Genomic DNA, 43,977 nt, shown 5'->3' on the forward strand with positions numbered 1-43,977 from the left:
GCCCGCTATCCCGAGACGCAGGCACGTGGCCCTCGCGGATGCGTGGAAACCAGAATTCTCAATCGACATACCACGCTCCAAACGGAGACGACGCGTGAACAGCCCTATTTCGTATCTGAAATTCACGGTCCGTGGCGCTTAATTTTATTATATATTCAGACGTATCATTCAATAGAATAGAGATTTATATTTTCAGCGGCGCCTTTCATGCGTGGATCCGGGTGTCTCCGGATCCACGCAATCGGGTCTGTACGATATTTTTCTTTCGCTTTCTTCGCAAAAGTTGGCCAAACGCGCGAGAAAATCGCCCTGCCGGGCGTGCTGCGCGATGGCAGAGCGGATCAGCCCGGGATCACATCCACGATCTCGTAGGTGTCGGGATCGATGATCACGATGTCGTCGCGCACCAGGACGAAGTCGTAGCCCTCGTATTCCGGAACCAGCTCGACGATGGCCGGCGGCAGCCGGTGCAGGGACACCGAACGCGGGATCGCCGTGCCGACGGCCAGACCGAAGGCGACATCCCGGAGCGACGAGACGCCCAGGCGGGTGATCGATGACCGGAATTCGGTGCGCTGCCGCGTGTCGAGACGGCCCACGGCGCCGCGGACCGAACCGCCATCACGGGCGCCTGCACGGCCGCCGCGCTCACCCCCGGGGCCGCGTTCGCCGGCTGGGCCGCGACCACCCTGGTTGGGCCCAGCCGCATCACGGTTGCCCCGCTCGCCACCCGGGCCGGGCTCCCGCGAACCGCGCTCACCGGGACCGCGCTCACCGGGACCGCGCTCACCTGGACCGCGCTCACCTGGACCGCGCTCACCTGGACCGGGATTCGTGCCCGGCGTGCCCCGCTCAGCCGGTCCACCGCGCTCGTTGGCACCGCCGGCGCGGCCGGGCCCTTCGGCACCGCGGCCCCCGGGTCCACCCGGCTCGGCACCACGCGGGCCACCCTCGCCGCCGGGCCCGCGCATGGCCCCGCCCTCGGCCCCGCCCCGCATGCCGCCGCCTGCACCGCCGGGACCACCGCCCGGACCCGCGCCGCCACCCGCTCCAGCTCCTGGCGCACCGCCGCCTGCACCGGGCCCGGCGCCGCCCGGCCCACCGGGTCCGCCCTGCGCGAAGGCGGTCGTCGCCCCCGCAATCACGATGGCAACCGCCACGGTGTCTCTGAGAATCCGCTTCATGGCCACGCCTCTCTCGCCTTGGGAGCGCCCTCGGCGCCCGCGCCGGGCCGCAACGGCCCCCCATGGCAAACCGTTCCGGGGTTCGACCGCGGCGGCGACGCGCGTGACAGGCGCCGGGCTCGTCCCGAGGAAAGACTCATCACGGACTTGCGATCACGGTCATCACCTGTAACGTCGCGTCGCATGAAAAAGAGGCTGGCAATCGCCGCCCCTATAAGAGTTCGAGGGAGATGCCATGTCCGCATTGCGAAACGACACGATCGGCATCGCACCGGGCACGCACGACGCTGCGGACCGGAAGCGGCGCATCTGGGCGATCGTCGGCTCGTCCTCGGGCAATCTGGTCGAATGGTACGATTTCTACTGCTACGCGTTCTTCGCGCTCTATTTCGCGCCGGCCTTCTTTCCGAAGGGTGATTCCACCACGCAGCTCCTGCAAACGGCCGGCATCTTCGCGGTGGGCTTCTTCATGCGACCGGTCGGAGGCTGGCTGTTCGGGCGCATCGCCGACCGGGTCGGGCGGCGAACCTCGATGGTCGTCTCCGTCCTGATGATGTGCTTCGGCTCGCTGTTGATCGGCATCCTGCCGACCTACGAGCATGTCGGTACCCTGGCGCCGGTGTTGCTGCTCCTCGCCCGCATGCTGCAGGGCCTGTCGGTGGGCGGCGAGTACGGCACCTCGGCGACCTACATGAGCGAGGTGGCGATCAAGGGGAAACGCGGCTTCTTCGCCTCCTTCCAGTACGTGACGCTGATCGGTGGCCAGCTGCTGGCCTCACTGGTCCTGGTGATGCTTCAGACCGTGATGACCGCGCCCGAGCTGACCGCCTGGGGCTGGCGCATCCCGTTCTTCATCGGCGCCGGGCTCGCGATCGTGGCTCTGTATCTCCGGCGCTCCCTGGCCGAGACCAAGGAAGCGGGCGACAAGGAGAATGCCGGTACCTTCGCCGAGTTGTTCAAGCATTGGCGGGCGTTCTGCGTCGTCCTGGCGTACACGGCCGGCGGCAGCCTGAGCTTCTACACGTTCACCACGTACATGCAGAAATATCTGGTCAACACCGCCGGCCTACCCAAGACGTCGGCCTCGCAGATCATGACCTGCGTTCTGTTCGTCTACATGGTGATTCAGCCGCTGTTCGGCGCGCTGTCCGACAAGATCGGCCGCAAGGCCAACATGCTGCTCTACAGCGGCCTCGGGACGCTGATGGTGGTGCCGCTGATGACGGCCTTGGGGACCAACAAGGATCCCTACCTGGCCTTCGCGCTGATCACCCTGGGGCTGTCCGTCGTGTCGTTCTACACCGGCATCAGCGGCATCGTGAAAGCCGAGCTGTTCCCCACCAACGTACGCGCGCTGGGCGTCGGCCTGTCGTACGCGCTGGCCAACGCCATGTTCGGCGGCACCGCCGAATTCGTCGCCTTGTGGTTCAAGGATGCCGGCACGGAGAGCACGTTCTTCTGGTACGTCACGGTGCTGATGGCGATTGCCTTCGTGGCCTCGCTGATCATGCCGAACCCGAAGGTCCACGGCTATCTCGACGGTGCCGGCACCGTCGAGGAGGCGCTGGGCAAGAAGCCGCGCTTCGCGCACGCCTGATGGAACTTGGCGTGGCCGCTGGACCCGGCCACGCTGTCACGCTGATATACCGCCCGCCGGGCGCGCCAGATGCCCGGCGGGAGGACGCCATGCTGAGAGAGACGGTCGCAGGGGTACTGACCCTGCTCTGCCTTGCGGTCGGATCGGCGCCGTGCGCCGCCGAACAGGGATCGGGTACCGCACCGTTCAAGCCGCAGCAGCCCAGCGGCTACTTCTTCGTCGGCGGCCGCTATGTGCGTGTAGGCGACAAGACCACGGCCCTCGGGCAGATGTTCGTGGATTATCGCGCCCCGGAGCGGATCACGCAGCCCTACCCGGTCGTCATGGTGCACGGCACCGCGCAGACCGGGACCAACTTCCTCGGCACGCCGGACGGCCGGCCAGGCTGGGCGGACCGCTTCGCCGCGAAGGGCTTTGCGGTGTATGTCGTGGATCAGGTCGGGCGTGGCCGTTCGGGCGGCGATCCGGAGACCTATGGGCCCTATGCACGCCTCCCGGCCGAGGATCTGGAAACGGTCTTTACCGGGCAGGAGCGGTTCTCGCTGTATCCGCAGGCGAAACTGCACAGCCAGTGGCCGGATGGCCCGGGCGTGCGGGGCAACGCCGCCTTCGACCAGTTCTACCTCTCCCAGGTGCCCTACATCGCCAGCGCGCTGAAGAGCGAGGAGCTGGTCGACCCGGCGCTGATCGCCCTCTTGGAGAAGATCGGCCCAGCGATCCTCCTGACGCATTCGCAGGCGGGCGTCTTCGGTTGGGCGGTCTCGGACCAGCGGCCGGACCTCGTCAAGGCGCACATCGCCGTGGAGCCCAATGGGCCGACCTTCTACGACATTCGCTTCAAGGGCGGCACCGACTGGTACGAGCGCGTCGGTGATGCGCGGGCCCGGCCCTACGGCATCACGCGGGTGCCGCTCCATTTCGAGCCGCCGGTGAGCGCTCCGACCGACATCACTGTGGTCCAGGCCGAGACCGCCACGTCGCCCGACAAGATCCGCTGCTGGCTCCAGGCCGAGCCTGTGCATACCTTACCCAACCTCGCCCGGGTGCCCGCGGTGATCGTCACCGCCGAGGCGTCGTTCCGCGCCACGATGGATGATTGCACCGCGGCGTTCCTCACGCAGGCCGGTGCCAAGCCGGACCGGCTCGTGCTCGCCGACCACGGCATCCATGGCAACGGCCACATGATGATGCTGGAAGCCAACAGCGACGCCGTGTCGGACGCGATCATCGGCTGGATCGCAGGCCACACACGGACCCCGGCCCGTCCTTAACCCGTCGCTTACCCTGCACCGGCGAGGATGCCCCGTCATCCGACGAGGGATTGCATGACCGATATGACCGATACCGTGGGCGTCGCGGGCGACCGGATCCGCTCGATCATCGAGCGCGTCGAACGGCTTGAGGAAGAGATCAAGGACCTCATGGAGGCCAAGAAGGAGGTCTTCGCCGAGGCCAAGGGCGAGGGCCTGGACGTCAAGATCCTTAAGGAGATCCTGAAGATCCGCAAGCAGGACAAGGACGAGCGCGACGAACAGGAGACGCTGCTCGACGTCTACCTGCGCGCGATGGATGCTCCTGCTCCGGCCCCGCTGGCAGCAGCGGCCTGAACCATCGCAGGAACCGGCCTGGGGCGGCGCAGCGCGCCGCCCTTCAGCGATCCGGACTCGCCGCGAGATAGAATTCGAGGTTCCGGCGCACACGGTCGAGCGGCACCTCGGCCGGATCCGGCAGCGCGAACCGCGCACCGGTGATCGTCTCATAGGCTTTGATGTAGACCGCGGCCGTTTCGAGAATGACGTCGGCGGGGATCTCGGGAATCGGATCCCGATAGGGATCGCAGCGGGCCACGACCCAGTTGCGCACGAAGTCCTTGTCGAAGCTCTCGGGCGCCGTGCCGGTCGCAAAACGCTCCGGGTAGCTCTGTGCAAACCAGTAGCGGCTGCTGTCCGGCGTGTGGATCTCGTCCGCAAGGACGATCCGGCCCTCGGGATCCGTGCCGAACTCGTACTTGGTGTCCGCCAGGATCAACCCGCGCTCAGCCGCCAGAGCCTGCCCGCGGCCGAACAATGCCAGGGCAGCCTCCGAGACGGTGCGCCATTGCCGGTCCGTCAGCAGGCCGCGGCTCAGTATCTCGGCCTCCGTCAACGGCTCGTCGTGGCCGCCGTCGAAGGCCTTCGTGGTCGGCGTGATGATGGGTGCCGGCAGGCGCTCGTTCGGACGCATCCCGTCGGGGAAGCGATGGCCGTACATCGCCCGCTCGCCCGCCCTGTATCGGGTCAGCACGGAGGTCGAAGTCGTACCCGCGAGATAGCCGCGGACCACCACCTCCACCGGCAGAATCTCCAGGCGCTGCCCGACGACGACGTTCGGATCCGGATATGCCAGGACGTGGTTCGGGCAGAGATCGCCCGTCCGTTCGAACCAGAAGCGGGCGGTCTGCGTCAGAACCTGCCCCTTGAACGGGATCGCGGCGAGCGCCCGATCGAAGGCGCTGATCCGGTCGGTGGTGATCAGGATGCGGCGGCCGTCCGCCAGATCGTAATTCTCCCTGACCTTGCCGCGGTAATGGTTCGGCAGTCCGGGCAGCGTCGCCTCGGCCAGGACCTGATGCGCGTGCGGGGCGAGATCGGTCGTGTTCATCCGAGCGTTCCGTCAAGCTGGGCGGCGAATACGCCGCGCCACCTGTGTGCGCGGACGGGTCGGAGATTTCCAGCCCCGTCAACAACCCGCGCGCCTCACAACCCTGGCGAATGCACCAGCGCGGCTGCCCAGATACGATCCGAACACGCGTGATCGTGCCGAAATCCGAGATTCTGTCTCTGCTCGCTCGATCGCTTTCGAGTTATACGGATCGATACCGATTCTCGTGCCTCGCACCAGTCGGTCGATGTTGCCGAAGCAGCAGACTAACCCGTGTCCACCCGGTACAGGCTTCCCATGCCGGATCTGCCTGTGGCCGAATGAGGTAAGATGAGCGGAACAAGCCAACACGCGGATCGGCATCCGTTGCTGCGCAAGCTCGAAGGCATCGCGCTGTTCGAGCTCTCATCCGAGGAGCGTGCCGCAATCGAAGCCATGCCGATGCAGCCTGCGCTGATCGATGCCTATCAGGACATCGTGCGCGAGGGGGACCGCCCCGGCCGGAGCTTCGCCATCTTATCGGGCATCGCGAGCACCTATAAATCGACCCGGGCCGGCAAACGGCAGGTCATGAGCTACCACGTTGCCGGCGACGTGCCGGATTTTCAGAGCCTCCATCTCCAGACCCTCGATATCAGCATCGCGACGGTCACCCCCTGCCGCATCGGGTTCGTCCAGCACGATGCGGTGCGCGCCCTGCTGCGCGCCCAGCCGCGGCTCGGCGAGGTCTTCTGGCGGGCAACGCTCATCGACGCGGCGATCGTGCGGGAATGGACGCTCAACACCGGCCGGCGGGACGCCTACGCCCGGATGGCCCATCTGTTCTGCGAATTGATCACGCGCCTCGGCACAGTCGGTCTCGCACCGGACTTCAGTTGTGATCTGCCCATGACGCAGCCGGAGCTGGCCGATGCCCTCGGGATCACGCCGGTTCACGTCAATCGCACGATCCGGGATCTGAAGGCCGCAGGATTGATCTCGCTGCGCAGCCGTCACCTGGTCGTGCACGACTGGAATGGCCTGGTCGCCGCAGCCGAGTTCGACCCGACCTACCTCCATCTGCGGGAACAGGACCAGCGCTAGAGCGGTGCCCGATCGCGTTGCAATCGAGCGCAGCTCTAAGCCTTTGATTTAACGCACTCTCTTTCGCCGAACCGGTGTCCACTTCGGCGGAGTGCGCTCTAATTCAAGCGCTTACGCTCGTCATCGGCTTCCTGCGTCGCGAGCCTGCGGCCGATCTCGAACAGAAGCGCTTCGGCGCGCGCCGTCAGGCCCGGGTCGTTCAAGGGACCGATGGCCTGGAAAGCCGCGATCGCCGCAGTCGCGGCACGGTCCAGCGATGTTCCGGACGGGTCTTCGGCCAACGGCGGGGCTGGGGTCCGGTCTTCATCCCGCGCCTGCAGGTCGCTGATGTCGACGATGATCCCGTGGCCCGACAGCGGGCGACCGCAGTGATCGTAGGCGAAGCGGCCGCGCGACAGGACCAGACGCAGGCCCCCACCAGTCGCTCGAACGCGGTACTCGAGGGCCATGCGCCCGTCCTCGCGCGCCTCCGCGCGGAAGCTGGCCAAGACACGTGACTGATCCGGGGGGTGGATATGTGCCGCGAAAACCGAGAGTGGCACGCCGGCTTCGGCTTCCTCGGGGTCGATCTCGAACAGCAGCGCGACGAACGTATCAGCCCATACGCGATCGCGCTCGGCGTCCCACGTCCAGAACCCAAGCGCATCCGGTCCACCCAAAACCAGTTTGGATCTTTCCCGCGGCCTCCGGCCACCGAGAAGCTTGAGTTTTGGCATCGCGCAGTCAACGTCTCGTCTTCAGCCTAACCGATGTTAGATTGATTTCCGATAACATCAAGTCGCCGACCAGACTGAATGAGCGCCATTGTCGATAAACGATGATATCCCAGCCACCTGGAACAAATCTCATGCAAAGCGGAGCAGTCGTGCGGCGGCCGTAATCAAATCGCGCGCGTCCGGGTGACAGATCACAACACGATCTGACGCGAAAAAAAATGAAGATGGCTGGCAGGTCGGACACGTCAGGACAATTCGACCACCGCCCGACGTGATCCACGGACCAACGCACTCGTCGCGGAGGCAAATCTATCTCGAATATTAAGCTCGGGAAGCGTCACTCCCGAACCTATCAGGAGGATGTAGGCCGACAAGCTAGTTGGAACAGTACGACACCATTTCCGCTCTGTGAAAGGTCAGGCTGCCGCCAGCCTCTTTGGTACAAAGCGACAACCTGTTTGGAACAAACAAACGGGCGCCGTCACCCCATTTGGAACAAAATGTCCCCGTCCTACCGAAGGGATCGCCTGCGAAAGGCGTCGACTGATCGGCTTGCCATGGCGGGCATCGCCAATCGGGCACCCTTCGGTCGGGGTCGCGGCCCGTCTCAGGCCGCTCGGGACGCGGACTTCCCGTAAGAGCGAGCAAGATAGGCGTTCGTTTCTATCCACTCGAACCAATTCAGCCAGGCTCCCTTGTCGCCGAGGACGAAGCCAGAACGCTCGGCGCAAAACGGCTTCCCGTCGTCCGTCATGGCCCTGCCGGTTTCGAGCCTAAGAACGACGTACCCATCCACCTCGAAACCGATAAGGATGGCGGTCCGGCGATCACCACTCCTGATGCGACCGGCGTGCCCTTGGGCGATGCGGACTGGACGGAAGATCGACCTCTTCGATGCCAGATGCCGACCGAACCCGTCCCAGAACGAGGTCCAATCGGAGATGGGCTCCGCCATGGGGTCCGTATCCGACCGGAGCGCCCGTAGGACGTCGGAGCGCAGCACAATGGCCATGAGGTCGTTGTTACCGGGTGCCTTCAAGAGGATACGGACACCAAGCCCTCGAAGCCTGTTGACCGCGGCGGTCCGCCCGCACCCGAGCACATCGGCGTAGGAGACGGCCGGGGCATACTTGGCCGCGAACGTGCGCAGGGACTCCTCGTCGACGAGTGCCCGAGCCGTTCCGCTTTCCTCCGCTCCCAACGTCTGCAACAGCCCGTCCCGAAGAAGCGCCGCGACCGTGGCCATGTTGATGCCGAGCTTCGATGCGGCATCGCACTTGGTCATCCCGCGTCGTGACCGCAGGCTGCGAAAGCGCCCTCCGACCTTAGGGGCCGGCGGCTTCAACACATCGCGGTCCCCGGCGTGGGGGCGGGCGAATACGAGGGACGCCAACCCGACCGATCCCGCGGCGATCCCCAAAGGCGTCAAACGACCGGCGGCGCACAGACCGATCACCTCGGGTCTCCGGAGCCCGAACACTTCGGCGAAAGCCGTCAGGTCGACATGACGCTCGTCCTCGGTCGAAACCACACCTAGCCCAGGGTCGGGCAGCAAGGCCTCGACCTCATGGCGAAGATACATGTCGTCCTTGGGCGTCGGGCCACCCAATCGGCACAAGCGCCTGAGCAATCCCATTCTTACGAGGGCGTCGAACTCGGTGACCCTCAAGCCAAGGACTCCCGCAGCCTCCTCTCGCTTCATACTGGTGGACAGGCTCTCACGGATCAGCGGAACGACCGAGGCATCATACATCACGAAGCGTTCGCTCCCGCCCGAAGGCAGCATGCCGAGGCGCAGCGCGAGTGGATCGACGGCCCGGCGCAGGATGTTGAGGCTACGTGCAACCTCGTCCCGGTGCAGGAAGGCAACCTCTTCGTTCACGCCATGAAGCGACATCGCCGAGCGCGCGAAAGTCCCCCGGCGCTTCGCAACCGTGCCCGCTGCGACACGAACGGCGTCCATCAGCATCGGTCGGCGCCACGTGCAGAAGGTCGCGTTGTAGAGCCAGCCGAAGGCCTGATGCATGCCCCATGCACACCGGTCGGCCCCGACCTGTCCCTCGCCCTGGTTCGCGATGTCATCGAACAATCGCTCCAACGCCTCCACGCCTTCGCAGAGGATCGCGAAGCCTGCCGCGACGACCTTGGCACGCTCGAAGCCAGGCGTACCCGTGCGGGGGGCCGCGACACGCCATCCGCCGATTGCTGCGCGGCCAAGCAGGTCAATCGTATCGATGACCGTTGGAACGGAAACGTCGGTCAGGATCGGCACCTGCAGCGGCTCCTCCACGCCCAGGCGACCCAGCAGCCACAGTTCAAAACTCGGGCGAGGTCGGGCGAGGCGGGGCATCGGCAACGCCACCTGCGTACCATCCGGGGCATGGTCGAGGTGGGGGTACCACCACGCCAAGGGCCCCCCTGGGCCGCCGACGAGTCCACATCCGTGATAGGGGCATACGGTGAAGGAGACGAGGCTGTGGAAGGTGCGGTGGTGCGCGCTTTCCGCCAGGCACCCGGGGCAGACCCGTGGGGCCTCGGACCAATGCCTCCGCCGCACGTCGACGCCCATGATCCGCACCGCTCGCTTGTGAACGACGGGCGTCGCGTGGATCAGGCGGTCCATACCCTCAAGGCCGATCTCCGAGACCGCATCGAGGCAATCCGCTGGTGCGAGGGTGCGACCATCGAAGCCCATCTCGTCGGCGAACACCCAGGCGCTGGTCTGTCCGTTGCGCCCAGCGATGCGTGAGAAGAAAGCCGTGGCCGGTTCATGCTCGCCCGGCTCGAACCAGCGTCGGATCATTGAATGGCGAAGGCGCCTTGGTTGGTCGATCACTTGACCTTCCTCGGCCGCTTCTTGTCGAACATGTCCTTACGGACAGGAGCAGGCTTGGGGTCCGCCCGCCCGGCGCTCTCGTCGGGATCGGCATCCAACCTCTCGATGTCGAGCTTGCCCTTGAACGGGACGAAGGTCTCGCCCGGAGCCATCCGCAACTTCGCGGCGTAGACGAGATGCTCACGTTCGATGCGGTCCGCGCCCTCGTTCATGGCCTCGTAGGCCGCCTCCCTGACGTAGTTCATCATCCGGCCGATCAGCCCGCCGGAAATGGCATAGAAATGTGCCGCGACATCCTCGTCGCCGAGCCCGGCCTTCTCACGGAAGGGCAACCTGTTGTCGATCTCGTCCAGCAGGAAACGGATCTGGATACGCTCTGACTGGACGCGCCAGCGGTAAGGCTTGATGAAGACGTGCGGGAGACTGCCGCGTCCTTCGACTTGGTTGAACCCGCTGATGATCCGGTGAAGAGCAACACGGCCCGAGCACAGAACATTACACGTGCGGCTGTCGAGAATGCCCTTGATGAAGCCTAGGATCAGCCGATTGTTGGCTGACTTAGGGTTGCTTAGCGCATTGTCGATGTCATCCAGGATGACGAGTTCGACGTGATGATCTTCCAACTCCGCGATATCGTTTCTCATCAGCGTTGCGGTCTTGATCTTCGGTACCGATGAGTATCCCAGAGCCAGGTGGAACTCTGAGGCGACGTCATGCGCCGTCATGTCGTTCAAGACCTCGACGTAGACGACCGGACGCGTAAAGCCTCCGTTGATGCGTTCGGAGGTGAACCTGTTCCTGTAGTCCTGTAGAACGAAGCTCTTTCCTGCTCGCGTGTCGCCGAGCAGCGCGCCGACCCATCCGCGACCGTGCCTTCCCCCGTCAACGGGCCGGTGGAACTTAGAAACGAACCCGGACGCCGACTTGAAGCTTGGATAGCGAACGAGGACGGTCTCGATCAGATCCTGGCGCTCAATCGGCGGAAGCGCCGAGACCCTCTCCCTCTCTTCGGGGGACAGCGACTTGTCATTGAAGCTCGCGATGTCCGCCATCAGACTTCCTTCCAATCAGGGTGCTGTGCCCTAAGAGCGTCGAGATCGGTCGCCTTCGACGATGTCCTTCGCTCAGGTTCCGCCTGTTCCTCGACCTTCGGGCGCCTCGGAACCTCAGCCGGCGATTGCTCCGGCTCGGCCTTGACCTGTCGCACGCGTTCGGGGTCCGGTTGCTCACGGCGGGTAAGGTTCGGAGCGCGTCGCGCCCGGAATTCAGGGGTCGGGACGTAGGCGGGCTGCTCGATGTCCAACGGGACCGAGCTCGCCTCCTCGCTGTCGTTCTCCGTCGCAATCCGACTCCGGATGCGCTTGGCCTTTTGACTGCCGAGGAACCTCGCCAGCTTCCGTTCGATGCCCTGGATATCCCGCTGCTTCCGCAGCTCCTGGATCGTTGCGAGCATGCGCCCCCGTGTCCGCAGCAGGCCGTCGATGTCCACGAAGTTCGCGACGGTGCGCAGATGGTCCGCTACGATCACCCGGTGCTGGTGCAGCGTGAGGCCTGCCGCGTAATCCAGGCGGGCGGACGGGACCTCGATCCGAACCTTCAGGTAGGGATCGAACAGCCAGATTCGCCCCAGGTCCTGCGGATCGCGGGTGACCCGGTACTTGGTGCCGGGATGCCTTCCCTTGCCGGGCTTGTGATCGGGGTGCGTACGGATCGGGATCAGATCGTCGGACTGATAGAGGATGTAGTCCCACTCGATCCCGTAGTCCTGGACGGTGCGATTTTCGATATCTCCCGCGAGGGCGGCGAAGGTGTCGGGATGCGGGAGGTTCCGGATCTTGACCTTGCCGATCCCGTTCCTCCAGAGGCGGATCGGGACGTCGGGCAGCTTGCGAAGCGGCCCAAGGCCTCGGTGGGCGGACCAATGGTAGTCGTCGCAGATGTAGGTGACGAGGAACGCCTCGAACTCCCGCAGCGTCAGCACGGGGGCCTCTGACGCCTCCTCATGTTCCTTGCGTTCGACGATGTTGGAGAGGGTCGTTCCCGGGACGGCATGGGCAACCTTCCTGTTCAGGATGCCCATCAATCGTTCCACCGCCCCCTTCATCGTGGGCTCACCCGGCCGCATTTCCACGACTTCGAACATCAGCTCGTTCGACGCGTGGCCGATGTTCGCGCCAATGAAATGCATGGCGTTATCGACACGCATGCGCTTCCAGCGCCCGCGACACGGCCAACCGGTCTTCACGCTGGGAAAGGCCGAGAGGTCCTTCTCGTACATCGCGTGCCGCACGGCCTCGATGAACGAGGCGAAGCTGGGGGCTTCCCAGCCGATGCCGATGCCCAGGATCATTCCAGTTGCCAGGCAACGAATGGCTACGACGTCGGGCCTGCCGAAAACGAGATTGGACTCATCGTCGATCAGGCGGACATCGAACGTCGTGTGATCGACTTCGACCTCTTCGCACGGCAGGTCGGGCCTCGACCTTTCGTAGTACGCGGCATTGTCGCGAGCGGACTTGCCGGCACCCTTCCCGAGGTAGTCCCTGATGTACTTGTTCACGCTGGCGCGTGCCCGTTCCATGGTTCGGATATTCGGGAGGTCGACCTGCCGCTCAGGGTAGGTTTCGTCCGCCCAAATCCGCAGCCGAGCGAGCGCATCGCCTGCGGTTCCCTTGGGGTCGCACAGGGATTGGTAGGTGCAGGATCGGATGGCCTGGATCATCTCGGGGGGCCAGGGCGGTAGGCTGTTGACCTCGCGTCGCTTCTTGGTCAGCGCGGCCTTTCCGTAGACGTCCCCTCTGTCAAACCACTTCTGGACCTGACGCATGACGGTCGAAGTGCTCGGGGGCGCCTCCGCACGCTTCCGCGCCACCTCCTCGACGATGAGCAACAGCTTCGGCCTGGACTTCTTGTAACCGCCAGGCATGGCCACGCAGGCCACCACGTAGTCGAAGTGACAGTCGGCGTAGCGGGTCTCCTCGTCCGTCAGGCCGAGGTTCGTCGGCAGTTCGCCGCGCGGCTTGTCGGCGTCGGCGTTGATGAGTTCAATGCTCCACCGCCCCTCCCTCTGAAGCAAGCCGATCTGACGGTCGGTGAGAAAGACCTGAGCGCCGCTCGGGATCTCCGAAAAGCGAAGGGTGCGCGGGCCGGCGGGCCTGTCATCAGCGGCCTTCCTGCCGGGGATGGGACGCTCGAACTCGGCGCGGCGGAAGGTGGCCTCGTCGGGGCGGCCAATCGCGACGATGTCGCCAGGGCGAAGGTCCCACTTCGGGCCATCGTCCGGGGATTGATCGGCCAGGCCGAGGATGTCGATCCCTTGATGAGCGGCGGGCATCATGCGAACGGCCCCACGTCGATGACGGTGAGGTCGTCGAACGGCTTTGCCATACCCATCGTCACCTCGCCGGAGATCGCGAGCTCGACGAGGGCGGAAAAGGCCGAGTCGCTGATTCCATCGGACCGAAGGCCGGAATCTGAGCGGATGGCGCCGATGGTGCTTGGAAGGCCGATCCGCCCGATAGCACCGCGGACCGCCGCAATGGCGGCAGCGTCCTTCTGCGGGGGGCGATGCATGAGCATGATGGCGACGTTCGAGCGGCGCGGCTCGATTGCGAAATGCTCCTCGGTCAGCACCGTGAAAGCCGCCCCATGATCGATGAGGTAGGCCTCACGGATCACGGGCTCGACCTCCGACCATTCGGGAAGGCCACGGAGGTATCGCGACTTGAAGTCGACGATCACGACGTTGCCTTCGATGGTCAGCACCGCGAGGTCGGGGACGTAGGTGGCGACGCGCGTCGACCCGTCGGGCTTGGTCACGTGGTAAGTCAGGCGGTGGGGCTGCGGGGCGATCCTGACGTACCGCGGGTTGATCTCGATGTGCGCGAGCCCGTCCATCTCCATGACGGCCTCGGTACGGATCGGCTGGCGCGCGAACGTCTTCACCGTGGCGAAGTTGCCCGGACGGCTGATCCGGCGGCTCTTGGGCCGGATGCGGCGGACCGGCTTGAGACCGGGCTTCAGGCCCAGAGCCTCACGGTCGACACTGGAACGCTGGCGGTTTGGCTCGTAGTTCATGGTCCTCGCCCTGGTGGGGCGCGGGCAGGCCGAGCGACATCGAGCCGTGCGGGGTTGCCGCCGGTCGCGATCTATGTACGATCGTCGCGTGGCCCGCCTCGCAGCGGGTTGCGGTAATCCGCCTTCGCGGCGGGTTGCGTCGGCCTGCCTCGCGGCAGGTTTTGGCGGCCCTCCTCGCGAAGGGCCGCGGTTGTCCGCCGTGAGGCGGGTGGCATCGATGGTCCGCAGGCTTTTCCGGGCGCAGCGGACCATCGACGGATTAGCGGGCGCCTCGGGGTTCTCCCCTTGGCGCCCGATCTCGTCTATCGGCCTCTCCATCATCTCCGGGCCGGCAGGGCCAGGATCGTCGATCCGAACCGGCATGCGATGGGCGTGGCCGGCAGGATCGACGATGGAGTATTGCGCGGTTTGGCCGGGGAGTCACCCCCCCAAATCACTAAGCCATTGATCCCGTTTGCGTTTTTCAAGGATTAGATAGCCAATCCTTGAATCTGTCCTTGGGGTATTACTTCCGCCTGTGCGTGAACGTCATGGCGTTTTGGCTGCTGTCTCGTTGAGGATCTGCCGGTTCTGGAAAGGGAAGTTGATCACCTTTCCGGAGTGATCCGGCCGGGGGACGGCCTGCCTCCGCCGGGCCTGGCCCTCGGCCTTGCGCATCGCCGCGACACCCATCGAGATCATGATCTCTCCGGCGAGATGGTCGAACTCGTCATCGTCGAGAATTAGACGGGTCCGAAGAAGCCTGCGGAGGATCTCCGCCACGAGCTCGGTGTGATCGACCTCACCCATGATGGCCTCCGAGGGTTACGATGGGGGACGGCGCCGGCCGGTACTTCGCGATCACGGCGCGCATCTGGTCGCCCGACATGATGCGAGCGACCACCAGCCTTTGGGCCAAGGCGTCGATCAGGTCCCTGTTTTCGTGGACGAACTCCTTGGCGCGAAGGTACAAAACATTCAGGTCAGACTCGACGCGACGGCGCATTTCGGGGTCGTGGCGAAGGCATTCCCTGGCCTCCGCATCCGAGGCTCGGTGCAGGAGTGATCCTCCAAGGCCCATGCTCAAATGCATGGAGGCGAGCATGCTGGTAGCTAGGCCGAGGTCGCTGGCGTAGGCGCCGCCAGAGCCACTGTTAGCCTCGCCGAACTCCTCGTCCGTGGCCCTTCCGGCAAGGACGGTGGTGACGTAGGCCTCGATGGACGTCTTCGTCAGGATCGTGGCCCGGGGCATGGACGTCCTGGTGAGGCCCCCAAGCCCGTGGGACATGACATTGCTGAGGCTGACGACTGCGCCAGGACCGAGCAGGGTCACGGCAAGGCCGTGCCCGCATTCGTGGCGGGCGCAGGAAAGCGCCTCCTCGGGTGACCTCGGGTCGGGCGGTGCGATCTCGCGGACGAGGTCGTCGAGCCGCATCGGACGGCCGGCGTCCCGAGCCCTGCGTCGGGCTCCCGCGACCCAGGTGGTGGCCTCGGCCCCGGTGGCGCCCACGCCAATGCTTGCCGGCACCGACAGGTCGGCCCCGTCGAGGACGTCCGGCCCCAGATGCTGCCTGATGATGCCGGCCAGGCCGTCGACATCGGGCTTCTCGACGGTGATGACGCGTCCGAGCCGGCCAGGTCGTAGCAGGGCCGGGTCGATCAGGTCAGGATAATTGCTGGCCCCGATCAGGATGATCTTATCGGTATTCCCAGAGATCGCGTTCTCGAACGTCGTGAGACAATGATTGATCAAAGGAACCCAATAGTCTCTATTGCGTGATCCCAGCGAAGCTCTAGACGGAATTCCATCCATCTCATCTACAAAGATCAAAACTGGTGCCATTTGTGCCGCCATCGTGAAGACCCTATTGATCTCCTTGATGACCTCGTTCAAGTATCCATTTGTCTGCGAGAACCACAGCGCAACGGATGTGCTGATTAGCGGGATTTCGAGTGTCTTGGCGATGCTTCTTACAAGCGTGGTCTTGCCCGTTCCGGGTTCACCTGCGAGCAGGACTGATCTTTCGAGGGAGCTCCAGTCGGTTCGACCGGCCTTCCATTCCGAAAATTCGTAGGCGAGCCTCTGGGCGTACTCTCCTGCTGCCCCGTATCCGTGGATCTCGGACAGCACCGGCACGTCCGCGAGGTTCGGATCGATGGCGGCGTTGGCCCTGGAGGCGGCCACGAGGCGCCGGACGCAGCTTGAGGCCAGCGTCCCCTTGCGGATGGAGGCGGCGATCACGTCAAACGCGAGCCCGCGCGCGATGTCGGGCGGCATGCGCCTGGCCTTGTGACCGGTCAGGGTCAGGATCGTCTTGCGGATCACGTCGTTGGACGGCGTGCCGATCCTGATGCGCACGTCCGCGGCTGCGATCAGCGCCGAGGGCAGGTACTGCCCCGGTGACTGGGAAACCCCGAGGACGCGCCCCCCGTTGCCGAGGAAATCGGCGACTTCCATGTTGCCCACGCTCGGATTTTCGGACGACTTTGACGAGCCGCCTCGACAGAAAATGTGATGCCAGGAAATCAGCTTCTCGGCCGCCATCCGCACTGCGGGGATCCAGTCGGGCGACGGGACCTCGATGATCACGCCGGCCCCGCCGAAGCGCAGCATCCTGACGTGCTGGCTGGTCGTCATCGCCTCGTCCAGGGCGTGCTTGGCCAGGGTGAAGCGGGAGGAGCGGATCTCGGCCTCCATCTGGTCGATGGGCGCCCGGGTGTCGTTGTGAGCGTTGAGGAAATCGTCGAGGCTCTCGGCCGAGGGCTTCAGCGTCTTTGGGGCAAGCCTCGCCATGAGGCCCGCCTTCGCCTTCGGGGCGGGCTTGCCCTTGGTGGCGGTGGCCTTGGTGGCGGACTTGGTGGGGGGCTTTGGGAATGTCGTCATGGCTCTGCCTCCGTCGCGAGGCAGCCGGGCTCAATCGAGCGCGCCGGTCAGGCCTCGTGGGGGGTGTCGGGAAGGGGTGCGCGGGATGGTTTTCGCGGTTTCATCGGGAGTCTCCGGATTGGGTCCGTCGTGGTGGGGATGGTTTTCCCGGTCGTCAGCGCGACGGCTTGCCGGCCGCAATCATGCGGTGATCCAGCGTCGCGAGGACGGCCTGCAGGGCGCCGGCGAGGCCATCCTCGTGGCGTGCGCCGACTTCGAATAGCCGTCGGACCACCCTGCCGAGCAGGGCGTCGATGCAGGCCGCGCGCGGGGGCGGGTCCTCGAACGAGGGGTAAGGCTGGATGGGTCTTGTCGAAGGATCGGTCATGACGGTCGCCTCGGGACGGAGGCGAGCGGGCGCAGGTGCGCCGGTCAGGCCTCGTCGACGGAGAAGGAAAGCGGGTGGCTGCCCATGGAGGGCACGCACGTCACGGCTATGAGGAGGCAGTCGTTGAACATGTGACAGTCTCCTCTGGCTGGCTCATCGAGGTGATCCTCAAGATGAGCATATGGTCGAACCCGAGCATCTCGGGTCCGACCAGGAGCTAATGAGCTTCGACTAGCTTGGCAAGCCGAATGATAACAGTTGGCGCAGCCTTCACAAGCAGTGGCTGTGGATCCAGTGGATGGTGCGGCCAGGGGCCTTGCGACGCCGCCGCCTACACGGACGCCCGCACCGTCTATGGGACGGACACCTTTCCCCCTCGACGGGCTGATCGATGCCGTCGAAGGGGCATTGTCACCGCCATGGACCTACGCTGCTTGGAAGCCTGGATTGAACGCTCCAAGGACCTTGTTGCGAATGGCGCGTCGCGACCGCATCGACCGGAGGTCGAGATCTACGGTGGCATCGACGGCATCCCCGCACAGCAAGCGCATGACCTGGCTCAGCATCAGGCATCCGGCCACGGTGCCGACGAACGGCGCGCCGACCGCCGTTTCCGCAAGACGGGTCAGACCACAGATATCCCCGCCCGTTTCGGACAGGCGTACGTAGCCTGGCTGGACGAGCGACGCCCGTTCCCGTGGCCTGCCCGGAACCCAAAGGTCGGCGGCCGTCCTTCCGGACGGGAAGGTGTGCAGCCGCAGGGCACGGAAGTCCTGGGCCCGGTCGCCGATACCGGCCTCGACGACCATCGGGAAGCCGGGGGCTTCAAGTTGCGAACGGGCCAGCGCGTTGTCGACGCCGCAGATCAGGACGGCGGGGTCATCCGAGGCCCGGCGTCGGAAACCGTCGTCGAAAGGGCGTTCCACAAGTGACGTCCGGAAGCCATGTCGTTCGAGGACCTCGGCGACGGCGCGCGTCTTGAGACTGCCGACCATTGCCGGCTGGGTGAGCAGCGAGGTGCTGTCGGTCGACGGGGTGACGACGTCCGTGTCCTGCAGGATCAGCCTCACGCCGGACCTGTCGGCATAGGGGCACAGCATCAGCGCCCAAAGGAAGGCCTGCCCGAGATGGCCGAGACCGAGAACCCAGAGGTGGTCGGGAAGGGCCACCGGGTCTGGCCCGTCGATATCGGAGCACAGCCAGTCGCAATCGCGGTCCGGGCGCCAGAGAGAGAAACCGATGGCGCGACGCCCCCCTTCGACCTCGCCGCGCAGCATCGCGAACGCCTCGGCTGCGGCCAGGGCGCCGGCGAGCACTGCGGCCGGCATGGTCTTCGTCCTTTCCGTCAGGCGCCTCCCGTCGAGGGGAACGACGCCGCCACGCCATCCCTCGAATGTCACCGCCGTTCCGCGGATGTGGGACGTCGTGATGTCTCCGATGACGATGCATACCGATTCCGGATCTGCATCGCCGATGCGCCCACCCTGTGCCTCGACCTCATGGCTGAGGATCGTGTTGCCGTCGCCCATAACGAGCGACGGAACGTCGAGGTTTCCAACGACTGTGACACCGCCCAGGGCGAACCGGCGGGCGATGTTCACCACGGTCAGCAACGCGGCCTGATGGGGAGGACTGAAGGCCAAGTCCGGACCGACGACAACATCGATCCGGTGACCGTGCAGTCTCGCGACTGCGGTCTCGATATCCGGCGCCGTACCGTTGTCGAGGTCCAGTTTCGCCATGCGGTTCAGCGAGTCGCGGATCGCGTCCATGGAATCGTGGGTCATCGTGCGCCTCGGATTTTGACGCCGCGCAACCCGAGGCGTGGCGGGAGGAGATCGTCCCAGCGCTTGGACCCGGCGTAGCGATAGACGCCGACCCCGGCGAGGTCGAAGGGGCTTCGGGCGAAGTTCGGGGCGATCAGCGCGAGGTGCCCGCGCATCGAGACCATGGGGTGCTCGCGGTCGGACGTGCTCTGGCCGGCTCCGCCGGGATGCGTGTGGATGTCGGCCAGCACCGCCAGGCCCTGTTCGGAGCAGGTCTCCCACACCCCGTTCATGGCGTGCCCGGAGAGCCGTACGATCCCGGTCGAAAGAGCCCCGGGGTCGATGTCGTCGTAGAAGGGCAAGGCCGTCACCGTCGCGGAACGACCGCTGCGCCGTCCGAGGAGGAAGGCGCCGCTTTCCCGCACGTCCCCGCCACGGCGGCGAAGCTCGCGGAAGAGCCTCCACCAGATCCGGTAGGGCAGTACGAGGACCTGGGGGTCACGCGATGCCATGGTAGCCTCGCGAGTTGAGGTGACGGTGGACCTCGGCGAGGTACTGGGTGATCCCGGCCGCCGGTTTCCAGGCGAGGTGGGGGTGGGCGCTGATCCAGTCGGAATGTCCCTGGCGCGAGATCCGGTCGAGGGGAAAGTACATGGCGGCTCCGCCGTGCCAGTCCTGCCGGAAGGTCGCCATGAAGACGGCGTCGCCCCTGGGCCATCCCTGAGGACCGAGGACGGCGCCGGTGGCCATGTCCCAGAGGCCGCCCGTCGGCGGTTGGGCCGGATAGCCCATGCAATCCAGGCGGAGGAAGAATTCCCGCCCGTCCTTCGCTTTGACGCCGAAGTAGGCGTGCGGCCACGAGATGGTGATCAGGTGCCAGCGCCCGCGCGCGGTCCCCTCCAGGAAGGGGACCGCGGCAAGGTCGCGCTCAAGCTGTGCGCGGTCCGGGGTCATCGCGGTCAGCCGTTGACGCGCGTGGTGGGCAGCAGGTCGAAGACCACCCTGCAGTCCGGGCACTTGGCGAGGGAACCGACATGGGTCGATCCGTCCGGACGCTCGACGGTCCCGGCGATCTGGAGCGACAGTTCCGCGGCGTCGCAAGCGTCGAGCTCGAAGGCGTGCTCCGCCCAATCCTTGATGCGGGTCAGCGTGGAGCCCGGTCCGAACGACCTCTCGACGGGGCGGCCAGCGTAGCGGACCTCGACGTGGACGTGGCGGCACTTGCTGTGATGGAGGAAGCGCGGCCCGTGGCCGTGATGCTCGATCACGTGATGCGGGTCGAGCGGCTCGTCGGCGTCCTCCTCGAACAGGAAGAGGCCAACGGCATCGCCGCCGTGGAGGTCGATATGAAGTTCGGTGACGGTGATCCCGCTCCGGACCTGATGGTGGGTAGGATCGAGGTCGCCCTCGCGGCGGATGAAGATGTCGACGTGGGTCATGGGTCACTCCGTTCACGACCGTGCTGGCCGTTCATGGAGTTCATCCCTCCTGCGCCGAAAAAACCTCTGGCGCCCCGCGGTCCGTCCGGTCGATTTTCTTCGTCACGCCGGGCGCTTGGCCCCTGTCGCAGGGCAGGAGACGAAGTGTCCGCAGCGCATGCAGGTGTGCAGGCTCGGCGTGGGTGCGAGGTTTCCTGCACGCACGGCGTCCAGGATCGCCGCGGCCCTCTCGACATCCTCCCCGATCTCCGGCTCGGTCCTCGTGATGGCTGCTGTGCCGCCGCAGGTCAGGTGGGCGACCTCGGCCTGGGCGGCCTGCCCCTCCTGAAGGCGGGCCGCCGCGAGGAACAGGCGTGCCGGAAGGGTCCGTGCGTTCTTGGTGTCCCGCTTACCCGTCACCACCAGTCGCGCCGTCTTCGGCTTGCCCGCCGCGGTCGAGAAGATCGGCGCCGGCGCAAGGACGTACCCGTTGCGGAGCGGTATCTTGACGAGCCTGCTCCCCGAACCGGCGTGATCGCGGATAAGCCCGAGCAGCGAGACAAGATCCTTCCGTCCGACGCGCTCGTACTCGTCGACGAGCGGGTGGTCGGACGCAGGTCCGCGGGTGGCCCAAACCTCGGCGAAGGCGGCTTCCACCGCCTCATCCAGGTCCGGGGCGGTCAGGAACTCGGGGACCCGGTCGATCATCTCGTAGATGGTACCGCCGGTCATGAGGTACGGGCTCTCGTGCCGCCGGCTGCGGATCGAAAGTTGATGGCGGTAGGCCAGCCTCAGGGGACACGTCTCGTAATCCCTGATGTCGTGGAATGTCAGGTACTCCACGTCCGCCGTGCCGACGCCGGTGTTCGTACGAGCGAAGGTAGCCGTGGGCGCGTCCAGGGTGACCTCGTCGAAGCCGCCGAGGTCCGCGATGAACGGGGATTGGTGGCGTCCCTCCTTCTCGGCCTGGAGGGTGTGATAGAGGCGCAGGTGATCCTCTGCCCGCGAGATGGCGACGAAGAAGCCGCATCTCTCCTCCTCGGCTTGCGCAACGACCGGGTCACGGCCGTCGCCGATCCCCGGCGGGACCTGGCACTGGTCGGCCTTGGCCGATTTGGGGAAGCCGCCGTCGTGCAGACCGACGAGGTGCACCGCCTCGAACTGCAGGCCCTTGGCCGCGTGGACAGTCATGAGCCTGACGGCATCGACGTCCGGCCCCAGGTCGGGCTCGCGCAGGTCTCGGTCGTCGGCAAGCAGCATGACGGTCCGGACACGGCGCAGGGCGTCCTTGGCAGTCAGGGGGGTGTCGTCCGGTTCGACCTGATCGAGGAACTCGACCAGTTGGCGCAGGGCGGACCGCTTCATGTCGCCGCCGATGCCGTCCTCGGACGCGAGGTGGCGCAGGTAGTCGCCCCTGTCGAGGAGCCAGGTGGCTACAACCTCGAAAGCCGGCGTCCGCGGAGTGAGGCCGTGCAGTTGCCGGCCAAGTCGAGCGAGGGCGGAGGCGGCAGCGGCCGACAGCCCCTCGATGCCGGCCGCGTCGGGCAGGATTTCGGCGAGTGCCGTGTTCTGGCGACGGGCGTGCTCGACGGCGACAGCAATGTCCGTGGCGTCGACGTCTATGCCACGGAACGCCGCGACCCGGGAGAGCGCGGCGCCGTTGGTCTCGGCGACGATCGCGAGGACGGCCAGGAGATCCCGGACCTCGTCCCGCTCGAAGAAGCTGCCCAGGTGGAAGACGGGGATTCCATGCTTCGACAACCGGTCCGCGAGCGTATCGAGGCGGGTGTTCGTGCGCGCCAGCACCGTCTGACGGCCATAGGGGACGCGGACCTCGTCGCGTAGGGCCCGGATCTCTCGTTCGACCAGGTCGGCCTCGCAGTCGTCGTCGAGGCCGACGAAAAGCTTGGTCTCGGTGCCGGGATCGGTCCTCACCGCCTCCGCGACGTATGGCAGTCCGGGGGCCCCGGCGTCGCGGGCGTCGTCGGTCGCCTTCGCGAATGCCCGGCAAAGGCCGGTCACGTGCTTCGTGGAGCGGTAGTTGAAGTCGAGGGAAGTCCGCTCGCCCTTGTCGAAGTCGGCCTCGAAGCGTTCCATGTTCAGCGGTGATGCGCCCCGAAAACGATAGATGCTCTGCCTGGAATCCCCGACGACCCAGATACGATTTTCGGGCCCGTGAAGCAGCTTGAGCATCTCGGCGCTGGCGCGGTTCACGTCCTGGTATTCGTCGACGAGGATCTCGCGGTGGGTGGCGCGGAGATCCTGCAGCACGCCAGGATCGCGCCTCATGAGCAACGTTGGAAGCATCACCAGATCGGAAAAGTCGAAGAGGCCCTTCTGGCGAAGCATGGCGTCGTACGCGTCATAGACCGAAGCCGCCTCCAGGGTCTTTTCTGCGATCTCGATGGGCTTGAGAGCGGCTTTCGTCTTTTTGCGAAGCGCCTCGTAGGTCGCCCTGGCATGCGCCAGTCCAGCGTCCGCCAGTGCCCGAAACTCAACAGGGCCTAGAAGCTCGTCCTTTGCCCGTCCGATGGGCTTGAGAAGTTCCTTGAGCTTGCCGCCCGGGTTGCGCAGGTCGTGGAAGTGGTCGAGGCCCAGGAGCGGCAAGCGCTCCTCAAGCATCTCGACCGCCTGGGACGGCGCGATTAGCCTGATCCTGGGGCTACCGCCGAAGTGCTGGTAATAGCGGCGCATGACCTCCAGTCCGAAGGCGTGGAAGGTGCCGGTCCAGACCTCGACCGCATCGTCGCGCTGCGCTTCCGAGACGCGTGAGGAGAGTTCGGCAGCGGCCTTGTTCGAGAAGGTCAGCGCCAGGATCTGTGACGGCGGGACCCGTTCGATCATCCTGCCGATGCGCGCCACCAGCGTCTTGGTCTTGCCCGATCCAGGGCCGGCCTCCACGAGCAGGGCACGCCCTTCGTGTTCGACCGCCTTCACCTGGCTGGGGTCGAGTTCCTGAGGCTTCCTGGCGGCCTTCTCGACGGCGGGCGCGACGTCGCGCTGAAGGAGCGCGTCGAGCAGCTGCAAGCGAACGGTCGGCAGGGGCAGGCCGAGGCGCTTGGAGATCTCCGTCGCCGGCAAGCCGTCATCGAGGAAGAGTTGCCGCGCGAGCGCCCGGGGCAGGAGGTATTCCCGCCCGTAGACGTTGGCCTGGAGTTCCCGCCGCTCGCGGGGTCCGTACGCCTCGACGCGGGCGAGCGCACGCGACCCGGCGGGTCGCAGGTCGGTCTTGTCGAGTTCGCACGTCTCGTGCGGCTTATGAAGGTCGAAGTGTCCGAGCTCGTGGGCGAGGTGCAGGGCCTGTTCCTGCCTCGTGACGTCGTTCCGGACGAAGACGGTCGAGAACTTGCGATGGAGCTTGGCATCGCAGCCGTCGAGCAGCACCCCGTCGGGGCTCTCCGTGCGAATTCGGAAGCCCGCGGAAACGAAGGCATGCTCGACGGCCGCGTACGCCGATACGATGCCGTTCGGCAGTTCGGCGCGCCTGCGCCTGGCTTGGAGACGTGCGAGGGCGAAGGCGTCCATCTCCGCCTCACTCGGCCAGCCAGCGCGCACGCAGGTCGTCGGGAACGTCGGCGGCCCTCACGGCATCGCCGAAATCCTCTTTACGGCCCGTGCCCGGCTTGCCGGACGCCTTGAACTCGGCACCGGCGACGCCGGGGATGCCGTCGGCGGCGAAATGCTGCCGTACCTGTCCAAGGGCGACCCCGAGCGCATCGGAGACGTAGCGCAGGAATTGGGCCGTGGGATTGGAGATGTGTCGCCCGCAAAGCTTGATGATGAAGCCCATGTCGCTTCCGAAGGCAGCCTCGGCGGCGACCCAGGTTTCCGGCTGCGAAAGGTCCCGACGCTGCTTGGCCGCGTGAAGGGCCTTCTCGGATTGATAGACTTCGTCGATGCGGTTGAGCAGAGCGTCTTCGGCGGGCGCATCGCCGGCGTCGTGCGTCTGCATGCCGGCGAGGGCCGCCCGAATGGAAAGCCGCTCCAAGAAGGCGGCCTTGCCGGACTCGTCCAGACGGGCCAGGGCGGCACCGACATCCTCCCGGCGGGTGCCGGTCTCGAAGACGGCATCGGCGGCGTCGTGCGGGGTCGTGGTTCCGGTTGCGTTGATCATAGCGGTCGCTCCGTCAGTGCGGCTGTGAGCTTTTCCTTGATCCTGGTCTTCATTTCCCGGAGCGTTCCCTCCTTCTTGCGGAGGGTGCGGACGAGATCGACCGACCCCTTCTTGCTGCAGAGGGGGACCGGAGACAGGAACAGCGGGTAGACGACCTGCATCTCCGCCGGCGTCAGGATCTCGGCCAGGCGGCCGTCGAGGCCAAGGTCCTGCACGTTCGCGAGGATCTCGGCGGCCGTGACGCCTTCGTCGTTATGGACATCCTCATTGCCGGCGATATCCAGGGTCGTCGTCCCGGGCGGCAGAACGAAGAGGTCGTGGTAGAAGTCGGCGGCGGCTCGTTCCAATTTGACGTGGATGTTGATCTCCCACCAGTCGATGGTGGTGCGCCTCGCGATCTCCCTCACGAGCTGGGTGAGCAACTCCTGGGACATGTCCGGGCGGAGGTCCTGCGCGAGACCGGAGTAGTTTTGCTTCACCCACTGGTCGATCCGTCTGACGAGGGATGCCAGAACCGCACGCTCAAGTTTGGGTTGCGGGTCGATCTGTCCCCGTCGCAGGAGCCTGACGAGTACCTCCATGGGCAGGTAGGAGGGCGATGCTCGGTTCGAGCAGCCGACCGATGCCAGGATGTCGTCCATGCCAACGAGTCCGTCGAACCGGTCCAGTGCCCGGGCGACATGAGGTGGATGATGCAAGCCTTCGGTCATGTCCCCCCGCCGTGCTTCCGGGGTGCGTTCGCCCCCCCATTCTAGGCATATCGCCGGGGTCGACGAAAAACCCCTGGGGCCTTTTTGACTTTTTTAGCGCTCAATGACGATTCGTCTTGAGGTTGCGGAGGTGGGGAGGTGCGATCCGCATCCCGGGGCGTCATTTCGCGGGTAGCGACAGACCTGGCACCGGCTTTTAGAACGACGAGCGCACGCCCGGCATCACTCCCCGCGGGCCGTGTCCGGCGATTTCAGGCAAGTGCCCGGTTCCCCCAGGCATTGATGCCGTGGTCGTCGGCGAGAGGGCCCGTTACGGGGTTCGCGTCCCATTGGTACGGATACGGATGGCGTCCCATCCCTATTGGATCTGGAAGAGCGCACGATCCTCTTCACCTGCCTCCCACCATTCGACAATGCGGTCGACGGGGATACGGAAGCCATGTTTCCGCAGAGCCTCGGCGTCGTCAGGGTGCAGGCGACCCTTCTTTCCGTGGCTAGCCGAGCCATCGATGTTGACCACCACGAGTTCATCGCCGTTTCGACCGTAGACGTGGCCGTGGACATCTCCGCGCAGAAGGTGGGTTGCCAGGTCAATACGGATGCTTCGGTCGAACCGACCCTTCACCCATTTGCCCTCGTCGAGCCTTTGGAGTTCGGTCCCCTTGATCCGGCCCTCGAACCGGATGACTGGCAACAGATCGGCTCCGTGATCATCCGCGTTGAGTATCCGCGCCATCAGATTTCTCGCCTTGGACATCAGTTCGTTCCTTGGTTTCGGTCGGAGCGGCATGGGTTGTCATCCGGAAACCGCCCGGGCGTCACGTCAAAAATGCCATTCAACGTTGCTTGGTAGCGGTAGCAGATTGCGCAATCTGCTACCGCTACCAGCCGTATGGGGTCCGTTAAGCATGGTAGGGCAGGATGCCCCGTCTAATCGGGGGGGGCGAAATGGCGACACAGGAAGAGGCGTTTCAGGTCGCGGACCAAATGCTTTCGGAGGGCCTCACCCCTACGTATCGTACGGTTAATGCGCGGCTTCCGAAAGGAAATAAATCATCACCTAAGGTGATGTTAAGATACCTTGATGCTTGGCGGGACGAGCGCGGCTACAAATCAAGCCCTGAATTAGATGACCTCCCCAAGCTGTTGAGGGACCGGTTGGACACCTTCGCGACAGACGCTTGGAAAGCCGCGCAAGAAGGGGCACTGCGTGATTTACTGCGCGAGCGCGAAAGCATTAATGAGATCCGCCGCGCCGAAGCTGAAGAGCGTGAGACATTGCTTGGGATGATTGAAATTTCCCAGACTGAGACAGCGTCGACAAAGGCGCTATTGGAAGCAGCAAAAAACGAAATAATTGATCTTGTTGCGCGCCTTGAAAGCTCCGAGGAATATCTAGTCCGGGTGCGGGCCCTGCGCTACTGGGACCAAGTAATGGCGGAAGTTCACTCGATACTTCCCCCGGACGGGTCAATGACCGCACGTGAGATCCTGCCGCTGATTAGGGATGCGACCATTCGTGGAGCGGCCCTGCACAAGGAAGAATTGGACGTTAAAACATTGCGCAAAAAGATGAAGGGTCGGTCTGACGAGGAAAACTACTTCGAGCTCGTTCGCCCGGGCTACCGTTTCAAGCGCCGCGCTACTCCAAAGGATTAAGCTTCCAGTGGCCCAGGCTGGGATCAACACTCGGACTGATCCACCCTTGCAGGGCAGTCTTACTGCGACGCATGGCTAGATGCCCGCGTCCACGATGCGACGGATGATAACCGCCGTTCGAACATCCTGTTCGGGTGTGGATCCCATCGTAGCGACTCTTGTCGGACACGAGCCGACAATGCGATCACAGACGCCGTAACGGAGCGCTCATCCCATGAAAGCCAGGGACTTCCACTCGACCCCCTAATATCGGAGCGCCGCGTACAGCGAGAAGGCCTCCGCCAGCTTGGAGGCTATTATGCCCAGAACACTTCTCTGTGCCGACACCCATTTTGGCCATCGCAGCATGCTCAGTCCTCGCATGCCACGACCACGACCATTCGAGACCATCGAAGCGCATGACGAGGCCATGGTTGCCGCCTGGAACAAGGCTGTCCGACCGGACGACATCGTCTGGCACCTTGGCGACTTCGCCTACAAGTGCGGCCTGGACTACGCCGCATCCATCCAGGCGCGCCTGAACGGACGCATCCATCTGGTTCGAGGCAACCACGATGAATTGGGGGAACGTCTGACCTGGGCCGGACCCATCGTAGACGTCCAAAGGATCTTCATCCAAGACCCAGACATGCCCAAGCGGGTCGCCCTGTGGGCCAGCCATTACGCGCACGTGACGTGGCCGAATGCCTTTCACGGCGACCTTCATGTCTACGGCCATTCCCACGGCGGCATCCCGGCCACCCGGAGGAGCCTCGACGTCGGCGTCGACTGTTGGGATTGGCGTCCGGTCACCCTGGGCGAGATCATGACGAGAATGGCGGGAGCCCCCGATCCCGCACAATCGAACTGAGCCCGCTCGCCGGGATGCCCGTAAGCCGGAGCGGTCGTAACGTGGTCCGATGCTATGCCGCCGCTACGATGGGAAGCTCATCCAGGCGCGTGGTGTAGCGGGGCGAGCGCATCTCGAACTTGGTCGACCACTCGCGCTTCGGGGCGAACCCGGCGGCGCCCGAGACGACCGCCCCGCGCCCGAAGCGACGGTTGCAGGCGTCGAGCGCCTCCATCAGGGCGGCCCCCATCTCGCGGTCGAGTTGCCCGAGCCCGGGCATCGCGCGCTGCGAGGCGGCCAGCGGCAGCAGGTCGGTGGTGACCACGCCGGCCTTGGAGTAGCGATATCCGTCCCGCCAGGCCTTCCGGACGCCGTGCGTGGCAGCCTTGACCAGGGCGAGGGTGTCGCTGGTCGCCTCGGGCAGCGTAACGACGGTCGAGACCGAGCGCTGCGGCCGGTCGCGATCATGCTCCGAGGTGTGGAAGAAGACCGTGACGTGGTTTGTGGCCAGCCCCTCGCGCCGGAGCTTCTCGCCGAGTCTGGAGGCATGGGTGGCCACCGCCTGCTCCATGGTGGCGCGATCCTCGACGCGCTCGGAGAACGACCGGGTGACGGCGCACCCCTTCCGGGTGGCGGCTACCGTCTCCAGGTCGAGACAGGGGGTGCCGCGGAGTTCGTGCACGAGGCGTTCGCCGACCACGGTCATGATCTTGCGGGCGACCTTCGGATCGAGATCGCGGACGTCCGCGGCGCTGTCGCATCCCAGCGCCTCAAGCCGCCGGGTGTTGGCCGGCCCGACGCCCCAGATGTCGGGGACCGGCACCCGGATGATCCAGTGGTCGTACTGCTCCGGATCGGTCAGGTCGCAGACCCCGCCGAGCACGGGGTTCTTCTTCGCAATGTGGTTGGCGAGCTTGGCCAGCGTCTTGGTGAGCCGATGCCGACGCATGTCGGGATGCCCGTCCACGCCCGGACGGTTTCCCGCATGTCGCGGGCCAGGGACTCCCGATCCTTCTCGCGCACGTCGGAGATGTCGAGGAAGCTCTCGTCGATGGAGTAGATCTCGATGCGGGGCGAGAAGTCCCGGTAGACGGCGTTCACCCGGGCCGACATGTCGCCGTAGAGGGCGTAGTTCGAGGAGTAGACCCGCACCCCTTGCTGCCGGCACATGTCCCGGATCTTGAACCAGGGCGCGCCCATCTTGATGCCGAGTGCCTTGGCCTCGTTGGTCCGGGCGATGGCGCATCCGTCGTTGTTGGACAGCACGATCACCGGCAGCTTGGCCAGGCGGGCGTCGAAGACCCGCTCGCACGAGCAGTAGAACGAGTTCCCGTCGGAGAGGGCGTAGGCCCGGGCGCTCATTCGCAGCGGCGCCGTGCGCAGACGGAACCGGAGACGACGCCCCAGACCTCGATGACGGCGTCGGGAGAGAGTTGGAACTCGGGGAAGCGGGGGTTGGCGAAGTGCAGGGTGATCCGTGGCCCCTGGCGCTTCCAGACCTTGAACGAGCGCTCGCCGTCGATGTCGACCACCACGATGTCGCCGGTGCGAGGGGTCAGCGACCGGTCGACGATGGCGAGGTCGCCGTCGTGCAGGTGGGCCAGCAGCATGCTGTCGCCGGCTACCCGGACCATGAAGGTGGCCGGGCGGTTGACGATCAGCAGGCGCTGAAGGTCGATCTCCTCCTCGATGAAGTCGTCCGCCGGGCTCGGAAAGCCGGCCCGGACGGCCTTGGCGAGAAGGGACACCGGCATGGGAAAGCCGATGGTGACGCCGCTGATCTGCATGGTGCTCATCCGCGAACCCAGGAACAAAAGCAGAACACGTTCGGCGGGTTCCGTATAGCGGCTACGCTTGTCCGGGGAGGCACATTTTAGTGGGTGTGGTCTCGCCCAGGGGGGGCGGATGTCGCGCCGCCGGTCTGAGGTTCCGCGCGGGAACGGCCCGGACGCTCGGCTCCGAGGGCGTAGCGATAGCGGGTGGCGCTACCTGCTATCGCTACCTCGTTGGAATGAATCCGTTAACCATCTGGAACGGTCCGAGGGACCGGTTCCGGCTCGCGTCCCATGTCGAAAGGCCGGACTGGCATGCGACGGCGACAGGAACACCACCGGGGGCATCCTGTTGGGTCGGCATCCCCTTTGGAGAAATGCCATGACGACCGATCCCCTTCAGAAGTACCCCCGGCCGCCCTTCGAGGCCCAGCCCCAGGGCTTTCCCGGCAAGACCGGCAAGATGACCCCCGAGCCCGATCACGGCGAGGAAAGCTACAAGGGCTCCGGCAAGCTTTCGGGTAAGGCCGCGCTGATCACAGGCGGCGACAGCGGCATCGGGCGGGCGGTCGCCATCGCATTCGCCCGCGAGGGGGCGGACGTGGCCATCTCCTACCTGCCCGAGGAGCAGGCGGACGCCGAGGCCGTCCAGGGCTGGATCGAGAAGGTGGGGCGGCGTGCGCTTCTCCTGCCGGGCGATCTCAAGGACCCGGCCTACGGGCGCGAGATCATCGCACGCACCGCCGAGACGTTCGGGCGCCTGGACCTCCTCGTGAACAACGGCGCCTTCCAGCAGCCGAACGAGGGGCTCGACGGCATCGAGGACGGGGTGTTCGAGGACCACTTCCGCACGAACGTCTTCGGTCCCTTCTACGTGACGAAGGCTGCCATGGCGCACATGAGGCCGGGCGCCTCGGTGATCTTCACCTCCTCGGTGAACTCGAAGCACCCGATGCCTTCGCTTCTCGCCTACAGCGCCACGAAGGGCGCACTGAGCAACATGGTGCTGAGCCTCGCACAGTTGCTGGCCGAGAAGGGCATCCGGGTGAACGGCGTCCTGCCGGGGCCGATCTGGACGCCCTTCATCCCCTCCGGGATGGACCAGGATTCGGTGAAGTCGTTCGGTTCGAAGGTGCCGTTCGGGCGCCCGGGCCAGCCGGCCGAGCTCGCATCGGCCTACGTGATGCTGGCTTCCGACGAGAGCAGCTACACCTCCGGTGCCCTCGTCACCGTGGCGGGTGGAATGCCCGTACTCTAAGCGGCAACGGGACTGCATGGGCTTGTTCGGTTCGGGACAGGAGATCGCGATGGACGACGACCGGGATCTGCCAACGGTGAACGAGGACATCGGCATTCCGACGCCACCAAGCCCCGGTCGCATGCCCCCGCCGCACTTGCCGCCGGGCCCCCCCGTCGGAGGACGATCCCCCATCCGATGACACGGGGAAAGGCTCTCCCGAAACCTGAAGCCGTCGGTGCCGGCCCTCCACCGGCACCGACCACGTCATGGGACGTTTCCCGACGACAAGACCCGTGATCGAGAGGGAGAGCGACATGTCTAAGCTGACCAGCGACGAGCGAGAGGATATCCCGAAGGCTAAGTACGCCCTGCCGGAGGAAAGGAAGTACCCCGTCGAGGACAAGCCGCACGCCCGCAATGCAAAGGCGCGCGCTGCGCAGCAGGAGAAGGCCGGCAACCTCTCGAAGGCCGACCGGAAGCGGGTCGATGCCAAGGCCGACCAAGTTCTCGGCAAGGACTGACCGCCCGCTGCGGCTACGTCTTCGGCACCTCCATGCCACGCTTCACCGCCGGGCGTTCGCCGACGCGCTCCAGCCAGGCGTGGACGTTCGGGACGGCGCCGAGCGTGGCGTGCAGAGGCTCCTTGAGGAAGGTCGTGGCCGCCACGGTCCAGGCGTAGCAGGCGTCAGCTCGCGAAGAAGGGGATGTCTTCCTGACACCAGGCCGCCCCTGCTAGGGGCGCCGTCTCGGCCGGTCGACGGCAAGGGCGAGGCCGGCATCGATGTCGATGCCGGCTGCCACGTCTACTTGGTCGAACCGGTGGCGTCGCCGGCGAACGCCTTCCTCAGGTCGTCCACGACCGCGTCCTCGGCCTGCTTCGCCTTGGCCACCACTTTGCCCATGCCGAAGAACTCGTGGGTCACGCCGGGGTAGTCGCGGTACTCGACTTTCCCGCCGGCCGCCGTGATCTTGTCGGCCAGCATCTTGCCGTCGTCGAGAAGCGGGTCGATCTGGGCAGTCACCACCGTGAACGGCGGCAGTCCCTTGAGGTCGGCCTTGCCGACGATGTCGAGGCGCGGGTCCGACCGGTCGGCGTCATTCCGCGCCGTCTGTTCGTAGAAGTACGCCATCATGTCCCTGTTCAGCGGCTTGGTGGACGTGTTGTCCTTGTAGGAGGCCGTGTCGAGGTTCGTGCCGGCCATCGGGTAGACCGCCACGACGTAGTCCGGCTTCTCCAGCTTCTGGTCGCGGGCCGCGATGGCGACGTTGGTCGCGAGGTTGCCGCCCGCGCTCTCGCCGAGCAGTGCCAGCTTCGACGGGTCGCCACCGAACTCCTTGGCATGGGCCAGGGCCCACTTGTAGGCTGCGAGCGCGTCGTCCTGCTGGGCCGGGAACTTGGCCTCCGGCGCATGCCGGTACTCGACCGAGACCACCACGGCCTTGGCGCCCTTGGCGATGGCGCGGGGCGTGCTGTCGTAGACATCGATGTCGGCGATGACGAAGCCGCCGCCGTGATAGTAGACCACCATCGGGAGCGGGCCCTGCGCGCCGTCGGGCGTGTAGATCCGGACCGGCTGCGTCCCGCCGGCCGTCTCGTAGGTCATGTCCTTCGTGGTCACGCCGGGCTCGGGCGCCGTCGGCTTGCCCTGCTCCTTCAGGAGGACCTTCACGGCATCGGTCGGCGTCGGCTGTTTGCGTGCCTCCTGTGGCGACAGGCTCGGGATCGGCTTCGGGTCAAGCTTCTTCATCGCGTCGAGCACATGCTTCATGTCGACGTCGAGGTTGGCCATCGGCGAGCCGGTGACGGTCGAGACGGCGGCGTCGAGACGGTCCTTGATGGTGGGTTGCGCCTGGTCCGCCGCCCAGGTCGCGGAGGCAGCGATCAGGGCCGTGCCGGTGATGAGGGCGGTCGCGAGGGGGCGCTTCGTCCGATGACGCATAGGATCTCCGAGGTTCGAAGGGGGAATAGCCTCCACGGTTGGCGGAGACCCGTTCAAAACAACCGGAGCGCCATGGTCGTGTTCCCGCAAAGTCCTGGCCTGAAACCTTTTTGCCGGCGCATCCGTACAGGCCACCGAGTTCCCGAGGGGACCCACGCGCGGACGATCATATTCGGCGCGCCAAAAGGCATGCCCTAAGACTTTGCTACGTAGAAAATAGACTGCTTACCTAGGAACCGAGAGAATAGATTGTCGCTTTATCCCATGTCCAAAGGGCAGATCCTTCCGACAGGAGACAAAGCATGAAGATCACCACCCTCGCGCTCTCAGCCTCGGTCCTTGGTAGCCTCGCATTCGGCGCAGGCGCCGCCTCTGCCGCCCCGATGGGCCCGAATGGCCTGAACGCCGGCCAGACCGGTGTGACGCAGGTCCGCATGGACCGAAGCGAGCGGATGATGATGAAGAAGCGCATGATGCGGAAGAAGATGATGCGCCGTCACATGATGAAGAAGCGCATGATGAACCGCATGTAAGCGGTCTTGCGATCCGCGGCGGAGCGGCCCTCGGGCCGCCCGTCGTATCCTTACGTCCCAGGGAGACGCCGTATCCTTGCCACGTACCTACCTGACGCGCTCCGCACCCGATCTCGGCGAGGTCGAACGACGCCGTTGGATGTTCCGGCATCCCGCCGTCATCCGTGTGACCCATTGGGTCAATGCCGTCTGCCTGTTGGTTCTGCTGATGAGCGGCCTGCAGATCTTCAACGCCCACCCGGCCCTGTACTGGGGCAAGGTCTCGACCTTCGACACGCCGCTCCTGGCGATGTCGTCGACCGATGACGACCCGCCTAAGGGCGTCACCACGATTCTAGGGCATACCTTTGACACCACCGATTGGCTCGGTTCCTCCGCCGGCGCCGACGGCGAGCCGGCTGATCGAGGGTTTCCGTCGTGGCTGACCCTGCCGAGCGACCAGGACCTCACCGGCGGCCGTAGCTGGCACTTCTTCTTCGCCTGGGCCTTCGTCCTGAACGGCGCACTCTATCTAATCTACGGTCTGTTCAGCGGGCAGCTCCGGTTCCGGGTGATCCCATCGCGCGATCAAGTCAGGCACTTTGGCGCCTCGGTGTGGGAGCACCTGACGCTTCGCTTCCCCGAGGGCGACGAGGCCAAGCGCTACAATGTCATTCAGAAGCTCACCTACGCCGTCGTGCTGTTCGTGCTCCTGCCGGTGCAGGTGCTCGCGGGCCTGGCGATGTCCCCGGCCATGGATGCGGCTTTCCCGTTCCTGCTGACCCTGTTCGATGGACGGCAATCGGCGCGCACGGTCCACTTCGTCGTCGCGGCGCTGTTGGTCGCCTTCGTGGTCGTGCACATCGTGTTGGTGGTGCTCTCGGGCTTCTGGAACAACATGCGCGGCATGCTCACTGGTTGGTTCGTCATCCAGCGGAAGGTCGAGCCCGCACCGCCGTCCGAGACGACCGGGGGGGTGGCATGACTCGGTTGCCTAGCCGACGTGCCGTTCTGCTCGGCGCCACCGCGACCGCCGGCACGGCGATGCTGGGCGGCTGCGACCGCCTCGGCGAGACCGAGTGGTTCCGGCGTACGCTCAAGACCGGCGAGGACGCCAACATGTTCGTCCAGCGGCTGCTCCTCACCGAGCGGACGTTGGCTCCGGAATACGCCGAATCCGACATCTCGCCGTGGTTCAAGCCGAACGGCACCGAGGACCCGCCGGACAAGGCGTACAAGGCGCTCGCGAAACGAAAATTCGCCGACTACCACCTGGAGGTTGGTGGCATCGTAGAGACGTCCTTTAAGCTCTCCCTCACCGAGCTGCGCAAGCTCCCGTCCCGGACGCAGGTCACACGGCACGACTGCGTCGAGGGCTGGAGTGCCATCGGCAAGTGGACCGGGGTACCGCTGGCCGACCTGCTCGGACGGGCCAAGCTGAGGCCGGAGGCGCGCTACGTCGTCTTCCACTGCGCCGACACCATGGACCAGGGCGAGGACGACGCCGGGGCCGAAGCAGCGGACGGCGCGGAGACCGACGAAGCCCCGCAGGGCAACGCTAACCCGGCGATGACCAAGCAGTCGGGCGCAGGTGAGAGCAAGCGGAGTTCGGGCGGGCAGCAGGCGTCGGACGACACCGCGGCCAGCGGCGGCGAGCCTGTCCGGTACTACGAGAGCATCGACCTAGTAGACGCCTTCCACCCGCAGACCATCCTGGCCTACGAGCTCAACGGCAAGGCCCTGCCGGTCGCGAACGGCGCGCCCCTGCGCCTGCGGGTCGAACGCAACCTGGGCTACAAGCAGGCAAAGTACGTGATGCGGATCGAGGTCGTCGAGAGCCTCGCGGCCATCGGCGAGGGGAAGGGGGGATATTGGGAGGACCAGGGCTACGCCTGGTACGCAGGGATCTGAGCCGAAAGTTAAAAACGTGTCGCTACACTTGGGGTGTTCTGGCCTCGTTGGAGACGAGCTTCGTGGTGGTCGAAGACGACGGCGCCATCGATAGGAACGGCACCGCACGGCATCTTGACTTCCCCCCGTGCGGATGCGGCGTCCGTCATAGGGGAACGGCGATTAGATCCTTGATGCGGGAGGCGAGTGTCTCCAGTACGAACGGTTTGGTCAGGACCTGCATTCCAGGCAGGAGATGCCCGTTTCCGAGAACGGCGTTCTCGGCGTAGCCGGTGATGAAGAGGACCTTCAGGTCGGGACGACGCTCGCGGGCGGCGTCCGCCATCTGGCGGCCGTTCATCCCGCCCGGAAGTCCGACATCCGTAACCAGCAGGTCGATGCGGACGTCCGACTGCAGCACCTTCAGGCCGGAAGCACTGTCGGCCGCCTCGATGGCCGTGTAACCGAGATCCTCCAGCACCTCGGTGACCAGCATGCGCACCGAGGGCTCGTCGTCCACGATCAGCACCGTCTCGCCCTGTCCGGCACGTTCGACCTCGGCAAGCTGTCGGGCGACATCGGCATCGTCGGCGTCGCCGTAATGACGCGGGAGGTAGAGGCAGACCGTCGTGCCCTCGCCGACCTCGGAATAGATGCGGACCTGTCCGCCGGACTGGCGCGCGAACCCGTAGACCATCGACAGGCCGAGCCCCGTGCCCTCGCCGATGGGCTTGGTGGTGAAGAACGGCTCGAACACCTTGGTCATCAGGTCGGCCGACATGCCCGTGCCGGTGTCGCTGACGCACAGGCTGAGGTACTGCCCGGGTGGCATGTCGTGCTGGCGTGCCCCGGCGTCGTCCATCCACTTGTTGGCGGTCTCGATGGTAATGCGGCCCCCGTCCGGCATCGCGTCCCGGGCATTGATGCACAGGTTCAGCAACGCGTTTTCCAGCTGGCCCGGATCGATGAGCGCCGGCCAGATTCCGGACAGGCCCACGACCTCCAGATGGATGGCGGGCCCGACCGTGCGCCGGACGAGTTCCTCCATGTCGGTAACGAGACGGTTCACATTGGTCGGCTTGGGGTCGAGGGTCTGGCGACGCGAGAAAGCCAGGAGGCGGTGCGTCAGGGCCGCGGCGCGCTTGGCCGCGCCCTGCGCCACCGTCATGTAGCGGTCGATCTCCGTGAGGCGACCCTGGGCCATCCGGGTCTGCATCAACTCCAGCGAGCCGGAGATGCCGGCGAGCAGGTTGTTGAAGTCGTGCGCCAAGCCCCCGGTGAGCTGGCCGACCGCCTCCATCTTCTGGCTCTGGCGCAGGGCCTCCTCGGTCTTGGCGAGGACCTCGGCCTGCCGCTTGGCCTCCGTCACGTTCCGGACGGAGGCGTAGATCAGGCCGTCGCGCGGCACCGCGTTCCAGGACAGCCAGACGTCGCCGCCGTCCTTGTGCCGGTAGCGGTTCTCGAAGGTGATCTGAGGCTCGCCGCGCGCCAGGCCAGTCGCGGCCGCCAGGGTGGAGGCGACGTCGTCGGTATGCACGAAGTCGAGGAAGGGCCGCGCCTTCATCTCTGCCTCGGTCCATCCGAGCGTCGCCGGCCAGGCCGGGTTGAGGCTGACAAAGTAGCCGTCGAGATTGGCCACGCAGAGCATGTCGGAGGATGCCTGCCAAATTTGGTCCCGCTCGGCGGTGCGAGCAGCCACCTGGCGCGCGAGGTCGGCCTCAGTCCGCTTGCGGGCCGTGACGTCGTGCACGAACACGTGAAAGCCATCGACGACCCCATCCGAGGTGCGGCGAGGCAGGTAGCGGATCTCGGCGACGCGGGGCTCGCCGTCGCGACGGGGCCAATCGAGTTCGAAGGTCACCGCCTCGCCGGCCAAGGCCCGATCCATGTGGGGCCTACGGGCCGCGTAAGCGTCCGGACCGAGGAGGTCCCTCACGTCCCGGCCGACGACCTTCTCCGGAGGTAGGAAGAACCAGTCTTCATAGGCCTTGTTGGCGAAACGATAGACGTGGTCGGCGCCGATGAAGGAGATTAGGACCGGCAGCGCGTCCGTGATGAGGCGGAGCTCGCGCTCACCCGCCTCGGCGCGCTTCTCGACGGTCCGGCGCTCGGTGATGTCCGAGAAGAAGATCGCGACGTTGTTCTCGGCGGGGTCGCCGGTCCGCAGGGCGCGCACGTCGAACCAACGCCCGAACACCTCGGCGTAGTGTTCGAAGTGCGCCGGCTCTCCGGTCAACGCGACGCCGCCATAGGTGTCGAACCAGTGCCGCTCCAGGTCGGGCGCGAACTCGCTCACCCACCTGCCGGCGACGTCGGCGCCCGTCTGCCGGACGAAGGCAGGGTTGGCCTCCAGGATGCGGTAGTCGATAGCGCGGGTTCCCTCGAACCTCATCTCGACGATGCAGAACCCGACCTCGATGCTCTCGAACAGGGTGCGATAGCGTGCCTCGTTCTCCCTGAGTGCGGCCTCGGCCAGGGAACGCTCGGTGACGTCGTGCCCCTCCACGAAGATGCCGCTAACAGCCCCATGCGCGTCGGTGATGGGCTGGTAGACGAAGTCGAGGTAGCGCTCGTTGACCGGACCGCCGGGAACGGCTTGGACGTCGAACCGGGCACCCGTCGCCCTGTGGGCCTTGCCCGACCGGAAGACCGCGTCGAGCAGGTCGACGTAACCCTGGGCGGCCGCATCGGGCAACGCCTCGGCCACGGTGCTGCCGACAACGTCGCGATGGTCGATGGCACGCTCGTAGGCGGCGTTCGTCAGTGTGAAGCGGTGCTCCGGGCCGGTCAGCAGGGCGATGAAGCCCGGGGCCTGCTCGAACATCTGTGCGAGCGACGTTGACTGGGCGCGCAGGTTGCGCACCTCGGCTTCGAGTTGCTCTCGCGACAGGGTCTCGGGTTCCGGAAGAATGACGGGCTGCATGCTGGCCGGGTTAGCGCGGGATTGTGTTCCATGCGAGGACTTCAAGGGGGAGGCACTTGAGGCGCTGCCCCGGTTCATCGAGCCCCTCCGGGGAGATGAGGATGTCCTCGTTGGTCGCGTTAAATGTCGCGAAGAACCCCCTTGGAGCGGGCTGGTTCCTGCCTTGCATGTTCCCACTCAAGCGACGCTATCTCACGATCTGGCCGTAGCGGGAGGACCGGACAGGCAACCGGCGGATGGGGCATCGGTTGCCGGCATTTGAGAGGATGATGGTGTGTGGTGCCGTCGCGGCCTAGCGCGGTTCGTGTTCTGCATGTCTTCAATCGGCCTCGCCCTGGGACACGCGTTCCGCCAGCGCGACTCGGTCGGCGAGATCCTTCAGATCCTGCCTCAGATCGGCGAGATCGCCTTCTGAGAGGCCGGTGCGACAGGCGATATCCTGCTGCGCGACCGCGAGCTCGACCTCCAGCAGGCGGCCGGCCTCCGTCAAGGCGACGAACACGACGCGACGGTCCGTGCCGCGTGCGCGGGTGACGAAGCCGGCGGCCTCAAGCCTATCGACGAGCGGGGTGATGGCGTTCGATCCGAGTTGCAGCCGCTCCGCCAGGGAATGAATCGGCGAGGCGCCATCCTGCCAGAGCGCCAGCATGACGAGGTATTGCGGGTAGGTCAGGCCTCGTTCGCCGAGCAAGGGCCGGTAGGCACGTACCACCGCGTTCGTCGCGGCGTAGAGTGCAAAACAAATCTGGTCGTCCAGCTTCAGTCTGGACTTCTTCGAGACCATCCCCGAAACTCCGCTCACGTCTGAATGGCTCACGCGTGACGAAACATGTCAAGGCGACGAGGCCGCGGGCTGATACGATCCCGGACCAGGAAACCCGATGACCTACCCCGCCCTCACCGCCTTCTACGCCGGCCTGTTCGCGCTGATCTACGTGGGCCTCTCGGTCTGGGTCATGGCGAGCCGCGTCACCTCGGATACGCTGCACGGTGACGGCAGCAACGAGGCTTTGGAGAAGCGCATCCGGACCCAGGGCAATTTCGGCGAGTACGTGCCGGTCGCACTTCTCCTCGTCGCCCTCCTCGAAGCGGGCGGCGGTAGTCCGACGCTGGTACGCATTCTCTTGATCGTCTTGCTGGTCGGGCGCCTGCTGCATCCCATCGGGATGTTCGCCGCCAAGAACTCGCCGGTCCAGTTCGCTTGCCGAGGTGGCGGCATCCTCGCCACGCTCGGCGTCGTCGCCGTGACCGCCGTTGCCTTGCTCCTCCGACAGGGATGAGGATAGCCCCCGCTTTCGTCCTCCCCCTATCGGTGCCCGGGTGACATGACCGATCAAGCGAACGACGCGCAGGAGACGCTGCTCACCCAGCAGCGCGTGCTGGCCAAGTTCGGCGGCCTGGCGATGCGTTCGCTGGATCTCACCGAGATCCTGACGGAGGCCTGTCGCCTCGTCGGCGAGGCGCTCCACACCGACCTCGCCAAGGTCATGGAGCTCCAGCCCGACGGCAAGACCCTCCTGGTGCGCGCCGGCGTCGGGTGGAAGCCGGGCGTCGTCGGCGAGGCAACCGTAAAAGCGGAGATCGGCTCCTCGGAGGGGCATGCACTCCGGACCGGCAAGCCGGTCACCTCCGACGACATCGAGAACGAGGACCGCTTCACCTGCGCGGCATTCCTGAGGGACAACGGCGTCCATGCCCTCGTCAACGTCATCATCATCGGGGCGGAGGGCAAGCCGCCCTACGGCCTGCTGGAGGTGGACAGCAGGACGGCCCGGCGGTTCACCGAGGAGGACATCGCGTTCCTTGAGACCTACGCCAACCTGCTCGCCGCCGCGGTCGACCGATTGCGGATGCTCGACGACCTGCGTGCCGCCGTGCGCGACAAGGAACGCCTGCTGCAGGAACTCCAGCACCGGGTGAAGAACAACCTCCAGGTCATCACGGCCTTCGTGAGCGCCCAGAGCCGCCGGACGACGTCGCCGGAGGCGAAGGCGGAGCTTGAAGCCATAGGGCACCGGATCGAGACGCTGCGGCTGGTGCACGACAAACTATACGCCGCCGGTGAGTTGGAGCGGATCGACCTCGCACCCTACCTGAGCGAATTATGCGGGACGCTGTTGAAGTTCCATGGCGGCGCGTCGACCAACGTCCATCTGCGCACGGACCTGGAACCGGTGCACGTCAGGCCGGAAGCCGCCATCCCGCTCGGGCTCATCGTCAACGAGTTCGTGACCAACAGCCTCAAATACGCCTTCGGCGGCAAGCGCGGGATCGTGGGCGTCCAACTGGCGATGGCCGAGGACGGCACGGCGACGCTCACGCTGTGGGACGATGGCATGGGCTTCGACGGTAAACCGGGCGGCGGCACCGGCATGCGACTGGTCAATGGCCTTGTTGGTCAACTCGGGGCGACGGCGAAGTGGTGCGGCGAGGATGGTGCCCGGCTGGTCTGCTCTCTGCCACGCGAGACCGTCCTCGTGGTCCCTGCGCCACCTGCGTTCGGGCCGTAACGGCAAGGTATGCGGGTCGGCACCGATATCCGGCGCGACCCGACCGTATTGCCGTATCAGCGAGCCTCGACCTTGATGCAGGTGAAAGCCACCGGCAGCGCCTTGCCGCCCTCAGCCTTCCTCGTGAACGAGGCGGCGTTGGCGGTTGTCGAGGCGATGGCGTGCTCGGCATCGGGACTGTCGACCGGAAGGACGTAGTCCTGGCCGCTTTCCATGCCCTTGGTCGGGTCGAACACACGAATGGTCACGTTGAAGGGCTTCAGTTGCGTCTTTGCCATGCCGGCCGCCCGAACCTGGGTTGCGCCGAGTAGGATGAGGGCGGTCGTCGCCGCGACGATGGGAATGCGCATCCCGGCAACTCCCTCAGCGCCCGGCACCGGGCTCGTGAATGGGACATCCGTTGAAGCGCTGCCGGAATTCGGCCGAATGCTTGTAGGTCGCGTTTCGGGCGCGGTTGATGTTGCCAAGCGGCCGGTGTGCGGCGAGCCCGGTCCAGATGCTGAAGCGCATTTCCTCGTCGACCGCCTGGACGAGGTGCGCATCCCAACTGTCTTGGGGCCTTACGGTGATGAGACCGACCCGTTGGAACGGTGCCTCCTCCTCGTTCCATTCGACTGTCGGATCCTCGACGGGTTGCCGTTCGAGATCGCGGCAGAGTTGAACCCGGAACTCCCAGACGCCCTCGATGCCCGCCATCTCGGACCGGACCGTCTCGCGAATGGCGTTCGGTCGCCCCGAGGCGTCGATCTCGGTGCCGGTCAGCGCTGTCAACGCGGGGGCGACGGGGGCCACCGAGAACTTGGCGATGTGGTCGCCGTACCGGAACGGCGTGACGCTGTAGTAGGTCTCGCCCAGCGGATCGACGTTGGGTGCGCCCCCGAGCGAGCCGATGGTCGGGCTCTCGACACCCACGGCGGTCAGGGCCTTGTTCACCCCGCGCAGCACCGTGGAGGCGGCGACCTTCAGGCCCTCGGCCCGGTCGGTGGTCTTGGCAAGCAGCTTGAGGCTGCCAAGGAACTTCTCGGTGTTCGGCGCCTGGAACACCTTGCCGTTGACCATGATGAAGTTTTGGGTGGTGCCCTCTGCGTCGGGCAGGCGCTCACCCTCCACGTCGAGGACCTTCAGGGCAAGGCCGCGCGGCAGGGAGACGGTGTCGGGCAGGATGTCGCCGGCATTGGTCGAGAGCCGCATGATGACCTTGTGCTCGCCCGCCTTGGCGAACAGCCCCTGCGTCAGATCGGGGGACAGGCTGGGGTCGATCCTCAGGACACCCTCCAGGATGCCATGGGCCTTCGCGTGGACGGAGCGCACGGCGTGCCCGGAATCATCCGCGACCGTCTTCAGGATCGTGTCGAAGGTCTCGTTCAACCCCTCAATGGTCTTTCCCTCGTCGGGCTTCACGTGCTCGACGCCCGGGGTGTAGCGGACAGGTGCTTGCAAGGCGCGACTCCAGCTTTTCACGAATTCGAATTGAACCTCCCTGGCCGTCCTCCGTTCCATCACGCGTGAATGACTTTCAGCGGCGTCGCCCTGCACGAGGGTTTTGCGGCATCGTCCGAGAACCATGCGTGGTGGTCCGACCCGCCCAAGCCAAGGAAACAGGGACATGAGTTTACAGGGTAAGAAGATCGCCATCCTGATCGCGCCGCGCGGGACGGAGGAGCCGGAGTTCGTGCAGCCGCGCGAGGCGGTGACGAAGGCCGGCGCGAGCGTCACGGTGATCGGGCTGGAGGCCGGCGAGGCCGAGACGGTCAACAACGACCTGGACCCGGCCGGCCGCTACGCCGTCGACGCGACCATCGAGGGCGCCTCGGCCTCCGCGTACGACGGTCTCGTCATCCCCGGCGGCTGCGTCGGCGCCGACAAGCTCCGGGCGAGCAAGGCGGTGGTCGCGTTCGTCCGGGACTTCTTCGCCCAGGGCAAGCCGGTCGGCGTGATCTGCCACGGACCGTGGACCCTGGTGGAGGCGGACGTCGTGAAGGGCCGCACGCTGACCTCGTTCCCGACGCTGCAGACCGACATCCGAAACGCCGGTGGAACCTGGGTCGACCAGGAGGTCGTCACGGACAAGGGACTCGTGACCAGCCGCAACCCTAAGGACCTGCCCGCCTTCTGCGCCAAGATCGTCGAGGAGTTCGCCGAGGGCCGCCATCCCGACCAACCCCGCAGCGTCTGAGGGCGGTCCTTCCAGGGGTCGGTCGCACAATCCGCGGCCGGCCCGAGTTGCCCCTCATCAATTCCGCGAGGTGACCATGACCTACCTTCGATACGCCCCCGACATCGAGAAACCCGCCACGGGCGAGCAGGAGACCATCGACGGCATCATCAAGGGGATGACTCAGCAATCCGAGACGGTCGAGGCCCGCGAGCACCATGCCGTGCGCGCCAGCCACGCCAAGAGTTCGGCCTGCGTCACCGGTGATCTGACCATCACCGCCGGCCTGCCGCCCGAACTGGCACAAGGGCTCTTCGCCAACCCCGGCACCCACCCCGTCGCGGTCCGTTTCGCGCAGGGTCCGGGCGAGACCCTCGGCGACCGCGTCTCGACCCATCGCGGCATGTCCATCAAGGTGTTCGACGTCCCCGGCGAGAAGCTGCCCGGCCACGCCGTCGATACCCAGGACTTCGTCCTCGCGACCGGGACCACCTTCCCCTCGGGTACGGCGGCCGGGTTCCTGCGCGACGGCACGGTCATCGGAAAGTCGACCGGGCTGCCGGAAGGGGTCAAGAGCGCGGTCTCGTCGACCATGCGCAACCTCAATCGTACCCTGCACGCCTTCGGGACGGAGAGCGCGCTCGCCGACTTCTTCGGCCATCCCTACAGCCATCCCCTGGCCGACAGCTACTTCAGCCAGGCGCCGGTCCGCTACGGCGACTACGTCGCCAAGCTGGGGGCCGTGCCGTCGACGGAAAGTCAGCGCGCGCTGTCCGAGTGGAGCCTCGACCCGCACCAGGACGAGGACGGCTTCCGCCACGCCACGGTCGCCTTCTTCCGGGAGAACGAGGTGGTGTTCGAGCTGAAGGCGCAGCTCTGGGCCGACGCCGAGAGGCAGCCCATCGAGGACGCCTCGGTCGACTGGGCGGTCTCGATCAGCCCTTACCGCACCGTCGCGACGCTGCGCCTGCCGCGCCAGGATGCCTACGCACCGGACCGCGTCCGCTACTTCGACGAGGTGATGACGTTCCGTCCCGCCTACAGCCTCGCGGCGCACCGGCCACTCGGCTCCGTGATGCGCGCGCGGCTCCAGGTTTACCAAGCCCTGAGCGCCTTCCGCCATCGCGAGAACGGCGTGGCGGAGGAGGATACCGCGAGCATCGACCGTATCCCGGC

41 protein-coding genes and 1 pseudogene (1 of these 42 only partly in view) are annotated in these 43,977 nt (G+C 65.8%); 15 read left to right on the top strand and 27 right to left on the bottom strand.

Features of this window, described 5'->3' with window-relative positions; genetic code table 11:
- Together OXS49_RS02270 and OXS49_RS02275 are read right to left on the bottom strand one after the other, a co-directional pair.
- Positions 1-69, bottom strand: partial view of a hypothetical protein gene (locus OXS49_RS02270; protein WP_267421403.1) — the 5' portion only. 357 nt of this gene lie to the left of the window's left edge; the window shows 69 of its 426 coding nt (coding positions 1-69); its start codon is at positions 67-69; its stop codon lies off the left edge, out of view.
- A gap of 272 nt (positions 70-341) precedes the next feature.
- Positions 342-1,184, bottom strand: coding sequence for a DUF1236 domain-containing protein (locus OXS49_RS02275; protein ID WP_267421405.1), 843 nt, complete (start codon positions 1,182-1,184; stop codon positions 342-344).
- Positions 1,185-1,419: 235 nt separating this feature from the next.
- Between OXS49_RS02275 and OXS49_RS02280 the strand changes: the two genes are divergently transcribed.
- The 3 genes from OXS49_RS02280 to OXS49_RS02290 all read left to right on the top strand — a co-directional run bounded on the left by OXS49_RS02280 (position 1,420) and on the right by OXS49_RS02290 (position 4,388).
- Positions 1,420-2,781, top strand: a complete 1,362-nt coding sequence (locus OXS49_RS02280; RefSeq protein WP_267421407.1) for an MFS family transporter — start codon at positions 1,420-1,422, stop codon at positions 2,779-2,781.
- An 89-nt stretch (positions 2,782-2,870) separates the two neighbouring features.
- The gene (locus OXS49_RS02285) at positions 2,871-4,052 is read left to right on the top strand and encodes an alpha/beta hydrolase (protein WP_267421408.1); all 1,182 of its coding nucleotides are present in this window, start codon (positions 2,871-2,873) and stop codon (positions 4,050-4,052) included.
- A 54-nt stretch (positions 4,053-4,106) separates the two neighbouring features.
- A complete protein-coding gene (locus OXS49_RS02290) occupies positions 4,107-4,388 on the top strand; it encodes a DUF2312 domain-containing protein (protein ID WP_244003976.1) in 282 nt (93 codons plus the stop codon).
- A gap of 43 nt (positions 4,389-4,431) precedes the next feature.
- Here the strand turns inward: OXS49_RS02290 and OXS49_RS02295 are convergent, their stop codons facing one another.
- Positions 4,432-5,421, bottom strand: coding sequence for a phosphoribosylaminoimidazolesuccinocarboxamide synthase (locus OXS49_RS02295; protein WP_267421412.1), 990 nt, complete (start codon positions 5,419-5,421; stop codon positions 4,432-4,434).
- A gap of 330 nt (positions 5,422-5,751) precedes the next feature.
- Between OXS49_RS02295 and OXS49_RS02300 the strand changes: the two genes are divergently transcribed.
- A complete protein-coding gene (locus OXS49_RS02300) occupies positions 5,752-6,504 on the top strand; it encodes a Crp/Fnr family transcriptional regulator (RefSeq protein ID WP_244003972.1) in 753 nt (250 codons plus the stop codon).
- 98 nt (positions 6,505-6,602) lie between these two features.
- Here OXS49_RS02300 and OXS49_RS02305 read toward each other — a convergent pair whose 3' ends face one another.
- The 16 genes from OXS49_RS02305 to OXS49_RS02380 all read right to left on the bottom strand — a co-directional run bounded on the left by OXS49_RS02305 (position 6,603) and on the right by OXS49_RS02380 (position 26,128).
- A complete protein-coding gene (locus OXS49_RS02305) occupies positions 6,603-7,220 on the bottom strand; it encodes a PAS domain-containing protein (protein WP_267421414.1) in 618 nt (205 codons plus the stop codon).
- Between the two features lie 607 nt (positions 7,221-7,827).
- A complete protein-coding gene (locus tag OXS49_RS02310; protein WP_267421416.1) occupies positions 7,828-10,056 on the bottom strand; it encodes a TniQ family protein in 2,229 nt (742 codons plus the stop codon).
- Positions 10,053-11,108 (bottom strand): TniB family NTP-binding protein, encoded by a 1,056-nt coding sequence (locus tag OXS49_RS02315; RefSeq protein ID WP_267421418.1) that lies wholly within the window; start codon positions 11,106-11,108, stop codon positions 10,053-10,055. The genes OXS49_RS02310 and OXS49_RS02315 overlap by 4 nt, the downstream gene beginning before the upstream one ends.
- The gene (locus tag OXS49_RS02320; RefSeq protein WP_267421420.1) at positions 11,108-13,393 is read right to left on the bottom strand and encodes a Mu transposase C-terminal domain-containing protein; all 2,286 of its coding nucleotides are present in this window, start codon (positions 13,391-13,393) and stop codon (positions 11,108-11,110) included. The genes OXS49_RS02315 and OXS49_RS02320 overlap by 1 nt, the downstream gene beginning before the upstream one ends.
- Positions 13,390-14,133 carry a hypothetical protein gene (locus OXS49_RS02325; RefSeq protein ID WP_267421422.1) on the bottom strand — a complete coding sequence of 248 codons (744 nt, stop codon included), beginning with the start codon at positions 14,131-14,133 and terminating at the stop codon, positions 13,390-13,392. Before OXS49_RS02325 ends, OXS49_RS02320 begins: the two co-directional genes overlap by 4 nt.
- A gap of 528 nt (positions 14,134-14,661) precedes the next feature.
- Complete coding sequence (locus OXS49_RS02330) at positions 14,662-14,922, bottom strand: hypothetical protein (protein WP_267421424.1); 261 nt, start codon at positions 14,920-14,922, stop codon at positions 14,662-14,664.
- Positions 14,915-16,906 carry an AAA family ATPase gene (locus OXS49_RS02335; protein ID WP_267421426.1) on the bottom strand — a complete coding sequence of 664 codons (1,992 nt, stop codon included), beginning with the start codon at positions 16,904-16,906 and terminating at the stop codon, positions 14,915-14,917. The genes OXS49_RS02330 and OXS49_RS02335 overlap by 8 nt, the downstream gene beginning before the upstream one ends.
- Positions 16,907-17,150: 244 nt before the next feature.
- Entirely contained in the window at positions 17,151-17,363 is a 213-nt protein-coding gene (locus OXS49_RS02340) for a hypothetical protein (RefSeq protein ID WP_267421427.1), read from the bottom strand.
- A gap of 425 nt (positions 17,364-17,788) precedes the next feature.
- Positions 17,789-19,150 (bottom strand): hypothetical protein, encoded by a 1,362-nt coding sequence (locus OXS49_RS02345; protein WP_267421428.1) that lies wholly within the window; start codon positions 19,148-19,150, stop codon positions 17,789-17,791.
- Positions 19,147-19,641, bottom strand: a complete 495-nt coding sequence (locus tag OXS49_RS02350; RefSeq protein ID WP_267421429.1) for a hypothetical protein — start codon at positions 19,639-19,641, stop codon at positions 19,147-19,149. Before OXS49_RS02350 ends, OXS49_RS02345 begins: the two co-directional genes overlap by 4 nt.
- Complete coding sequence (locus OXS49_RS02355; RefSeq protein ID WP_267421430.1) at positions 19,628-20,083, bottom strand: hypothetical protein; 456 nt, start codon at positions 20,081-20,083, stop codon at positions 19,628-19,630. The genes OXS49_RS02350 and OXS49_RS02355 overlap by 14 nt, the downstream gene beginning before the upstream one ends.
- Before the next feature lie 5 nt (positions 20,084-20,088).
- Positions 20,089-20,568: a hypothetical protein gene (locus tag OXS49_RS02360; RefSeq protein ID WP_267421431.1), complete on the bottom strand. Its 480-nt coding sequence runs from the start codon at positions 20,566-20,568 to the stop codon at positions 20,089-20,091.
- A 102-nt stretch (positions 20,569-20,670) separates the two neighbouring features.
- Complete coding sequence (locus tag OXS49_RS02365; RefSeq protein WP_267421432.1) at positions 20,671-24,072, bottom strand: UvrD-helicase domain-containing protein; 3,402 nt, start codon at positions 24,070-24,072, stop codon at positions 20,671-20,673.
- 7 nt (positions 24,073-24,079) lie between these two features.
- Positions 24,080-24,661 carry a hypothetical protein gene (locus OXS49_RS02370; protein ID WP_267421433.1) on the bottom strand — a complete coding sequence of 194 codons (582 nt, stop codon included), beginning with the start codon at positions 24,659-24,661 and terminating at the stop codon, positions 24,080-24,082.
- Entirely contained in the window at positions 24,658-25,302 is a 645-nt protein-coding gene (locus tag OXS49_RS02375) for a hypothetical protein (protein ID WP_267421435.1), read from the bottom strand. Before OXS49_RS02375 ends, OXS49_RS02370 begins: the two co-directional genes overlap by 4 nt.
- 427 nt (positions 25,303-25,729) lie before the next feature.
- Positions 25,730-26,128, bottom strand: coding sequence for a hypothetical protein (locus OXS49_RS02380; RefSeq protein ID WP_267421437.1), 399 nt, complete (start codon positions 26,126-26,128; stop codon positions 25,730-25,732).
- A gap of 191 nt (positions 26,129-26,319) precedes the next feature.
- Between OXS49_RS02380 and OXS49_RS02385 the strand changes: the two genes are divergently transcribed.
- Positions 26,320-27,030 (top strand): DNA-binding protein, encoded by a 711-nt coding sequence (locus OXS49_RS02385; RefSeq protein ID WP_267421439.1) that lies wholly within the window; start codon positions 26,320-26,322, stop codon positions 27,028-27,030.
- 298 nt (positions 27,031-27,328) lie between these two features.
- Complete coding sequence (locus tag OXS49_RS02390) at positions 27,329-27,880, top strand: metallophosphoesterase (protein ID WP_267421442.1); 552 nt, start codon at positions 27,329-27,331, stop codon at positions 27,878-27,880.
- Between the two features lie 52 nt (positions 27,881-27,932).
- On the opposite strand, the pseudogene OXS49_RS02395 reads toward OXS49_RS02390, so the two are convergent.
- Together OXS49_RS02395 and OXS49_RS02400 are read right to left on the bottom strand one after the other, a co-directional pair.
- Positions 27,933-29,221: pseudogene (locus OXS49_RS02395) on the bottom strand (Y-family DNA polymerase).
- Entirely contained in the window at positions 29,218-29,646 is a 429-nt protein-coding gene (locus OXS49_RS02400; RefSeq protein ID WP_267421444.1) for a S24 family peptidase, read from the bottom strand. Before OXS49_RS02400 ends, OXS49_RS02395 begins: the two are co-directional and overlap by 4 nt.
- 367 nt (positions 29,647-30,013) lie before the next feature.
- Here OXS49_RS02400 and OXS49_RS02405 point away from each other — a divergent pair, with 367 nt between their 5' ends.
- Together OXS49_RS02405 and OXS49_RS02410 are read left to right on the top strand one after the other, a co-directional pair.
- Positions 30,014-30,889 (top strand): SDR family oxidoreductase, encoded by an 876-nt coding sequence (locus OXS49_RS02405; protein WP_267421446.1) that lies wholly within the window; start codon positions 30,014-30,016, stop codon positions 30,887-30,889.
- 296 nt (positions 30,890-31,185) lie between these two features.
- Positions 31,186-31,392, top strand: a complete 207-nt coding sequence (locus OXS49_RS02410) for a DUF6582 domain-containing protein (RefSeq protein WP_267421447.1) — start codon at positions 31,186-31,188, stop codon at positions 31,390-31,392.
- A gap of 13 nt (positions 31,393-31,405) precedes the next feature.
- Here the strand turns inward: OXS49_RS02410 and OXS49_RS02415 are convergent, their stop codons facing one another.
- Positions 31,406-31,537 (bottom strand): hypothetical protein, encoded by a 132-nt coding sequence (locus OXS49_RS02415; RefSeq protein ID WP_267421448.1) that lies wholly within the window; start codon positions 31,535-31,537, stop codon positions 31,406-31,408.
- A gap of 137 nt (positions 31,538-31,674) precedes the next feature.
- Positions 31,675-32,811: an alpha/beta hydrolase gene (locus OXS49_RS02420; RefSeq protein WP_267421451.1), complete on the bottom strand. Its 1,137-nt coding sequence runs from the start codon at positions 32,809-32,811 to the stop codon at positions 31,675-31,677.
- A 302-nt stretch (positions 32,812-33,113) separates the two neighbouring features.
- Between OXS49_RS02420 and OXS49_RS02425 the strand changes: the two genes are divergently transcribed.
- From OXS49_RS02425 to OXS49_RS02435, 3 genes are all read left to right on the top strand, one after another.
- Entirely contained in the window at positions 33,114-33,344 is a 231-nt protein-coding gene (locus tag OXS49_RS02425; RefSeq protein WP_267421454.1) for a hypothetical protein, read from the top strand.
- A 76-nt stretch (positions 33,345-33,420) separates the two neighbouring features.
- Positions 33,421-34,308, top strand: a complete 888-nt coding sequence (locus OXS49_RS02430) for a cytochrome b/b6 domain-containing protein (protein WP_267421456.1) — start codon at positions 33,421-33,423, stop codon at positions 34,306-34,308.
- On the top strand, positions 34,305-35,234 hold the full coding sequence (locus OXS49_RS02435; RefSeq protein WP_267421458.1) for a molybdopterin-dependent oxidoreductase: 930 nt from the start codon (positions 34,305-34,307) through the stop codon (positions 35,232-35,234). The genes OXS49_RS02430 and OXS49_RS02435 overlap by 4 nt, the downstream gene beginning before the upstream one ends.
- Before the next feature lie 145 nt (positions 35,235-35,379).
- Here OXS49_RS02435 and OXS49_RS02440 read toward each other — a convergent pair whose 3' ends face one another.
- Both OXS49_RS02440 and OXS49_RS02445 read right to left on the bottom strand, forming a co-directional pair.
- The gene (locus OXS49_RS02440) at positions 35,380-38,136 is read right to left on the bottom strand and encodes a PAS domain-containing protein (protein ID WP_267421460.1); all 2,757 of its coding nucleotides are present in this window, start codon (positions 38,134-38,136) and stop codon (positions 35,380-35,382) included.
- Between the two features lie 319 nt (positions 38,137-38,455).
- On the bottom strand, positions 38,456-38,920 hold the full coding sequence (locus tag OXS49_RS02445) for a MarR family transcriptional regulator (protein WP_267421462.1): 465 nt from the start codon (positions 38,918-38,920) through the stop codon (positions 38,456-38,458).
- Positions 38,921-39,017: 97 nt separating this feature from the next.
- Here OXS49_RS02445 and OXS49_RS02450 point away from each other — a divergent pair, with 97 nt between their 5' ends.
- Together OXS49_RS02450 and OXS49_RS02455 are read left to right on the top strand one after the other, a co-directional pair.
- Positions 39,018-39,416, top strand: a complete 399-nt coding sequence (locus tag OXS49_RS02450) for an MAPEG family protein (protein ID WP_267421463.1) — start codon at positions 39,018-39,020, stop codon at positions 39,414-39,416.
- 45 nt (positions 39,417-39,461) lie between these two features.
- Entirely contained in the window at positions 39,462-40,646 is a 1,185-nt protein-coding gene (locus OXS49_RS02455; RefSeq protein WP_267421465.1) for a histidine kinase dimerization/phosphoacceptor domain -containing protein, read from the top strand.
- A gap of 56 nt (positions 40,647-40,702) precedes the next feature.
- On the opposite strand, the gene OXS49_RS02460 is transcribed toward OXS49_RS02455, so the two are convergent.
- Positions 40,703-40,996: a hypothetical protein gene (locus tag OXS49_RS02460; RefSeq protein WP_267421467.1), complete on the bottom strand. Its 294-nt coding sequence runs from the start codon at positions 40,994-40,996 to the stop codon at positions 40,703-40,705.
- Positions 40,997-41,009: 13 nt separating this feature from the next.
- Entirely contained in the window at positions 41,010-42,086 is a 1,077-nt protein-coding gene (locus tag OXS49_RS02465) for a catalase family protein (protein WP_267421469.1), read from the bottom strand.
- Positions 42,087-42,252: 166 nt separating this feature from the next.
- Between OXS49_RS02465 and OXS49_RS02470 the strand changes: the two genes are divergently transcribed.
- Both OXS49_RS02470 and OXS49_RS02475 read left to right on the top strand, forming a co-directional pair.
- Positions 42,253-42,822: a type 1 glutamine amidotransferase domain-containing protein gene (locus tag OXS49_RS02470; RefSeq protein WP_267421471.1), complete on the top strand. Its 570-nt coding sequence runs from the start codon at positions 42,253-42,255 to the stop codon at positions 42,820-42,822.
- Positions 42,823-42,898: 76 nt separating this feature from the next.
- A partial coding sequence (locus tag OXS49_RS02475) for a catalase family protein (protein ID WP_267421473.1) occupies positions 42,899-43,977 on the top strand: 1,079 nt, incomplete at its 3' end.

It is taken from the genome of Methylobacterium sp. GC_Met_2 (genome assembly GCF_026540795.1).
In the GTDB taxonomy this organism is placed as follows: domain Bacteria; phylum Pseudomonadota; class Alphaproteobacteria; order Rhizobiales; family Beijerinckiaceae; genus Methylobacterium.

Excerpts from the sequence above, each read along its gene's own strand:
- OXS49_RS02275 (WP_267421405.1), bottom strand. The coding sequence starts at position 1,184 with ATGAAGCGGATTCTCAGAGACACCGTGGCGGTTGCCATCGTGATTGCG.
- OXS49_RS02280 (WP_267421407.1), top strand. The coding sequence starts at position 1,420 with ATGTCCGCATTGCGAAACGACACGATCGGCATCGCACCGGGCACGCAC.
- OXS49_RS02285 (WP_267421408.1), top strand. The coding sequence starts at position 2,871 with ATGCTGAGAGAGACGGTCGCAGGGGTACTGACCCTGCTCTGCCTTGCG.
- OXS49_RS02290 (WP_244003976.1), top strand. The coding sequence starts at position 4,107 with ATGACCGATATGACCGATACCGTGGGCGTCGCGGGCGACCGGATCCGC.
- OXS49_RS02295 (WP_267421412.1), bottom strand. The coding sequence starts at position 5,421 with ATGAACACGACCGATCTCGCCCCGCACGCGCATCAGGTCCTGGCCGAG.
- OXS49_RS02300 (WP_244003972.1), top strand. The coding sequence starts at position 5,752 with ATGAGCGGAACAAGCCAACACGCGGATCGGCATCCGTTGCTGCGCAAG.
- OXS49_RS02305 (WP_267421414.1), bottom strand. The coding sequence starts at position 7,220 with ATGCCAAAACTCAAGCTTCTCGGTGGCCGGAGGCCGCGGGAAAGATCC.
- OXS49_RS02315 (WP_267421418.1), bottom strand. The coding sequence starts at position 11,108 with ATGGCGGACATCGCGAGCTTCAATGACAAGTCGCTGTCCCCCGAAGAG.
- OXS49_RS02320 (WP_267421420.1), bottom strand. The coding sequence starts at position 13,393 with ATGATGCCCGCCGCTCATCAAGGGATCGACATCCTCGGCCTGGCCGAT.
- OXS49_RS02325 (WP_267421422.1), bottom strand. The coding sequence starts at position 14,133 with ATGAACTACGAGCCAAACCGCCAGCGTTCCAGTGTCGACCGTGAGGCT.
- OXS49_RS02330 (WP_267421424.1), bottom strand. The coding sequence starts at position 14,922 with ATGGGTGAGGTCGATCACACCGAGCTCGTGGCGGAGATCCTCCGCAGG.
- OXS49_RS02335 (WP_267421426.1), bottom strand. The coding sequence starts at position 16,906 with ATGGCGAGGCTTGCCCCAAAGACGCTGAAGCCCTCGGCCGAGAGCCTC.
- OXS49_RS02340 (WP_267421427.1), bottom strand. The coding sequence starts at position 17,363 with ATGACCGATCCTTCGACAAGACCCATCCAGCCTTACCCCTCGTTCGAG.
- OXS49_RS02345 (WP_267421428.1), bottom strand. The coding sequence starts at position 19,150 with ATGACCCACGATTCCATGGACGCGATCCGCGACTCGCTGAACCGCATG.
- OXS49_RS02350 (WP_267421429.1), bottom strand. The coding sequence starts at position 19,641 with ATGGCATCGCGTGACCCCCAGGTCCTCGTACTGCCCTACCGGATCTGG.
- OXS49_RS02355 (WP_267421430.1), bottom strand. The coding sequence starts at position 20,083 with ATGACCCCGGACCGCGCACAGCTTGAGCGCGACCTTGCCGCGGTCCCC.
- OXS49_RS02360 (WP_267421431.1), bottom strand. The coding sequence starts at position 20,568 with ATGACCCACGTCGACATCTTCATCCGCCGCGAGGGCGACCTCGATCCT.
- OXS49_RS02365 (WP_267421432.1), bottom strand. The coding sequence starts at position 24,072 with ATGGACGCCTTCGCCCTCGCACGTCTCCAAGCCAGGCGCAGGCGCGCC.
- OXS49_RS02370 (WP_267421433.1), bottom strand. The coding sequence starts at position 24,661 with ATGATCAACGCAACCGGAACCACGACCCCGCACGACGCCGCCGATGCC.
- OXS49_RS02375 (WP_267421435.1), bottom strand. The coding sequence starts at position 25,302 with ATGGACGACATCCTGGCATCGGTCGGCTGCTCGAACCGAGCATCGCCC.
- OXS49_RS02380 (WP_267421437.1), bottom strand. The coding sequence starts at position 26,128 with ATGTCCAAGGCGAGAAATCTGATGGCGCGGATACTCAACGCGGATGAT.
- OXS49_RS02385 (WP_267421439.1), top strand. The coding sequence starts at position 26,320 with ATGGCGACACAGGAAGAGGCGTTTCAGGTCGCGGACCAAATGCTTTCG.
- OXS49_RS02390 (WP_267421442.1), top strand. The coding sequence starts at position 27,329 with ATGCCCAGAACACTTCTCTGTGCCGACACCCATTTTGGCCATCGCAGC.
- OXS49_RS02400 (WP_267421444.1), bottom strand. The coding sequence starts at position 29,646 with ATGCAGATCAGCGGCGTCACCATCGGCTTTCCCATGCCGGTGTCCCTT.
- OXS49_RS02405 (WP_267421446.1), top strand. The coding sequence starts at position 30,014 with ATGACGACCGATCCCCTTCAGAAGTACCCCCGGCCGCCCTTCGAGGCC.
- OXS49_RS02410 (WP_267421447.1), top strand. The coding sequence starts at position 31,186 with ATGTCTAAGCTGACCAGCGACGAGCGAGAGGATATCCCGAAGGCTAAG.
- OXS49_RS02420 (WP_267421451.1), bottom strand. The coding sequence starts at position 32,811 with ATGCGTCATCGGACGAAGCGCCCCCTCGCGACCGCCCTCATCACCGGC.
- OXS49_RS02425 (WP_267421454.1), top strand. The coding sequence starts at position 33,114 with ATGAAGATCACCACCCTCGCGCTCTCAGCCTCGGTCCTTGGTAGCCTC.
- OXS49_RS02435 (WP_267421458.1), top strand. The coding sequence starts at position 34,305 with ATGACTCGGTTGCCTAGCCGACGTGCCGTTCTGCTCGGCGCCACCGCG.
- OXS49_RS02440 (WP_267421460.1), bottom strand. The coding sequence starts at position 38,136 with ATGCAGCCCGTCATTCTTCCGGAACCCGAGACCCTGTCGCGAGAGCAA.
- OXS49_RS02445 (WP_267421462.1), bottom strand. The coding sequence starts at position 38,920 with ATGGTCTCGAAGAAGTCCAGACTGAAGCTGGACGACCAGATTTGTTTT.
- OXS49_RS02450 (WP_267421463.1), top strand. The coding sequence starts at position 39,018 with ATGACCTACCCCGCCCTCACCGCCTTCTACGCCGGCCTGTTCGCGCTG.
- OXS49_RS02455 (WP_267421465.1), top strand. The coding sequence starts at position 39,462 with ATGACCGATCAAGCGAACGACGCGCAGGAGACGCTGCTCACCCAGCAG.
- OXS49_RS02460 (WP_267421467.1), bottom strand. The coding sequence starts at position 40,996 with ATGCGCATTCCCATCGTCGCGGCGACGACCGCCCTCATCCTACTCGGC.
- OXS49_RS02470 (WP_267421471.1), top strand. The coding sequence starts at position 42,253 with ATGAGTTTACAGGGTAAGAAGATCGCCATCCTGATCGCGCCGCGCGGG.